This window comes from Vibrio sp. V12_P9A6T4 (assembly GCF_963874835.1).
Lineage (GTDB): Bacteria > Pseudomonadota > Gammaproteobacteria > Enterobacterales > Vibrionaceae > Vibrio > Vibrio anguillarum.
The window spans coordinates 1-55,745 of record NZ_CAWNJO010000011.1; the positions used below are offsets into that span (position 1 = coordinate 1).

Annotated in this window: 66 protein-coding genes; 16 read left to right on the forward strand and 50 right to left on the reverse strand. The window is 45.7% G+C overall.

Going from position 1 to position 55,745, the window contains the following annotated elements:
• Positions 1–169 precede the first annotated feature (169 nt).
• From AACQ42_RS00190 to AACQ42_RS00220, 7 genes are read left to right on the forward strand one after another with little or no spacing between them, the layout of a single operon-like run.
• Complete coding sequence (locus AACQ42_RS00190; protein WP_094127455.1) at positions 170–757, forward strand: DedA family protein; 588 nt, start codon at positions 170–172, stop codon at positions 755–757.
• Positions 754–1,887 (forward strand): hypothetical protein, encoded by a 1,134-nt coding sequence (locus AACQ42_RS00195; RefSeq protein ID WP_017042863.1) that lies wholly within the window; start codon positions 754–756, stop codon positions 1,885–1,887. The genes AACQ42_RS00190 and AACQ42_RS00195 overlap by 4 nt, the downstream gene beginning before the upstream one ends.
• Before the next feature lie 34 nt (positions 1,888–1,921).
• Positions 1,922–2,470, forward strand: a complete 549-nt coding sequence (locus AACQ42_RS00200) for a hypothetical protein (RefSeq protein WP_013855937.1) — start codon at positions 1,922–1,924, stop codon at positions 2,468–2,470.
• A 1-nt stretch (position 2,471) separates the two neighbouring features.
• A complete protein-coding gene (locus AACQ42_RS00205) occupies positions 2,472–3,239 on the forward strand; it encodes an NRDE family protein (RefSeq protein WP_094165205.1) in 768 nt (255 codons plus the stop codon).
• A 10-nt stretch (positions 3,240–3,249) separates the two neighbouring features.
• The gene (locus tag AACQ42_RS00210) at positions 3,250–3,687 is read left to right on the forward strand and encodes a YHS domain-containing (seleno)protein (RefSeq protein ID WP_094165207.1); all 438 of its coding nucleotides are present in this window, start codon (positions 3,250–3,252) and stop codon (positions 3,685–3,687) included.
• A gap of 13 nt (positions 3,688–3,700) precedes the next feature.
• On the forward strand, positions 3,701–4,153 hold the full coding sequence (locus tag AACQ42_RS00215; protein WP_094165209.1) for a hypothetical protein: 453 nt from the start codon (positions 3,701–3,703) through the stop codon (positions 4,151–4,153).
• Between the two features lie 2 nt (positions 4,154–4,155).
• The gene (locus AACQ42_RS00220) at positions 4,156–5,925 is read left to right on the forward strand and encodes a lysophospholipid acyltransferase family protein (RefSeq protein ID WP_094165211.1); all 1,770 of its coding nucleotides are present in this window, start codon (positions 4,156–4,158) and stop codon (positions 5,923–5,925) included.
• 50 nt (positions 5,926–5,975) lie between these two features.
• Here the strand turns inward: AACQ42_RS00220 and dbpA are convergent, their stop codons facing one another.
• A complete protein-coding gene (gene dbpA / locus AACQ42_RS00225; RefSeq protein WP_094165213.1) occupies positions 5,976–7,361 on the reverse strand; it encodes an ATP-dependent RNA helicase DbpA in 1,386 nt (461 codons plus the stop codon).
• Positions 7,362–7,538: 177 nt separating this feature from the next.
• On the opposite strand from dbpA, the gene AACQ42_RS00230 reads away from it, so the two are divergent.
• Complete coding sequence (locus tag AACQ42_RS00230; RefSeq protein ID WP_013855931.1) at positions 7,539–7,991, forward strand: GNAT family N-acetyltransferase; 453 nt, start codon at positions 7,539–7,541, stop codon at positions 7,989–7,991.
• Between the two features lie 23 nt (positions 7,992–8,014).
• Here AACQ42_RS00230 and AACQ42_RS00235 read toward each other — a convergent pair whose 3' ends face one another.
• Entirely contained in the window at positions 8,015–8,578 is a 564-nt protein-coding gene (locus tag AACQ42_RS00235; protein ID WP_029190036.1) for a LysM-like peptidoglycan-binding domain-containing protein, read from the reverse strand.
• A gap of 234 nt (positions 8,579–8,812) precedes the next feature.
• Between AACQ42_RS00235 and AACQ42_RS00240 the strand changes: the two genes are divergently transcribed.
• A complete protein-coding gene (locus AACQ42_RS00240) occupies positions 8,813–9,433 on the forward strand; it encodes an FKBP-type peptidyl-prolyl cis-trans isomerase (RefSeq protein ID WP_010318783.1) in 621 nt (206 codons plus the stop codon).
• Positions 9,434–9,613: 180 nt separating this feature from the next.
• Here the strand turns inward: AACQ42_RS00240 and rplQ are convergent, their stop codons facing one another.
• The 37 genes from rplQ to kefG form a co-directional block, all read right to left on the reverse strand.
• Positions 9,614–10,000 carry a 50S ribosomal protein L17 gene (gene rplQ, locus AACQ42_RS00245; protein WP_017042856.1) on the reverse strand — a complete coding sequence of 129 codons (387 nt, stop codon included), beginning with the start codon at positions 9,998–10,000 and terminating at the stop codon, positions 9,614–9,616.
• Between the two features lie 26 nt (positions 10,001–10,026).
• Positions 10,027–11,019, reverse strand: a complete 993-nt coding sequence (locus AACQ42_RS00250) for a DNA-directed RNA polymerase subunit alpha (protein ID WP_010318781.1) — start codon at positions 11,017–11,019, stop codon at positions 10,027–10,029.
• A gap of 23 nt (positions 11,020–11,042) precedes the next feature.
• Complete coding sequence (gene rpsD, locus AACQ42_RS00255) at positions 11,043–11,663, reverse strand: 30S ribosomal protein S4 (protein WP_013855928.1); 621 nt, start codon at positions 11,661–11,663, stop codon at positions 11,043–11,045.
• A 27-nt stretch (positions 11,664–11,690) separates the two neighbouring features.
• Complete coding sequence (rpsK, locus tag AACQ42_RS00260; RefSeq protein WP_001118870.1) at positions 11,691–12,080, reverse strand: 30S ribosomal protein S11; 390 nt, start codon at positions 12,078–12,080, stop codon at positions 11,691–11,693.
• Positions 12,081–12,100: 20 nt separating this feature from the next.
• Positions 12,101–12,457: a 30S ribosomal protein S13 gene (gene rpsM, locus AACQ42_RS00265; protein WP_010318779.1), complete on the reverse strand. Its 357-nt coding sequence runs from the start codon at positions 12,455–12,457 to the stop codon at positions 12,101–12,103.
• Between the two features lie 147 nt (positions 12,458–12,604).
• Positions 12,605–12,718, reverse strand: coding sequence for a 50S ribosomal protein L36 (rpmJ, locus tag AACQ42_RS00270; RefSeq protein WP_000868186.1), 114 nt, complete (start codon positions 12,716–12,718; stop codon positions 12,605–12,607).
• A gap of 27 nt (positions 12,719–12,745) precedes the next feature.
• Positions 12,746–14,080 carry a preprotein translocase subunit SecY gene (secY, locus tag AACQ42_RS00275; protein ID WP_017046739.1) on the reverse strand — a complete coding sequence of 445 codons (1,335 nt, stop codon included), beginning with the start codon at positions 14,078–14,080 and terminating at the stop codon, positions 12,746–12,748.
• 20 nt (positions 14,081–14,100) lie between these two features.
• Positions 14,101–14,535: a 50S ribosomal protein L15 gene (rplO, locus tag AACQ42_RS00280; RefSeq protein ID WP_010318777.1), complete on the reverse strand. Its 435-nt coding sequence runs from the start codon at positions 14,533–14,535 to the stop codon at positions 14,101–14,103.
• 5 nt (positions 14,536–14,540) lie between these two features.
• On the reverse strand, positions 14,541–14,717 hold the full coding sequence (gene rpmD / locus AACQ42_RS00285) for a 50S ribosomal protein L30 (RefSeq protein WP_004398455.1): 177 nt from the start codon (positions 14,715–14,717) through the stop codon (positions 14,541–14,543).
• Between the two features lie 5 nt (positions 14,718–14,722).
• A complete protein-coding gene (gene rpsE / locus AACQ42_RS00290; RefSeq protein ID WP_010318775.1) occupies positions 14,723–15,223 on the reverse strand; it encodes a 30S ribosomal protein S5 in 501 nt (166 codons plus the stop codon).
• Positions 15,224–15,237: 14 nt separating this feature from the next.
• Positions 15,238–15,591, reverse strand: coding sequence for a 50S ribosomal protein L18 (gene rplR / locus AACQ42_RS00295; RefSeq protein ID WP_013855926.1), 354 nt, complete (start codon positions 15,589–15,591; stop codon positions 15,238–15,240).
• Positions 15,592–15,600: 9 nt separating this feature from the next.
• The gene (rplF, locus tag AACQ42_RS00300) at positions 15,601–16,134 is read right to left on the reverse strand and encodes a 50S ribosomal protein L6 (protein WP_010318773.1); all 534 of its coding nucleotides are present in this window, start codon (positions 16,132–16,134) and stop codon (positions 15,601–15,603) included.
• Positions 16,135–16,144: 10 nt separating this feature from the next.
• Positions 16,145–16,537, reverse strand: coding sequence for a 30S ribosomal protein S8 (gene rpsH, locus AACQ42_RS00305; RefSeq protein ID WP_010318772.1), 393 nt, complete (start codon positions 16,535–16,537; stop codon positions 16,145–16,147).
• A 29-nt stretch (positions 16,538–16,566) separates the two neighbouring features.
• Positions 16,567–16,872: a 30S ribosomal protein S14 gene (gene rpsN / locus AACQ42_RS00310; protein WP_010318771.1), complete on the reverse strand. Its 306-nt coding sequence runs from the start codon at positions 16,870–16,872 to the stop codon at positions 16,567–16,569.
• A 17-nt stretch (positions 16,873–16,889) separates the two neighbouring features.
• Positions 16,890–17,429, reverse strand: coding sequence for a 50S ribosomal protein L5 (gene rplE / locus AACQ42_RS00315; RefSeq protein ID WP_010318770.1), 540 nt, complete (start codon positions 17,427–17,429; stop codon positions 16,890–16,892).
• A 24-nt stretch (positions 17,430–17,453) separates the two neighbouring features.
• Positions 17,454–17,771 carry a 50S ribosomal protein L24 gene (rplX, locus tag AACQ42_RS00320; RefSeq protein ID WP_010318769.1) on the reverse strand — a complete coding sequence of 106 codons (318 nt, stop codon included), beginning with the start codon at positions 17,769–17,771 and terminating at the stop codon, positions 17,454–17,456.
• Positions 17,772–17,783: 12 nt separating this feature from the next.
• Positions 17,784–18,155, reverse strand: coding sequence for a 50S ribosomal protein L14 (gene rplN, locus AACQ42_RS00325; protein ID WP_010318768.1), 372 nt, complete (start codon positions 18,153–18,155; stop codon positions 17,784–17,786).
• 160 nt (positions 18,156–18,315) lie between these two features.
• Positions 18,316–18,570 (reverse strand): 30S ribosomal protein S17, encoded by a 255-nt coding sequence (gene rpsQ, locus AACQ42_RS00330; RefSeq protein ID WP_013855925.1) that lies wholly within the window; start codon positions 18,568–18,570, stop codon positions 18,316–18,318.
• Positions 18,570–18,761: a 50S ribosomal protein L29 gene (rpmC, locus tag AACQ42_RS00335; protein ID WP_010318766.1), complete on the reverse strand. Its 192-nt coding sequence runs from the start codon at positions 18,759–18,761 to the stop codon at positions 18,570–18,572. Before rpmC ends, rpsQ begins: the two co-directional genes overlap by 1 nt.
• Complete coding sequence (gene rplP / locus AACQ42_RS00340) at positions 18,761–19,171, reverse strand: 50S ribosomal protein L16 (protein WP_010318765.1); 411 nt, start codon at positions 19,169–19,171, stop codon at positions 18,761–18,763. The genes rpmC and rplP overlap by 1 nt, the downstream gene beginning before the upstream one ends.
• Positions 19,172–19,182: 11 nt before the next feature.
• Positions 19,183–19,881 (reverse strand): 30S ribosomal protein S3, encoded by a 699-nt coding sequence (gene rpsC / locus AACQ42_RS00345; protein WP_010318764.1) that lies wholly within the window; start codon positions 19,879–19,881, stop codon positions 19,183–19,185.
• Between the two features lie 19 nt (positions 19,882–19,900).
• Positions 19,901–20,233 (reverse strand): 50S ribosomal protein L22, encoded by a 333-nt coding sequence (gene rplV / locus AACQ42_RS00350; protein WP_026027327.1) that lies wholly within the window; start codon positions 20,231–20,233, stop codon positions 19,901–19,903.
• A gap of 10 nt (positions 20,234–20,243) precedes the next feature.
• Positions 20,244–20,522, reverse strand: coding sequence for a 30S ribosomal protein S19 (gene rpsS / locus AACQ42_RS00355; RefSeq protein WP_010318762.1), 279 nt, complete (start codon positions 20,520–20,522; stop codon positions 20,244–20,246).
• A gap of 20 nt (positions 20,523–20,542) precedes the next feature.
• The gene (rplB, locus tag AACQ42_RS00360) at positions 20,543–21,367 is read right to left on the reverse strand and encodes a 50S ribosomal protein L2 (RefSeq protein WP_013855922.1); all 825 of its coding nucleotides are present in this window, start codon (positions 21,365–21,367) and stop codon (positions 20,543–20,545) included.
• A gap of 16 nt (positions 21,368–21,383) precedes the next feature.
• Positions 21,384–21,686, reverse strand: a complete 303-nt coding sequence (rplW, locus tag AACQ42_RS00365) for a 50S ribosomal protein L23 (protein WP_010318760.1) — start codon at positions 21,684–21,686, stop codon at positions 21,384–21,386.
• Positions 21,683–22,285, reverse strand: coding sequence for a 50S ribosomal protein L4 (gene rplD, locus AACQ42_RS00370; RefSeq protein ID WP_010318759.1), 603 nt, complete (start codon positions 22,283–22,285; stop codon positions 21,683–21,685). The genes rplW and rplD overlap by 4 nt, the downstream gene beginning before the upstream one ends.
• 16 nt (positions 22,286–22,301) lie before the next feature.
• The gene (gene rplC / locus AACQ42_RS00375) at positions 22,302–22,931 is read right to left on the reverse strand and encodes a 50S ribosomal protein L3 (protein ID WP_013855921.1); all 630 of its coding nucleotides are present in this window, start codon (positions 22,929–22,931) and stop codon (positions 22,302–22,304) included.
• 14 nt (positions 22,932–22,945) lie between these two features.
• Positions 22,946–23,257, reverse strand: coding sequence for a 30S ribosomal protein S10 (rpsJ, locus tag AACQ42_RS00380; protein ID WP_001181007.1), 312 nt, complete (start codon positions 23,255–23,257; stop codon positions 22,946–22,948).
• A 422-nt stretch (positions 23,258–23,679) separates the two neighbouring features.
• Positions 23,680–24,420: a 23S rRNA (guanosine(2251)-2'-O)-methyltransferase RlmB gene (gene rlmB, locus AACQ42_RS00385; RefSeq protein WP_017042851.1), complete on the reverse strand. Its 741-nt coding sequence runs from the start codon at positions 24,418–24,420 to the stop codon at positions 23,680–23,682.
• Between the two features lie 17 nt (positions 24,421–24,437).
• On the reverse strand, positions 24,438–26,885 hold the full coding sequence (rnr, locus tag AACQ42_RS00390; RefSeq protein WP_017046740.1) for a ribonuclease R: 2,448 nt from the start codon (positions 26,883–26,885) through the stop codon (positions 24,438–24,440).
• Positions 26,886–27,046: 161 nt separating this feature from the next.
• Entirely contained in the window at positions 27,047–27,682 is a 636-nt protein-coding gene (gene motX / locus AACQ42_RS00395) for a flagellar protein MotX (RefSeq protein WP_013855917.1), read from the reverse strand.
• 218 nt (positions 27,683–27,900) lie between these two features.
• Complete coding sequence (locus AACQ42_RS00400) at positions 27,901–29,199, reverse strand: adenylosuccinate synthase (RefSeq protein ID WP_013855915.1); 1,299 nt, start codon at positions 29,197–29,199, stop codon at positions 27,901–27,903.
• Between the two features lie 129 nt (positions 29,200–29,328).
• Complete coding sequence (locus AACQ42_RS00405) at positions 29,329–30,270, reverse strand: isoaspartyl peptidase/L-asparaginase family protein (protein ID WP_013855914.1); 942 nt, start codon at positions 30,268–30,270, stop codon at positions 29,329–29,331.
• 216 nt (positions 30,271–30,486) lie between these two features.
• On the reverse strand, positions 30,487–31,083 hold the full coding sequence (slyD, locus tag AACQ42_RS00410) for a peptidylprolyl isomerase (RefSeq protein ID WP_013855912.1): 597 nt from the start codon (positions 31,081–31,083) through the stop codon (positions 30,487–30,489).
• A 97-nt stretch (positions 31,084–31,180) separates the two neighbouring features.
• Positions 31,181–31,381, reverse strand: a complete 201-nt coding sequence (locus tag AACQ42_RS00415) for a YheV family putative zinc ribbon protein (protein WP_010318749.1) — start codon at positions 31,379–31,381, stop codon at positions 31,181–31,183.
• Between the two features lie 31 nt (positions 31,382–31,412).
• Entirely contained in the window at positions 31,413–33,212 is a 1,800-nt protein-coding gene (gene kefB, locus AACQ42_RS00420) for a glutathione-regulated potassium-efflux system protein KefB (RefSeq protein ID WP_017046742.1), read from the reverse strand.
• Complete coding sequence (kefG, locus tag AACQ42_RS00425) at positions 33,196–33,783, reverse strand: glutathione-regulated potassium-efflux system ancillary protein KefG (RefSeq protein ID WP_026029181.1); 588 nt, start codon at positions 33,781–33,783, stop codon at positions 33,196–33,198. Before kefG ends, kefB begins: the two co-directional genes overlap by 17 nt.
• Positions 33,784–33,915: 132 nt before the next feature.
• Here kefG and AACQ42_RS00430 point away from each other — a divergent pair, with 132 nt between their 5' ends.
• The 6 genes from AACQ42_RS00430 to crp all read left to right on the forward strand — a co-directional run bounded on the left by AACQ42_RS00430 (position 33,916) and on the right by crp (position 39,472).
• A complete protein-coding gene (locus tag AACQ42_RS00430) occupies positions 33,916–35,835 on the forward strand; it encodes an ABC transporter ATP-binding protein (RefSeq protein WP_094165215.1) in 1,920 nt (639 codons plus the stop codon).
• 1 nt (position 35,836) lies between these two features.
• On the forward strand, positions 35,837–36,316 hold the full coding sequence (locus tag AACQ42_RS00435) for a TIGR02444 family protein (protein ID WP_010318745.1): 480 nt from the start codon (positions 35,837–35,839) through the stop codon (positions 36,314–36,316).
• A gap of 56 nt (positions 36,317–36,372) precedes the next feature.
• On the forward strand, positions 36,373–37,380 hold the full coding sequence (locus AACQ42_RS00440) for a hydrolase (RefSeq protein WP_094165217.1): 1,008 nt from the start codon (positions 36,373–36,375) through the stop codon (positions 37,378–37,380).
• Between the two features lie 59 nt (positions 37,381–37,439).
• Entirely contained in the window at positions 37,440–37,646 is a 207-nt protein-coding gene (locus tag AACQ42_RS00445) for a YheU family protein (RefSeq protein WP_010318743.1), read from the forward strand.
• 82 nt (positions 37,647–37,728) lie between these two features.
• Positions 37,729–38,598: a phosphoribulokinase gene (locus tag AACQ42_RS00450; RefSeq protein ID WP_010318742.1), complete on the forward strand. Its 870-nt coding sequence runs from the start codon at positions 37,729–37,731 to the stop codon at positions 38,596–38,598.
• A gap of 241 nt (positions 38,599–38,839) precedes the next feature.
• On the forward strand, positions 38,840–39,472 hold the full coding sequence (gene crp / locus AACQ42_RS00455) for a cAMP-activated global transcriptional regulator CRP (RefSeq protein WP_010318741.1): 633 nt from the start codon (positions 38,840–38,842) through the stop codon (positions 39,470–39,472).
• Positions 39,473–39,575: 103 nt separating this feature from the next.
• Here crp and AACQ42_RS00460 read toward each other — a convergent pair whose 3' ends face one another.
• The 8 genes from AACQ42_RS00460 to AACQ42_RS00495 form a co-directional block, all read right to left on the reverse strand.
• On the reverse strand, positions 39,576–40,370 hold the full coding sequence (locus AACQ42_RS00460; RefSeq protein ID WP_094165219.1) for a DUF1338 domain-containing protein: 795 nt from the start codon (positions 40,368–40,370) through the stop codon (positions 39,576–39,578).
• A 68-nt stretch (positions 40,371–40,438) separates the two neighbouring features.
• Positions 40,439–41,896, reverse strand: coding sequence for a succinylglutamate-semialdehyde dehydrogenase (gene astD, locus AACQ42_RS00465; RefSeq protein WP_094165221.1), 1,458 nt, complete (start codon positions 41,894–41,896; stop codon positions 40,439–40,441).
• A gap of 31 nt (positions 41,897–41,927) precedes the next feature.
• Positions 41,928–42,947, reverse strand: coding sequence for an arginine N-succinyltransferase (gene astA / locus AACQ42_RS00470; RefSeq protein WP_026028416.1), 1,020 nt, complete (start codon positions 42,945–42,947; stop codon positions 41,928–41,930).
• 66 nt (positions 42,948–43,013) lie between these two features.
• Positions 43,014–44,225, reverse strand: a complete 1,212-nt coding sequence (locus tag AACQ42_RS00475) for an aspartate aminotransferase family protein (protein WP_094165223.1) — start codon at positions 44,223–44,225, stop codon at positions 43,014–43,016.
• Positions 44,226–44,603: 378 nt separating this feature from the next.
• The gene (locus AACQ42_RS00480) at positions 44,604–45,182 is read right to left on the reverse strand and encodes an aminodeoxychorismate/anthranilate synthase component II (RefSeq protein WP_010318736.1); all 579 of its coding nucleotides are present in this window, start codon (positions 45,180–45,182) and stop codon (positions 44,604–44,606) included.
• A 310-nt stretch (positions 45,183–45,492) separates the two neighbouring features.
• A complete protein-coding gene (locus AACQ42_RS00485) occupies positions 45,493–47,235 on the reverse strand; it encodes an L-tyrosine/L-tryptophan isonitrile synthase family protein (protein WP_094165226.1) in 1,743 nt (580 codons plus the stop codon).
• A 76-nt stretch (positions 47,236–47,311) separates the two neighbouring features.
• Positions 47,312–48,748 carry an FAD-binding protein gene (locus AACQ42_RS00490; protein WP_094165228.1) on the reverse strand — a complete coding sequence of 479 codons (1,437 nt, stop codon included), beginning with the start codon at positions 48,746–48,748 and terminating at the stop codon, positions 47,312–47,314.
• Positions 48,745–49,581, reverse strand: a complete 837-nt coding sequence (locus tag AACQ42_RS00495) for a TauD/TfdA dioxygenase family protein (RefSeq protein ID WP_088721339.1) — start codon at positions 49,579–49,581, stop codon at positions 48,745–48,747. The genes AACQ42_RS00490 and AACQ42_RS00495 overlap by 4 nt, the downstream gene beginning before the upstream one ends.
• Positions 49,582–49,916: 335 nt before the next feature.
• Here AACQ42_RS00495 and AACQ42_RS00500 point away from each other — a divergent pair, with 335 nt between their 5' ends.
• Entirely contained in the window at positions 49,917–50,807 is an 891-nt protein-coding gene (locus AACQ42_RS00500; protein ID WP_047690555.1) for a LysR family transcriptional regulator, read from the forward strand.
• A 45-nt stretch (positions 50,808–50,852) separates the two neighbouring features.
• On the opposite strand, the gene AACQ42_RS00505 is transcribed toward AACQ42_RS00500, so the two are convergent.
• From AACQ42_RS00505 to trpS, 3 genes are all read right to left on the reverse strand, one after another.
• On the reverse strand, positions 50,853–53,468 hold the full coding sequence (locus AACQ42_RS00505) for an ExeM/NucH family extracellular endonuclease (protein WP_094165230.1): 2,616 nt from the start codon (positions 53,466–53,468) through the stop codon (positions 50,853–50,855).
• Positions 53,469–53,774: 306 nt separating this feature from the next.
• The gene (locus AACQ42_RS00510) at positions 53,775–54,539 is read right to left on the reverse strand and encodes a substrate-binding periplasmic protein (RefSeq protein WP_088718007.1); all 765 of its coding nucleotides are present in this window, start codon (positions 54,537–54,539) and stop codon (positions 53,775–53,777) included.
• Positions 54,540–54,694: 155 nt separating this feature from the next.
• On the reverse strand, positions 54,695–55,711 hold the full coding sequence (gene trpS / locus AACQ42_RS00515) for a tryptophan--tRNA ligase (protein ID WP_013855895.1): 1,017 nt from the start codon (positions 55,709–55,711) through the stop codon (positions 54,695–54,697).
• Positions 55,712–55,745 lie beyond the last annotated feature (34 nt).

Consider the following 55,745-nt stretch of genomic DNA (forward strand, 5'->3'; position numbering starts at 1 on the left):
TTACAACCTCTGTTTAATTTTTAAATATTAGTTTGATTAAATTTAATTATAAAAAATCATCAAATATGCAATTTTTCTATTCTTTGGCAGGTCTTTGTCCTCGTAATGAGAATAAAAGCGCAATCAGCGCCTTATTCTATACTTGATCATAATTTGCTAAGGAGGAAGTGTGGGGCTTGCTATCGACATTCAAACCTTTCTAACAGCCGAAAGTCATTCACTGACTTTACTATTCATCGGCGTAATTTTGCTTTCCTATTTGTTAGAGGATGTCGCTATTGTCACCGCCGCCACACTGGCTTTGCAAAATCTCATGCCCCCCGGCTTGGCGTTGTTGGCTATTTTTGTCGGCATTGTCAGTGGCGATCTCGGTTTGTATTACTTAGGCCAAGTGGCACAACGCGTTCGTCCTCTTCGTTATCAAGCGCTGACCAATAAACATTTTCGAACCGTCCGTCGCAAGCTGCACCATCATACTTTTTTAAATCTGTTTATTATTCGCTTTGTCCCCGGCCTAAGAACGGTGGGCTTTACTTTGAGCGGTTTTTTTTCTATTCCGTTGGCGCTATTTCTGTGCTCCGTACTGACGGCCACAGCACTGTGGACACTGATCGTTTTTTCAACGCTTTATTACCTAGGGAGTCAGGTTTGGCAACAGTCCTCTCCTTATCAATGGATCATTATTCCTATCGCGGTTGGGCTATTAATGCTCACCAATCGTCTTCTCAACAAATCATTTTCTAAAGGATTGTCATGAACGCCAAATTAGAAATGCCTTGCATTGCACATGGCAAAATCAACGCGGGTATGCCGCTTTTAGAGCAAGACACCAAACGCAGCATTTCTCCTTATGAATTTCTGCCCAGTTGGTTTTTCTACACTCCGGTGGTGATTCAAAGCCTGCTGCAAGGGCTGCGTTATGGCAACTGGGGCTTACCCTTAATTGCAAACCCCGGCATCAAGCTCAGCGGCATGGTTGGAGAGTCAAAACACGACATTCTTAATCTAGCCGGTGAATACGCTCAGCAGTGGATATCGCCCTTTATCACCCGAACGAAAAGCCATCAAACCGCTCAGCAGCAAACAGCACAGGCTCTGTCTGCAATGCAACAAGCATCGTTGGATTTCCCTCTTGTCGCTAAACCAGATTTAGGCTGCCGCGGCGTAGGCGTAAAACTGCTGCAAAATGAACAGCAACTGAGTGACTACATTCAATCATTCCCAATTAACGCCCGTTTTTTACTGCAACAAAAAGCGCCGTATCAAGCTGAAGCTGGCGTGTTTTATGTGCGCTATCCCGGTGAGGCTCAAGGCAACATTATTTCCATCACACTTAAGTATGCCCCGTTTGTCACTGGGGATGGCATTCACACTTTAAAGCAGTTAATTGAACGCTGCCCACGCGCAGGGCAACTCCCTCACCTCTATTTTCCTCGCCACCTTGAGAAGCTCGATTGGGTTCTTGAAGCAGGGCAGGAGTTTCAACTCGCCTTTGCGGGCAGCCATAGTCGCGGATCGATTTTCCGCAATGGTAACCGTTACATTACTCGCGCTCTCACCAACAAGCTGGATGAGATTTTTAACAACGTTGACGGGTTTCATTATGGGCGGCTCGATATCAAGTTTGCCAATATTCACCAATTGATGGCTGGAGAACAGTTCACGATTTTGGAAATCAATGGCGCAAGCAGTGAAGCCGCTCATATTTGGGATAGAGAAACACCGCTGCGTGAGATCTTCTCGACCTTACTCAGACAGTACCGAATCTTATTCGACATTGGTGCGCAACAGCGAAAGTTAGGCCATCAAACACCCAAAATGGCTGAACTGCTGAACGCTTGGCGCAAAGAAAAGGCCTTAACCGAACATTACCCAAGCACGGATTAACCTTATCCATAAGAACAATCATAGGGATAGAAATATGTTTGCAATCACCACAAGTTCACAACAAAGCGCATCGCAGCCTAATCATGCCCCCGTGATCCAAGGCGGCATTGAAACACTGGAGCAAGCGCACCAGTTTCTCGAACAGTTAGAAGATAGGCACTACACCCACTTAGCCACGCCAATTGTCGCCAGTTCAGTGGGGCAACATTTTCGTCATTGGTTGGATCTGTTTCATGCGCTGGCTAACTCAACTAGCACTATTGATTACAACCAACGCCGCCGGGGCCACCTCGTTGAGACGTCCCGCGCTGCGGCCTTGGCCGAAATTGAGTATTTAATTCAATGGTTAACGCAGTGCTCGGCCTCACTCCAAAAATCCGTTACGGTACTTGTTGAAACCTCATTGCAGGAAACGCAAGTGTGCTCTCTCTCATCAACATGGGAGCGAGAGTTAAGCTTCGCCACTTTGCATGCACAGCACCATTTTGCGATGGCTAAAGTGGTTGCTCATTTGCTGCATGTAGAAACTGATGCCGCTTTCGGCTTAGCGCCAGCCACGGCCTCCTTCATTCGGGGGCAATAACATGTGCTCTGTTTCTTGGTTACTCGACAAACACGGCTATCATCTATTTTTTAACCGTGATGAACAAAAAAACCGCCCATTAGCGTTGCCACCTAAACAATACACGCAAGCTGGTGTTGAAGTGTTGATGCCGATTGATCCTGCTGGTGGAGGCAGTTGGATCAGCCTTAATGAATGCGGTTTGGCTTTGTGCTTGCTCAATAATTACCAAGGTAAAATCCCCCAAGGAGCCGATGCCGAACGCTTAGTGAGCCGCGGTCAATTGCTTAAGCATTTATCCAGTCAAGTCAGTGTCGAGAAGGTTATCCAAGCGTTTACACAGCTTAATCTTCAGCAATTTGCACCATTCACTTTGCTTGCTTTCGACCCTAATTTAACTGATGTACAAGGCAATGTAATGGCTCTGGCGTGGAATGGTGAACAGAGCCAAATCGCGGTGACGCAATCGCCTCTATTTTCATCCAGTGTCGATTTAGAACAGGTGCAACACTACCGCTCGCAGCTCTATCAAGCTTTAATCGCCGAGGAAGATAGCGTGCAACAGCGACTAAAATTTCACGCACACCACCATGAGGCCCATCCACATTGGGCACCCTGTATGCATCGTCAAGATGCGCACACCGTTAGCTTTACCTATTTACGCGTCACACAACAGCAGCAGTATATGACCTATATCTCAGGTTCACCTTGCTTACAGCTCAGTGAGACATCACTCCACCAGCAGCGTGATGAGATCGACAAAACCACTCCTTGGGTCGCCAATTTATGAGGAATCAACAATGAAACGTTTACTAGGACTATTACTGCTGTTTGTCAGCAGCGTGAGCCTCGCTGAGGATGAAATTTACACCAGCTTTCTGAGCAATAAAGCGCTGAGTGGCTATGACACCGTCGCCTACTTCACCGAAGGAGAGCCAGTAAAAGGCTCCTCCGATTTTTCGACCCTTTATAAAAATGCGCAGTGGTATTTCTCTTCACAAGAGAACCTTGAACTGTTTCTGAATAACCCTAACCAATATGCGCCGCAATATGGCGGCTACTGTGCTTGGGCCGTCTCTGAAAAGAACGATTTTGCTCCGGGAGATCCCAATCAATGGGCGATTGTCGACGGCAAGCTCTATCTCAATTACGACAAAAAGATCAAAACATTATGGGATGCCAACCAAGCGGTGCACATCCAACAAGCCGATAAAAATTGGCCCAATTTAATTAAGTAGTAGGAGCCACACCATGACGTTTAAAGCTAGCCAGCATCTCCCCTCACTCTTGATTGCGTTTGTTTTTATTCAATCGCTTGTCTTTAAGTTTTCCGGCTCTTACGAAACCCACTATATTTTTGGCACCTTAGGTGCGTGGTCTGGCCTCGGTTGGTTTGCTGTGTATGGCGGATATTTAATCGGAACGGCTGAACTGATAGCCTCTATTTTGCTGTTTAGCCGCTGGCATGGCCTTGGTGCACTGATGAGCGTCGGCATTATGAGTGGTGCGATTTTCTTTCATTTATTTACGCCTCTTGGCATTGTGATGCCAGAGTTTAACCAAGTAGGAGAAGTGGTCGGCAATGATAGCGGCCTGTTATTTGCGATGGCTTGTCTTGTTTGGTTGTGTGCGGCTTTTTTGGTGCGACGAGATCTCAAAAACGGTGATGGTTTATTGCACCAGTGGCTGAATAAAGGAGTGTAATTATGCTAGCCAGTCCTTTTCGTTTACCACGACACACTCCATTTGGCGTCGCAGAATCGATTGTTGAATGGGCCTCTGGGCTTGCAACACTGGATAAACTGTATCAGCAGCGTCCTGCCAAACCCTCTTGCTTTGAGTTTATGCGCTACACGCTAGCGGCACTCAATATCGAATATCGCCTTGCTTTGGGCAGCATCGATAACATTCCACAAACAGGCCCAGTGGTGATCGTCGCTAACCACCCGCTGGGCGCAATTGAAGGGGTGATATTAGCCGATTTAATTGGTTCAGTACGCACCGATATTAAAGTGCTGGCGAATCAGTTGCTAAAGCGCCTGCCTGAAATTAGTGAACTCTTTATCGGTGTCGATGTGTTCAATAGCAAAAGTGCTCGCAGCACCAATGCGCAAGCTATTCGAGATGCGAATCTTCATTTGGCTCAAGGTGGCTTATTGATTATCTTCCCTGCTGGTGAGGTATCTACTTACCCCAAAGGATCGCAAACACTGTCGGATATCGAATGGAGTCAATCCGTCGCCAAATTTGTTAAACGCGCCCAAGCCACCACCGTCCCAATCTTTATTAATGGTAAAAATAGCACTCTGTTTTATCAAGCGGGGCGAATTCATCCACTACTGCGAACGGCATTGCTCGGCCGCGAGCTACTGAATAAGCAGGCGCACAACATTGAAATTTCCATCGGCAATCCCATCCCCTATTCTGAAGTGAAAGCATTTGAACAGGAACGAGACATTGTTCATTATCTGCGTCTCAATACCTATTTAATGAGTGCAGCACCCACTGCAACGCCATCCTCACCAGAGTTAGTGACATCGCCCCTTCCTATTATTGATGCGCTTATTGTAGAGAAGCTTGAGCAAGATCTCGCCGCGCTGCCAAGCGAAAGCAAGCTCTTAGAGCAAGGTGATTGGATTGTCTATTGCGCCGCAAGCGAGCAGTTACCCCACATACTGCAAGAGATTGGTCGAATTCGTGAAGAGAGTTTTCGCGCCGTAGGTGAAGGAAGCGGCTTAGCTTGTGATCTTGATGAGTATGATCGCCATTACTACCAGCTCTTTGTTTGGCACAAGAAAGACCGTCAAATTGTTGGAGCTTATCGATTGGGGTTAGTGGATAAACTGATAGCGAAGCAAGGGTTAGCAGGGCTCTATTCCCGTAGCTTATTTCAGTATGATGAAGCCTTCATCAACACACTCGATACCAGTATTGAGCTAGGCCGCTCGGTGGTTTCCTCGAAATACCAGCGCAACCTCAACTCACTGTTAATGCTGTGGAAAGGTATTGCTGCGTTTGTCGCGCGTCATCCACAATATACGCACTTGTTTGGCCCAGTAAGCATTAGCAACGATTACAGCCACACCGCGCGACAATTAATGGCCGCCACACTCTCTATTCATCATTATGATCATGAAAAGGCAACCTTGGTTTCACCTTCCACTCCACTACGGAGCAATGGGAACACATTTTGGCAAACCAACTTGCTCTCCTCTTTGGCAAGCATTTCTCTGCTGTCGAAAGTGTTAGCAAAAATGGAAAATGGCAAGGGCCTTCCTGTATTGCTGCGCCAATATTTAGGGATGAATGGCAAGCTCGTCTGTTTTAATGTCGACCCCGCGTTTAACAATGCGTTAGATGGCTTAATTGTAGTGAACTTGAAACAAGTTCCGCTGCATACACTGGCAAAATACATGGGTAAGGAGCAAGCCAGCGCTTATTTGAATTCGACACCTTTCAGTTCAAAGCCCTCATAAACGCAAAAGCCAGCGAGTTGTTCGCTGGCTTTAATTCTAAATGAAGGGGCTTATTTTAGAAGGCGTGCTCTAAATTGGCGTCCTTTCATCTTACCGCTTTCCATTTTCTTCAGTGCTTTTTTCGCCACCGATTTATGGACTGCAACGTAGCTGCGCATCGGTAACATGTTAATTTTACCGACATATTGACCGTCAATACCGTCGTTACTGGTCAACGCCCCTAGAATATCTCCCGGGCGCACTTTCTGCTTTTTACCGCCATCAATCTGGATAGTGACCATATTGGCTTGATAAGGCGCGTTGTTTAGCGCACTGGCATCAGGCAATTTAGCAGGTTCGATGGGCATATCCATATATTCATCAATCATCGCCACTCGGTGCATTTCACTGTCACTGAAGAAGCTAAAGGCTAAACCTTTACTGCCCGCTCGGCCAGTACGCCCAATGCGGTGCACGTGCACTTCAGGATCACGTGATAACTCAAAGTTAAATACCGCATCTAAGTTATCGACATCAAGGCCACGTGCCGCCACATCGGTTGCAACTAAAATGGAGATACTTTTATTAGCAAACTGCACCAAAGCTTGGTCACGGTCACGCTGCTCTAAATCACCATGCAGTTCCACCACACTAAAGCCCTTGTGATGTAGATCTTCAGCAACACTTTGTACTTCTTTCTTTGTATTACAGAACACCACGGCAGATTCAGGCTGATGGTGTAAAAGCAGCAGTTCTAACGCGCGATCACGCGCCTCTGTACCCTCTACTTTATAAAAATATTGCTGAATGCTGGACGTATCATGGGTGGATTCAACTTTGACCATTTCAGGCTCACGCATAATCCGCTGCGCAATTTGTTTGATTTGATTTGGGAACGTAGCACTAAACAGCAATGTTTGACGGCTGGTTGGCGTTTCATTGATGATCGCATCCAGCGCTTCTTGGAAACCCATTTCGAGCATTCGGTCCGCTTCATCAAGCACTAACGTATTGAGTTCAGAGAGATCGATACGACCTTTGTCTAAATGGTCAAGAATACGCCCCGGAGTACCAACCAAAATATGTGCACCGTGCTCTAACGAACCAATTTGTGGACCTATTGGCATGCCGCCACACAAGGTGAGCACTTTAATATTATGAATGGCGCGGCCGAGTGTACGAATATCCGTTGCGACTTGATCGGCTAACTCCCGCGTTGGGCATAGCACCAAAGCTTGAACGCGAAAACGCTTAACGTTGAGGTTAGATAATACGCCTAAACCAAACGCTGCTGTTTTTCCTGAGCCTGTTTTTCCTTGGCCAATCACATCCTTACCCGCCAAAATGGTTGGCAAGCTTAACGCCTGAATCGGCGTCATCTTGGTGTATCCCAAAGTATCGAGGTTAGAAAGAAGTTCTGGTTGTAGATTTACCGTTGAAAAAGAGAGATTACTCAAGAGACCGTCCTTTCGTTAGACGAAAATTAAACGCCTATTATCGTTATTTAACCTCGTGTGGCTAGTGAATCTTTATTTATCATTCATCAAGTTTGTAGCTCACTCTTAACCTTTGTTAATGAATCATGCACTTAAGCTTGATAGAGTAACGACATCCATTTTTAAAGGGGCACTACGATGATTACTTGGCACTGTCTTTCATTCTCACAATTAACCACTCATCAACTTTATGCGCTACTTAAACTGCGCGTCGATGTCTTTGTGGTCGAACAAACCTGTCCTTACCCTGAATTGGATAATAAGGATATTCAGCCGGGTGTTTTTCATTTAATTGGTGAACAGGATCAGCAGATTGTTGCCTGCGCGCGCTTACTCCCTGCGGGGATTAGCTACCCAAGTGTCAGTATTGGTCGCATTGCAACCCAAAAAGAAGCGAGAGGAAATGGCCTTGGACACCAATTAATGCAGCAAGCATTAGCCGAATGCCAGAAGCTGTGGCCCAATCAAGATATTGAAATTGGTGCACAGCACTATCTTGCTAGCTTCTATCAAAGTTATGGTTTTCAACAAACGTCGGCGATGTATCTAGAAGATGATATCCCGCATATCGACATGCAGCTCAGCAAGTAAATAACCCTCTTGATCAAAGCGTGTTATTTACTACGGCCAAATCCGCCATCTGAGCGCCTGAAAAACATCACTGATTGATCGTTTTTCTCAAGTTGCAGGATATCGAGTTGCCCATCAGCCGCGAGTTTGAAGCGAACTAATTGGCCTTGGGTAATTTGGCTGAGCGGTTTGTCACTGCCTTCAATTTTGACTAAGGCATTAAGATCAGACATCGGTAAATCATTTGCCCGAAAAACCTGCGACAAAGTGTCCCCGTTTTTAACAGTGTACTCTCGCCAGAACTCAGATTTACGATCGGTTTGTTGAGGCGTTTTTTGTTCACTCAACCCAACCGTATTAATGCTGATTTCCACACGCTCATTACTTTTCGGTAGAGCGGCCTGCTCTGTTCGCTCAGGAAAAGGAATAATAATGAGCAAACACACTACTGGAACGATCGCTAATAAAGCGCGCTGGTGAAGCTTAGGCAGCGCCAGCCAAACTGTGCGAACACGTAAAATAAGGCCACGCCAATCGAATGCATGCCACTTCTGTTGGATAAACGCTAAATAATCAGTTTGCGGTTTCTTCTTGTGACGACGATTCATCTTAACCCGTCTCCTTTTCTGTCGAGCTACAGTATAAAAACTCAAGAGGGATCAGTATAGAGCCAAGGTGGCGATAACGTAAACGTTGACACAATCTTGAACATTTTTCTTTGGGATCTGCGATTTGTCACAACCTGAAGGTTCAATATTGGATATTTCCCATTAGCATTTCATCCCATGCTTGAAACTGATATCCTTTGGACTTGTTTATTTACATAAAAAGAGTGACTGTTTATGTCTGAAGTAAAATTTGACACTGTAGAGCAAAAAGCAAGCTACGGTATCGGTCTACAAATGGGCCAACAACTTGCGGGTAGTGGTCTAGAAGGACTTAACGTTGACGCCATCGCCGCAGGTATCGCAACCGCATTAGTAGGCGACATGCCATCAATTGAAATTGATGAAATCAATAATGCACTGCAAGAGTTGCACATGCGTGCAGAATCTCTGCGCCAAGAAGCTGCCAAAGCAGCCGCAGCCGACGGTGAAGTATTCTTAACAGATAACGCACTACGCCCTGAAGTGACCGTTCTTGAATCTGGTCTACAGTACGAAATTCTTACAGAAGGTACGGGGGATATCCCGACATCTGACAAGCAAGTACGTGTTCATTACCACGGTGAATTGACTGACGGTACAGTATTTGATAGCTCTGTATCTCGCGGTCAACCAGCTGAATTCCCAGTAACAGGTGTAATCAAAGGTTGGGTAGAAGCACTACAACTGATGCCTGTGGGTTCAAAATGGAAACTCTATATTCCACAAGATCTTGCCTACGGTGAGCGTGGCGCTGGCGCTGCAATTCCTCCTTTTGCAGCTCTAGTATTTGAAGTAGAGCTACTCGATATTCTATAAATAGAATTGATAGTGAGAAGGTTGGCATTCGCTGACCTTTTTTTATTAGTATTTCTTACTTAGCATCTATCAAAAACGACACTACGCATAATTATCTGGTTAGCCTGTGTTCAAAGATAAAATCTACGCATACAAAAAAGCCGAGTATTACTACTCGGCTTTTTTAATTATACGAACTGATTACTCAGCAGCAGCTTCTACAGCTACTTCTGGGCGATCGACAAGCTCAATGTATGCCATTGGAGCTTTATCACCAGTACGGAAACCGCACTTTAGGATACGTGTGTAGCCGCCTTGGCGAGCTGCAAAACGTGGACCTAGTTCGTTAAATAGTTTTGCCACAACTTCGTTATCACGAGTGCGAGCAAATGCTAGACGACGGTTTGCAACACTGTCAGTCTTAGCTAGTGTAATCAAAGGCTCAACGACGCGACGTAGCTCTTTTGCTTTTGGCAAAGTAGTCTTGATAACTTCATGACGTACTAGAGAGCTAGCCATGTTGCTGAACATCGCTTTGCGATGACTGCTGTTGCGGTTGAGTTGACGACCACTCTTACGATGGCGCATGACCTAATCCTTCTAACTAGTATCGATTAATCTTCAGCGATAGACGCTGGCGGCCAGTTCTCTAGGCGCATGCCCAAAGATAGACCACGTGATGCAAGCACGTCTTTAATCTCTGTAAGAGATTTCTTACCAAGGTTTGGCGTTTTAAGTAGCTCAACCTCAGTGCGCTGTACTAGATCACCGATGTAGTGAATCGCTTCTGCTTTCAAACAGTTAGCAGAGCGAACTGTTAGTTCAAGATCGTCTACAGGACGCAGTAGGATTGGATCGAATTCTGGCTTCTCTTCCTTCTCCTCAGGTACACGTACATCACGAAGATCTACGAACGCATCCAATTGTTCAGCAAGAATAGTTGCTGCACGACGGATTGCTTCCTCAGGTTCTAGAGTACCGTTCGTTTCCATATCGATAACGAGCTTATCTAAATCAGTACGTTGTTCTACGCGAGCGGCTTCCACAGAGTAGGCAATTTTGTCTACTGGGCTGTAAGTAGCATCTACAAGTAGACGACCGATTGGACGCTCATCTTCTTCAGTATGGATACGAGCTGAAGCTGGAACATAACCACGACCACGTTCTACTTTGATACGCATAGCGATCTCAGCGTTGTCATCCGTTAGATGACAAATCACGTGCTCAGGGTTAGTGATCTCTACATCACCATCATGGGTGATGTCACCTGCAACAACAGGGCCCGAGCCTGATTTGTTCAGCGTAATGAACACTTCATCTTTGCCTTCGGCAACGCGAACAGCCAAACCTTTTAGGTTCAGAAGGATCTCAAGGATATCTTCTTGAATGCCTTCTTTGGTGCTGTACTCGTGTAGTACGCCTTCAATCTCCACTTCAGTTACAGCACAACCTGGCATTGAAGATAGAAGAATACGGCGAAGTGCATTACCCAGAGTATGGCCGAAACCACGCTCTAACGGCTCAAGAGTTACTTTTGCGTGTGTCGTGCTAATCTGTTCGATATCAACAAGACGTGGCTTAAGAAATTCTGTTACAGAACCCTGCATTGTGTCCTCTCTTTAGTTTAACCTTACTTAGAGTAAAGCTCGACGATCAATTGTTCGTTGATGTCAGCTGACAGGTCAGAACGCTCAGGCATACGCTTGAATGTACCTTCCATTTGGCCGCCATCTACTTCAATCCAAGTTGGTTTTTCGCGTTGTTCAGCAACTTCTAGAGCTGCTTTAATGCGAGATTGCTTTTTAGCTTTCTCACGGATTGCAACAACGTCGTTAACCGCAACATTGAAAGAAGGAACGTTTACAACTTTACCGTTAACTAGGATAGCTTTGTGGCTTACTAGCTGACGTGCTTCTGCGCGAGTAGCGCCAAAGCCCATGCGGTAAACTACGTTATCAAGACGACCTTCAAGAAGCTGAAGTAGGTTTTCACCAGTATTGCCTTTAAGACGTGCAGCTTCTTTGTAGTAGTTACGGAATTGTTTTTCTAGAACGCCATAAATACGACGAACTTTTTGCTTCTCACGAAGCTGAACACCGTACTCAGATAGACGACCGCGACGAGCGCCGTGTACACCTGGTGCGTTGTCAATTTTACACTTGGTATCAATCGCACGAATGCCTGACTTAAGGAACAAGTCAGTACCTTCGCGGCGGCTAAGCTTCAGCTTAGGACCCAAATATCTTGCCATGATCTTTCTCCAATCTTCCTAGAAACGTTATACGCGGCGTTTCTTAGGTGGACGACAACCGTTATGAGGGATTGGTGTCGCATCAACAATGTTAGTGATACGGAAACCAGCAGCGTTCAGTGCGCGAACAGTTGATTCACGACCTGGACCTGGACCCTTAACCATAACCTCTAGGTTCTTAAGGCCGTATTCTTTAGCCATTTCAGCACAACGCTCAGCAGCAACCTGTGCAGCGAACGGAGTAGACTTACGAGAACCGCGGAAACCAGAACCACCAGCAGTTGCCCAAGCTAGAGCATTACCTTGACGGTCTGTGATAGTTACGATTGTGTTATTGAAAGATGCATGGATGTGCGCTACGCCATCAGCAACTTGCTTGCGTACACGCTTACGTGCGCGAGTTGGTTGTTTTGCCATTGTACTCTATACCCTTCCGACTATTTCTTGATCGGTTTACGCGGACCCTTACGGGTACGAGCGTTGGTTTTAGTACGCTGTCCACGTAGTGGTAGACTGCGACGATGACGAAGACCACGGTAACAGCCAAGGTCCATAAGACGCTTGATGTTCATGGAAACTTCACGACGAAGATCACCCTCTACAGTGTATTTAGCTACACCATCACGCAGTAGATCGATCTGCTCTTCAGTTAGTTCACTGATCTTAACACTTTCAGCAATACCCAAATCAGCTAAGATAGCTTTCGAACGGGTCTTACCGATGCCGTAGATTGCAGTTAATGCAATTACAGCATGCTTCTGATCAGGAATGTTAATGCCTGCTATACGGGCCACTATTCACTCCTAGTACTTATATAAGAAATTATCCGCAGCAAAGCCCGTCGAGGATACGCTGCGGCATACTACTTCTTTTGCACACAAAAGGTAGGCCGAGGAATATACTCGACCGACCTTTATATTTCAAGTAAAAATTTCTGCTAATTAGCCTTGGCGCTGCTTGTGCTTTGGCTCACTGCAAATCACGCGAACGACACCGTTACGCTTGATTACTTTACAGTTACGACAGATTTTTTTAACGGAAGCACGAACTTTCATTGCTAAACTCCGTAAGTGAAATCTGAATTAACGGCCGTAGCCCTTCAGATTTGCTTTTTTCAACACAGAATCATACTGTTGGGACATCATATGAGTCTGTACCTGTGCCATAAAGTCCATAATCACAACCACTACGATAAGTAGTGATGTGCCGCCGAAGTAGAAACGTACGTTCCACGCGACCATCATGAACTCGGGAATCAGACAGATAAAGGTAATGTAGAGAGCGCCTGCTAAGGTTAGTCTGGTCATTACTTTATCAATGTATCTCGCTGTCTGCTCACCTGGGCGGATGCCGGGTACGAACGCACCGGACTTCTTCAAGTTATCCGCTGTTTCACGAGGGTTAAACACCAACGCAGTGTAAAAGAAACAGAAGAAAATAATCGCTGCTGCATAAAGCATAACGTACAGAGGTTGACCAGGGCTAAGAGCCAAAGACACATCAGTTAACCAACCGAATGTGCTGCTCTCACCATTTTGACCAAACCACTGAGCTAATGTTCCTGGGAACAAAATAATACTCGATGCAAAAATTGCAGGTATTACACCCGCCATATTAATTTTCAATGGCAAGTGAGTACTTTGCGCTGCAAACACTTTACGACCTTGTTGACGCTTTGCATAGTTAACGACAATACGACGCTGACCACGCTCCATGAAAACAACGAAATAAATTACAGCAAAAGAAAGTACCGCAATTAACAACAGAAGAAGCACATGCAATTCACCTTGACGCGCTTGCTCAATCGTTTGTCCGATTGCCGAAGGCAATCCAGCAACAATACCTGCAAAAATCAAAATGGAAATACCATTTCCTATTCCACGCTCAGTAATTTGTTCACCTAACCACATTAAGAACATGGTGCCAGTTACTAAACTCACGGTAGCAATCAGGGTAAACATGGTTTGGTCGATAACAACCAGATTGTTGACCATGTTTGGTAAGCCTGTTGCGATACCAATAGCTTGGAATATTGCAAGTACAAGCGTGCCATAACGCGTATATTGGCTAATCTTACGACGCCCTGCCTCACCCTCTTTCTTGAGTTCGGCTAACGCTGGATGAACTACAGTTAGCAATTGGACAACAATTGACGCCGAAATATACGGCATGATGCCCAATGCTAAGATAGATGCACGCGAAAGAGCACCACCGGAGAACATGTTAAACATTTCAACGATGGTACCTTTTTGCTGTTCGAACAAATCGGCAAGTACAGCTGCGTCAATACCAGGAATCGGCACAAAAGAACCGGCTCGGAATACTAAAAGTGCACCAATTACGAATAATAAGCGCGACTTTAGCTCACTTAAGCCGCTCTGAGCACTACGAAAATCTTGTCCTGGTTTCTTAGCCATCTGTACCTCGTTCCTCGAGATTATTCCTCGATTTTACCGCCTGCAGCTTCGATTGCAGCTTTAGCGCCTTTAGTCACGCGAAGACCTTTCACAGTCACTGCTTTGCTAATCTCACCAGAAAGAACAACTTTAACATTTTCGATGTTCTTAGTGATTAGGTTAGCTGCTTTCAAGCTGTTTAGATCGACCACGTCACCCGTAACTTTCGCTAGCTCAGCTAGACGAATTTCAGCAGACACTAGGCTCTTACGAGAAGTGAAACCGAATTTAGGTAGACGTTGTTTTAGAGGCATTTGACCGCCTTCAAAACCTGGACGAACTGTACCGCCAGAACGTGACTTTTGACCTTTGTGACCGCGGCCACCTGTTTTACCAAGGCCAGAACCGATACCACGGCCTAGACGCTTAGGAGCGTGCTTAGAGCCAGCAGCCGGTGATAGAGTATTCAAACGCATTCTGATTACTCCTCAACTTTAACCATGTAGTAAACCTTGTTGATCATACCGCGTACACACGGTGTATCTTCAAGTTCTACTGTATGGTTGATACGACGAAGGCCTAGACCACGCAAAGTAGCTTTGTGCTTTGGTAGACGACCAATTGAGCTTTTAGTTTGAGTTACTTTAATAGTTGCCATGGTGCTTACTCCGAAATCGCTTCAACAGTGAGACCACGTTTAGCTGCAACCATTTCTGGTGACTTCACATCTACTAGACCAGCAACTGTTGCACGAACAACGTTGATTGGGTTAGTAGAACCGTACGCTTTCGCAAGTACGTTATGTACACCGGCAACTTCTAGTACAGCACGCATCGCACCACCGGCGATAACACCTGTACCTTCTGCAGCTGGCTGCATGTAAACTTTAGAGCCCGAGTGACGACCTTTCACCGCGTGGTGAAGAGTGCCTTCGTTAAGAGCGATAGTAACCATGTTACGACGCGCTTTTTCCATTGCTTTTTGAATCGCTGCAGGTACTTCACGAGCTTTGCCGTATCCGAAACCTACGCGACCATTACCGTCACCAACTACAGTTAGTGCAGTAAAGCTCATGATTCGACCACCTTTAACCGTTTTAGAAACACGGTTAACTGCGATTAATTTTTCTTGCAAATCACTAGCTTGTTGTTGTTCTTTAGCCATCTTCCAACCCTACCTTAGAATTTCAGACCAGCTTCGCGAGCAGATTCTGCTAGCGCCGCTACTCGACCGTGGTATTGGAAACCAGAACGATCAAACGCAACAGCTGATACGCCTTTTTCAAGAGCGCGTTCTGCAATAGCTTTACCTACCGCTTTAGCTGCGTCTACGTTACCGGTGTTCTTAACTAGCTCACGGATCGCTTTTTCTACAGTAGAAGCTGCTGCGATAACCTCAGAGCCGTTTGATGCGATAACCTGAGCGTACACGTGACGAGGAGTACGGTGTACTACTAGGCGAGTTGCACCCAGTTCAGCAATCTTACGACGTGCGCGTGTAGCACGACGGATGCGAGATGCTTTCTTATCCATAGTGTTACCTTACTTCTTCTTAGCTTCTTTACTACGCACATTTTCATCTGCGTAACGGACGCCTTTACCTTTATAAGGTTCTGGCTCACGGTAAGAACGGATGTCAGCCGCAACTTGACCCACTACTTGCTTATCGCAACCAGTTAGGACAATTTCAGTTTGGCTAGGACATTCAGCATTGATACCCGCTGGTAGTTCATGCTCTACAGGGTGTGAGAAGCCTAAAGTAAGACTTACTGAGTTGCCTTTAATAGCAGCACGGTAACCAACACCTTTAAGAACAAGCTTCTTAGTAAAGCCTGCAGTAACACCAACAACCATGTTGTTTACTAGTGCACGAGCAGTACCTGCTTGTGCCCAAGCGTTAGCAACACCTTCACGAGGACCGAAAGTAAGGTTGTTTTCTTCCTGTGCAATAACTACGCCTTTATTCAGGACGCGAGTCAGCTCACCTTTACCACCTTTTACAGTGATTTCTTGGCCGTTTAGTTTCACCTCTACGCCAGCTGGAATAGCGACAGGTGCTTTAGCAACACGAGACATATCCTACTCCTTACGCTACGTAGCAAATGATTTCACCGCCAAGACCTGCTTTGCGAGCAGCACGGTCAGACATCAGACCCTTGGAAGTGGACACCACAGCAACACCCATACCGCCCATCACTGTTGGTAACGCGTCTTTTTTCTTATAAACGCGTAGACCAGGACGTGAAACACGTTGGATTTGCTCGATTACTGGTTTAGCTTGGAAGTACTTAAGAGTAACTTCTAGCTCAGGTTTTACTTCGCCTTCAACAGCGAAATCTGCGATATAACCTTCAGCTTTTAGCAGTGCAGCAATTGCAACTTTAAGCTTTGAAGAAGGCATTTTTACAGCAACTTTATTTGCTGCCTGACCGTTACGAATGCGGGTCAGCATATCCGAAATCGGATCTTGCATGCTCATAAGATTTACTCCAAATGATTAAGTGGCAATTACCAGCTAGCCTTACGAAGTCCAGGAATCTCGCCTTTCATGCAAGCTTCGCGAACTTTGATGCGGCTTAGACCGAACTTACGTAGGAAACCGTGTGGACGACCAGTTTGGTTGCAACGGTTGCGCTGACGTGAAGCACTTGAATCACGTGGAAGAGCTTGCAGTTTAAGAACTGCGTTCCAACGATCTTCTTCAGATGCGTTTACATCGCTGATGGTAGCTTTTAGCATTGCACGCTTTTCTGCGAACTTAGCTACTAGCTTTGCACGTTTTACTTCACGTGCTTTCATTGATTGTTTAGCCATAACAGTAACCCTTCACCTTACTTACGGAATGGGAAGTTAAAGGCAGCCAGCAGAGCACGGCCTTCCTCATCGGTACCAGCAGAAGTCGTGATAGTGATATCAAGACCGCGTACACGATCGACTTTATCGTAGTCGATTTCTGGGAAGATGATTTGCTCGCGAACGCCCATGCTGTAGTTACCGCGTCCGTCAAAAGACTTAGCGCTAACACCACGGAAGTCACGTACACGTGGAAGTGCAATAGAGATTAAACGCTCTAAAAAATCCCACATACGTTCGCCACGCAAGGTTACTTTACAACCAATTGGGTAGCCTTCACGAATTTTGAAACCTGCAACAGATTTACGAGCTTTAGTGATCAGTGGTTTTTGACCAGAGATCGTAGCCATATCAGCTGCTGCATTTTCTAATAGTTTCTTATCGTTGATAGCTTCACCAACGCCCATGTTTAGGGTGATTTTATCAATCCTAGGGACTTGCATGACGCTTGTGTAACCGAACTGTTTGGTCAGTTCAGTCACTACAGACGACTTGTAGTAATCATGCAGTTTCGCCATAGTAGAACTCCAAATTACTTCTAATTAGTTAGAAACGATTTCACCGTTAGATTTGAAGAAACGAACTTTTTTGCCGTCTTCAAAACGGAAACCGATACGGTCCGCTTTACCAGTTGCTGCGTTAAAGATTGCAACGTTAGAAGCATCAATAGCTGCTTCTTGTTCAACGATGCCACCTTGTTGACCTAGAGCCGGAACCGGCTTTTGGTGTTTCTTAACAAGGTTGATACCTTCAACGATAACTTTACCAGTTACGAGAACCTTAGTTACTTTACCTTTCTTGCCTTTATCTTTACCAGCAAGAACGATTACTTCGTCATTACGACGGATTTTAGCTGCCATGTGTGCCGCTCCTTACAGAACTTCAGGTGCTAGTGACACGATTTTCATAAATTTCGCATTGCGAAGTTCACGAGTCACTGGACCAAAGATACGTGTACCGATAGGTTGCTCTGTATTATTGTTCAACAATACGCAAGCATTACGGTCGAAGCGAATGACAGAACCGTCTGGACGACGTACGCCTTTACGGGTGCGAACTACCACCGCCTTCAGTACATCACCTTTTTTAACTTTACCGCGAGGAATTGCTTCCTTCACTGTAACTTTGATGATGTCACCGATATGTGCATAACGGCGGTGAGAGCCACCCAGAACCTTAATACACATTACCTTGCGCGCGCCTGAGTTATCAGCTGCATCAAGTGTACTTTGCATTTGGATCATTGTTAGTGCTCCGCTAAATATTAAAACTAGACCCTCTCGGGTCGGGCTGCCTCTTTAAAAGGGACGCGAATTGTACCACCCTTTCCTAAGATTGGGTAGACAAAAAATAAACGGCTCCAAAAAAACTTTGGAGCCGTTTAAAATCATAGAATAACGATGATTACATCTTCGCTTTTTCTATAACTTTAACCAATGTCCAAGACTTAGTCTTAGACAGAGGACGACACTCACGAATCTCAACGGTATCGCCTAGGCCACACTCGTTGTTTTCGTCATGTGCGTGTACTTTAGTCGTACGCTTTACGAATTTACCGTAAATTGGGTGTTTCACCATGCGCTCGATAGCAACAGTGATAGATTTATCCATCTTGTCACTAATAACACGACCTAGTTGAGTACGAATTTTGTCGCTCATTATTCGCCTGCCTTCTCAGTCAAAACAGTTTTAACGCGTGCGATATCACGGCGTACAGCTTTCAAAGTATGAGTTTGCTGTAGTTGACCAGTTGCAGCTTGCATGCGCAAGTTGAACTGTTCACGTAGCAAATTCAGTAGCTCAGCGTTAAGCTCTTCAGCGCTTTTTGCGCGTAGATCTAGTGCTTTCATCACATCACCTGTTTAATTACGAATGTAGTTTTGAATGGCAGTTTACGAGCCGCTAGGCGGAACGCTTCACGTGCCAATTCTTCAGGTACACCGTCCATTTCGTACATAACCTTACCAGGTTGGATTTGGGCTACCCAGTACTCAACGTTACCTTTACCCTTACCTTGACGAACTTCTAGTGGTTTTTCAGTGATTGGCTTATCTGGGAACACACGGATCCAGATTTTACCTTGACGCTTAACGTGACGTGTCATTGCACGACGTGCCGCTTCGATCTGACGAGCAGTTAGACGACCACGTCCAACGGCTTTAAGACCAAATGTACCGAAGCTTACGTCAGTACCTTTAGCTAGACCGCGGTTGCGACCAGTATGAACCTTACGGAACTTAGTGCGTTTAGGTTGTAGCATCAGTCGACTCCTTACTTACGGCCTTTACGCTGCTTCTTAGGCTTGTCAGCCTTTGGCTCAACAGCGTTTGCAGCTGGCATACCACCAAGGATTTCACCCTTGAAGATCCAAACTTTAACGCCGATCACACCGTATTGAGTGTGAGCCGAAGAAGTTGCGTAATCAATGTCAGCACGTAGAGTGTGTAGAGGCACACGGCCTTCACGGTACCACTCAGAACGTGCAATTTCAGCGCCGCCAAGACGACCGCTTACTTCCACTTTGATACCTTTAGCGCCTAGACGCATAGCATTTTGTACCGCACGCTTCATAGCACGACGGAACATAACGCGACGCTCTAGTTGAGACGCGATGCTATCAGCCACTAATTGGCCGTCTAGCTCAGGCTTACGTACTTCAGCGATGTTAATTTGCGCTGGTACACCTGCAATTTTAGCTACAGCTGCGCGTAGCTTCTCAACGTCTTCACCTTTCTTACCGATAACAACGCCTGGGCGAGCAGTGTGGATAGTCACACGAATGCTCTTAGCAGGACGCTCGATAACGATGCGTGATAGAGACGCTTTTGAAAGTTCCTTAGTAAGGAACTGACGTACCTTGAAGTCGCCGTCTAGGTTGTCAGCGAAATCTTTGGTGTTAGCAAACCATGTAGCATTCCAAGGCTTAACGATGCCAAGACGAATACCATTAGGATGTACTTTCTGACCCATTGCTTACTCTCCTAGTCTCTTAGCGGTCTGCTACAACAACAGTGATGTGGCTTGAACGCTTCAAGATACGATCCGCACGGCCTTTTGCACGAGGCATAATACGCTTCATGACCGGGCCCTCATCTACGAAGATTTTAGCGACATTAAGATCGTCGATATCTGCACCTTCGTTGTGTTCTGCGTTAGCGATAGCTGACTCTAGAACTTTCTTAACTAATACAGCCGCTTTTTTGTTGCTGAAAGTTAGGATTTCAAGAGCCTGATCCACAGATTTACCACGGATTAGATCTGCAACTAAGCGAGCTTTCTGAGGAGAAATGCGAGCAAAGTTATGTTTAGCAATAGCTTCCATCATTTACTCCTTAGCGCTTCTTAGCTTTCTTATCCGCAGCGTGACCACGGTAAGTACGAGTTGGTGCGAATTCGCCCAGTTTGTGACCGATCATTTCATCAGTGACAAATACTGGAACGTGCTGACGACCATTATGGACAGCGATGGTCAAACCAATCATTGATGGAATGATCATTGAACGACGGGACCAAGTCTTAATAGGCTTTTTGTCTCCGCTTTCCACCGCTTTCTCTACCTTCTTCAGCAAGTGTAGGTCAATAAATGGACCTTTCTTGAGAGAACGTGGCATGGCTTATCCTCTTATATAGATTACTTATTACGACGACGTACGATGTACTTGTCGGTGCGTTTGTTGCTACGAGTCTTGAAGCCCTTAGTAGGCATACCCCAAGGAGATACTGGGTGACGACCACCAGATGTGCGGCCTTCACCACCACCGTGTGGGTGGTCAACCGGGTTCATTACTACACCACGTACAGTTGGACGTACGCCGCGCCAGCGTGAAGCACCAGCTTTACCTAGTTCACGTAGCATGTGCTCAGAGTTACCAACTTCACCGATTGTTGCACGGCCTTCAGAAAGTACTTTGCGCATTTCACCAGAACGTAGGCGGATAGTTGCATAAGTACCGTCGCGAGCGACAAGTTGAGCATATGCACCAGCCGAACGAGCTAGCTGTGCACCTTTACCAGGCTTAAGTTCAACACAGTGAATAGTAGAACCCACTGGGATGTTGCGCATTGGCAGAGTGTTACCTGCTTTAATTGGCGCATCAACACCAGACTGGATTGTATCACCAGCTTGAACACCTTTAGGTGCGATAATGTAACGACGCTCGCCGTCTGCGTACAGAACTAGAGCGATATTTGCGCTACGGTTTGGATCGTATTCTAGACGCTCAACTTTCGCTGGGATGCCATCTTTAGTACGTTTGAAGTCAACCAAACGATAGTGTTGCTTATGACCACCACCGATATGACGTACTGTGATACGACCGTTGTTGTTACGACCACCATTCTTAGAGTTTTTCTCTAGAAGAGGTGCGTATGGCTTACCCTTGTGTAGGTCAGCGTTAACAACTTTAACGACGTGACGACGACCAGGGGAAGTCGGCTTACATTTAACAATAGCCATTATTCAACTACTCCTGTTATTCCGCGCCGCCAACAAAGTCAAGATCTTGACCTTCTTTCAAAGTCACATACGCTTTTTTAACGTCGCTGCGGCGACCTTGGCGTAGACCTTGACGTTTGGTCTTACCCTTAGTGATAAGAGTATTTACAGACTTAACTTCAACTTCAAATAGCTTTTCTACAGCTGCTTTGATCTCTTTCTTAGTTGCATCTTTTGCTACTTTGAAAACGATAGTGTTCGCTTTCTCAGCAGTCATAGTTGCTTTTTCAGAGATGTGCGGTGCACGTAGAACTTTTAGTAGACGCTCTTCACTGATCATGCCAGCATCTCCTCAACTTGCTTAACTGCTTCTGCAGTCATTAGAACCTTGTCAAACGCAATTAGGCTAACTGGGTCAAGACCCGCTACGTCACGTGCGTCAACTTTATATAGGTTGCGAGCAGCTAAGAATAGATTCTCGTCTACTTCGCCAGTAACGATGAGTACATCGTTAAGCTCAAGTTCTTTAAGCTTAGCTAATAGCTCTTTAGTTTTTGGTGCTTCTACTGAGAAGTTATCAACAACGATTAAACGCTCTTGACGAACTAGTTCAGAAAGAATGCTCTTCATAGCACCGCGGTACATTTTTTTGTTTACTTTTTGGCTGTGATCTTGTGGTTTCGCAGCAAAAGTAACACCACCTGTACGCCAGATTGGGCTACGAATTGTACCAGCACGTGCACGGCCAGTACCTTTTTGACGCCATGGCTTAGCGCCACCGCCAGAAACTTCTGAACGTGTCTTTTGAGCACGAGTACCTTGACGAGCACCTGCTGCATACGCAACAACTACTTGATGTACAAGGGCTTCGTTGAACTCACGTCCGAAAGTAGTTTCGGAAACAGTTAGTGCGTTAGCACCTTTAACCATCAATTCCATTACTTACTCCTAGACGTTATGCTTTAATAGCTGGTTTGACGATCACGTTAGCGCCAGTTGCACCTGGTACTGCACCTTTAATAAGAAGCAGATTGCGCTCAGCGTCAACACGTACGATCTCTAGGTTTTGAGTCGTTACACGCTCAGCACCCATGTGACCTGCCATTTTTTTGCCTTTGAACACGCGACCTGGAGTTTGACATTGGCCAATTGAACCCGGTGCACGGTGAGACAAAGAGTTACCGTGAGTCATATCTTGGGTACGGAAATTCCAGCGCTTAACAGCACCTTGGAAACCTTTACCTTTAGATGTACCAGTAACGTCTACTTTTTTAACTTCGTTGAAAAGTTCTACATTTAGCTCAGTGCCAACTTCAAACTCTTCGCCGTTTTCTAAACGGAATTCCCAAAGACCGCGACCAGCTTCTACACCTGCTTTCGCAAAGTGACCAGCTTCTGGTTTAGTTACACGGTTGGCTTTCTTAGTACCAGTAGTTACCTGGATTGCTGCATAGCCGTCAGTCTCAAGAGTTTTCACTTGAGAAATACGGTTTGCTTCAACCTCAACAACAGTTACTGGGATAGAAACGCCTTCTTCAGTAAATACGCGGGTCATACCCACTTTACGTCCGACTAGACCAATCATTCTTCTAATCTCCCTTAACCTAGGCTGATTTGTACGTCAACGCCAGCAGCTAGATCTAGGCGCATCAGTGCATCAACAGTTTTATCTGTTGGCTCAACGATGTCGATTAGACGTTTGTGAGTACGAATTTCGTACTGATCACGAGCATCTTTGTTGACGTGTGGAGAGATAAGAACAGTGAAACGCTCTTTACGAGTAGGAAGTGGAATAGGACCACGAACCTGTGCGCCGGTACGCTTAGCTGTTTCAACGATTTCCGCTGTAGAAGCATCGATTAGTTTGTAATCGAACGCTTTTAGGCGGATACGGATACGTTGGTTCTGCATGAGACAGAGCTCCAATAATTAAAAATTACACAAACAATATCGCCACTCAAACTCGTTAAAACGAGAGAATGCCGATTGATTTATGTGAAACCGTAGTGCCAAAATTAGGCACATTGTCAGTTAATTTTCGATTAACTTTAATCTATTACTAAACGCAACAGAGCTAATTGTATTAACTGCGAACATAAGCTGAGTATACGTTACTAAACTAACAGCTAGGTCAGTTTACTCCTCACTGCTCATTGGTTCACAACTGGATTTAACCAGTGCGGTGCATTATACAGATCACCATTACACATGCAAGCGCTGTGTAGAAATTAAACTTATAAACTATCTATTTCTTCTTTCACTGAGGAAGTATAGAAGGGATAGAAAGATGAGGTGAGCACTCACGACCCTATCCTTTTATCCCTGTTGCACAATTATACAGCTTGGCGCTGTCTCACTGCTTCAAACAGACAGATCCCAGCCGCTACTGATACGTTTAGGCTAGAAACGGTGCCCGCCATCGGTATTTTGATCAGATCATCGCAGGTTTCGCGCGTTAAACGGCGCATACCATCCCCTTCAGCGCCCATAACAATCGCAAGGGGCCCTGTCAGTTTGGCTTGGTAAATGTCATGCGTCGCCTCACCGGCAGTGCCAACAAACCATACGCCTTGTTCTTGAAGGGCGCGCATGGTACGTGCAAGATTCGTCACTCGTACTAAAGGCACAGTTTCAGCAGCGCCACAAGCGACTTTGCTGACCGTTGCCGTCATTGGTGCTGACTTATCTTTCGGTACGATCACTGCAGCGACCCCGGCAGCATCGGCGTTACGTAAGCATGCGCCGAGATTATGCGGATCGGTAACACCATCCAAAACAAGTAATAGCGGTTGTTCATGCTGTGCGATGATTGCTTCTAAATCATGCTCATTAAGCTGTTTTGCTGGTTTTACACGAGCAATGATGCCCTGATGATTCGCCCCTTGAGCCTTGTCATCCAATGTTTTACGTCCCATCTGTTGAATAGAGACACCGCAATGTTGCAGTTCATTTAACAGTGGAAGCAGGCGATCATCTTGTCGCCCTTTCAGTACAAACGCTTCTATCAATCGCGCTGGATCTTTTTCAAGTACAGCGCTGACCGCGTGAATACCATAAATACATTCGTTACTCATGATTTACCCATTGATCGTTATTTACTAGCACGCGCTTTATTTGCTTTGGCCGCGGGTTTCTTTTTGCGTGCTTTTGTTGTTTTGCTTTTTTTTCGTTCAGGTTTTGAGCCTTCACTACTTTTTTCATCTGGGCGTTTAGTCGCTTCAACTAAAGGAGTTGCCTTTCCTTTACTTGACGTCACCTTCTTGCCACGTGCTTTCTCTCGTGCATCCGTTGCACGTTTCTTCGCTGTCTTGCCTTCTCCGCGCAGCTTACGGCTAGTGCCCACGATTTCAAAGTCAATTTGACGATCATCCAAGTTGACGGATAACACTTTGACTTTAACGGCGTCACCTAAGCGATAGATGTTGCCAAAACTTTCGCCGATCAATCGTTGTCCCACGGGATCAAATTGATAGTAGTCGTTCGCTAGCGTTGAAATATGGACCAATCCATCAATGTGCAACTCAGTTAAACGAACGAAGAAACCGAAACCTGTCACGTTGGCTATGACTCCATCAAGCTCTTCGCCTACATGATCTTGCATGTATTCACACTTGAGCCAATCAGATACTTCACGCGTCGCATCATCAGCACGGCGTTCTGTCATTGAACATTGCTGACCATAGAAGTCCATGTCATCAAAAGAGTAGTGATAACCACCTGTGGTTGTCCAACGGTCGGTGTGATTACCCGATTCTTTGGCAATCAAATATTTAATTGCGCGGTGCAATAGGAGATCAGGGTAGCGACGAATAGGTGAAGTAAAGTGCGCATAGCGTTTGAGCGCTAAACCAAAGTGACCACAGTTATCCGCGTTATACACAGCCTGCTTCATGGAACGCAGTAACATGGTTTGGATCAACTCTTTGTCTTGGCGCTCACCAATCTGTTTCATTAAGTTAGCGTAATCGGTTGGCGAAGGCTCTAGCCCACCCGCTAAGTTCAAACCAAGCTCGCCTAAGAAATCCCTAAAGCCGGTCAAGCGCTCTTCTCCCGGTGATTCATGGATACGGTACAGAGCGGGCTCTTTCGCTTTTTCCACCAGCGATGCTGAAGCAATATTAGCGAGGATCATGCACTCTTCGATTATTTTATGCGCATCATTACGTACAACAGGTTCAATGCTGTCGATTTTACGCTCAGCATTAAAAATAAACTTAGTTTCAATCGTTTCAAATTCGATACCGCCACGCTCATCACGCGCTGCTTTTAGCACCTTATACATCGAATAGAGTTCTTCAAGATGAGGAACCACGGCTTGATAACGTTCGCGTAGCTCTTCATCCCCTTCAAGAATGGCGTGTACTTTGTTGTAAGTTAAACGGGCATGAGAGTTCATCACGGCTTCGTAATGTTTGTAACCCGAAATTTTGCCCGTTGCAGAGACTGTCATCTCGCACACCATGCATAGACGGTCGACTTGTGGATTAAGTGAACAAAGACCGTTCGACAGTACTTCCGGTAGCATAGGGACGACTTGCGATGGGAAGTAAACTGAGTTACCACGGTTGATCGCTTCTTTATCAAGAGCCGTATCGGGGCGCACATAATAACTTACGTCAGCAATCGCAACCCAGAGACGCCAGCCACCACCTTTTTTGGCTTCGCAATAAACCGCGTCATCAAAGTCACGCGCGTCTTCACCATCAATAGTCACTAAAGGTAATTGACGCAAATCCACGCGCCCTTGCTTCGCCTCTTCTGGAACTTCTTCTCTCAGGTTTTCGACTTGCTTTAATACTTCTTGCGGCCACTCATGAGGGATCTGGTGAGTGCGAATCGCTATTTGTGTCTCCATACCGGGAGCCATATTTTCCCCAAGTACCTCAACAACCCTGCCTGTCATTCCTCTTGCTCTGGCACCACGATCGGTAATTTCAATCACCACCACGTTCCCCATGCGAGCTCCGCCTTTGTGCTCATTAGGGATCAAGATGTCTTGAGTGATGCGTGAATCATCGGGCACGACATAAGAGTAGCCATTTTCGAGGAAGAAACGCCCAACAAGTTGGGTTTTACGTTCTTCCAAAACTCGGACCAAACGCCCTTCTTTACGGCCTCTTTTATCCGTGCCTGTCGGTTGTACCAGCACGTAGTCGCCATGAATAATGGTACGCATTTGGTGATGAGGTAGCAAAACATCGTTATCTTTGCCAACGCTGCCATCAGGACGAACCCACCCATGACCATCTTTATGTCCGATTACGTGACCTTTGATCATTTCCAGTTTTTCTGGCAATGCATAGCATTGGCGACGAGTAAATACCAATTGGCCATCTCGCTCCATCGCACGCAAACGACGGCGTAGCCCTTCGTATTGCTCTTCACCAGACAAACCCAATGCCTCAAAAAGATCATTACGATTCATCGGTACATTGGCTTCGGTTAGAAATTCGAGGATGAATTCTCGGCTTGGAATTGGATTTTCGTAATTGCTAGATTCTCGATCCGCAAAAGGATCGTTATTGATAATTTCAGACATAGGCAGACCTGCTAAAGCAAGGAGAGATAGCCAGAGTATAACTGACTCACGGCAGAAGCTACAGCAGCGTATTGATTATTATAGGCTAATGCGTTAGAGGAAAAGCGTAGAAATGACTTCGCCCAACCGTGTGGGCGAAATAAGAAAAGCAATAATGAAGGCTACCAAAACGTATCTCTGCGCTTGGCTCGCGCAACCACATTTTGTGGCATTCGCTGCTCTAACCCCTGCCGGAGCATAGAGATCCGAGAATGTATTCTTTGATCGATAGTCACCGAATTATAGAGCCAGCGATAAGCATCTTCATAATCAAGCGGGCTGCCATAATCACGCAGCAAAAGCTCAGCTAGATGGATACGAGCATTAATATTGCCCATCGCAGCGGCTTCACGCAGATAGGGAATAGCTCGCTCTTTATCCTGCTGTACTAAAGTACCACGCGAATAATAACGCCCAAGCTGCTCTAACGCAGCGGGTAAACCTTGATGAGCTGCATTTTCCATATAGTACAAGCCAAGTTCGACATCTTGATCTACACAGACCCCCCACGCTAGCATATCTCCATACAAAAACTCGTAGGAAGGCAGGCTGATGCGAGTAGCACGCGCAACAATATCTTCTACCAATTGGCAGTTGTCGGCCTTGACTTGCTCTAAATGTTTATTTTGCTCAATTAACTTGATTAGTTCAGCTTCGGTGTAAATAGGGACTGGCTCACCCACTTCCGCCACGTTGGCATGACTCAAGGATGAGGTCAGCGCTAAAAACAATGAAGCTGCTACCGTTCGTAGCTTCATACCTGCACTCTTTATGTCTATCGATAGCCTTAAAATTATAGCCTCAGTTTCATCTAGGGCTGGGCTTGATAACTTTATCGACCAGTGCGGCAAACTCTTTAGACAAAATTTGCCGTTATTCGGCCATTTATTGCCACACCAAGGACAAAATATCATCAATACAGGTATAAAAAAACCGGCTCTGAAAGCCGGTTTTAAAAACGTTTATCAATCAACCATTAAACTGAAAATGGGTGAACCTTGATAATGGTTTCGTTACGATCTGGACCTGTAGAAACGATGTCAACAGGTACACCAGTCAACTCTTCAATACGTTTGATGTAATCAAGCGCCGCTTGTGGCAGGGCATCAATTGATTTAGCACCGAAGGTATTTTCAGACCAACCAGGCATAGTTTCGTAAATAGGTGTTACCGCTTCAAAAGCGTCAGCTGCCATTGGTGATACTTGAGCAATTGAGCCATCTGGCATTTGGTAACCCGTACAGATTTTTAGCTCTTCTAGACCATCAAGTACGTCAAGTTTAGTCAAGCAGAAGCCTGTGACTGAGTTAATTTGAATGGCGCGACGCATCGCTACCGCATCAAACCAACCACAACGGCGCTTACGGCCTGTTGTAGCACCAAACTCATGGCCTTTCGTGCCTAGGTGATTACCGATTTCATCATCCAATTCGGTTGGGAATGGACCTGCACCAACGCGAGTACAGTAAGCTTTCGCGATACCTAGAATATAACCTAGATGACGAGGGCCGAAACCAGAACCTGCAGCAACACCACCAGCAGTCGTGTTAGAAGACGTTACGTATGGGTATGTACCGTGGTCAATATCAAGCATAGTACCTTGCGCACCTTCGAACATGATTTTGTCGCCACGCTTACGCGCTGCATCAAGTTCATCGGTCACGTCGATCACCATCGAAGTCAGCAAATCAGCATAGCCTTGTGCTTGCTCAAGTACGGATTCGTAGCTTACTGGTTCAGCTTTGTAGAAATGCTCAAGTTGGAAGTTATGGAACTCCATCACTTCTTTTAGCTTTTCTGCAAATGAAGCCATATCGAACAAGTCACCAACGCGTAAACCACGACGAGCCACTTTGTCTTCATAAGCAGGACCGATACCACGACCTGTCGTACCAATTGCTTTTTTACCACGAGCCGTTTCACGAGCTTGGTCAAGCGCAATGTGGTAAGGAAGAATAAGTGGGCAAGCTTCAGAAATGAAAAGACGTTCGCGGACTGGAATACCACGCTCTTCTAGAGGCTTCATTTCATTGATTAGTGCGTCAGGTGAAAGCACAACACCGTTGCCGATGATGCATTTCACTTTATTGCGAAGAATGCCGGATGGAATTAAATGAAGAACGGTTTTTTCACCGTCAATGACCAAAGTGTGGCCTGCATTATGGCCGCCTTGGTAGCGAACCACGTATTTTGCATCTTCAGTTAAAAGGTCTACGATTTTACCTTTGCCTTCGTCACCCCATTGGGTGCCTAGAACGACTACGTTATTTCCCATCTTTCCAAGTCTGATTGCTAGTTAAAAAAGGATTCTAGCACCGAATCCTTTTCCTTGCAGTCCTTTTTTAAACACGAAAATGTCATAAAAATATAACTTAATAAATGATTCAGTTATTAGGCACGTAAGTTACTCATCCGAATATATTTTTACGATTAGCTCTCCTTGACGATCAACACAAGCACGGTACATACCGGAACTGTTCATTGCAAAATGAATGTCGCCTTGCGCATCAATGGCGATCAATCCACCCTCACCACCGAGCGTTTTAAGTTCACCCTGAATAATGGTTTCACATGCGGTATGAACATCTTCTTTTAAATAACGCATGCGAGCGGCAACGTCACTGGCAACCATTTTACGAATGAAATATTCCCCCATGCCCGTTGTCGATACCGCCACATTACCATTTTCAGCCACCGTTCCTGCACCGATGATGGGAGAATCGCCGACGCGACCAAATTTTTTATTCGTGATGCCACCGGTACTAGTAGCAGACGCAAGGTTGCCTTGTTTATCCAATGCAACTGCGCCAACAGTGCCAAATTTCTTGTCATCTGGGAATTTTGATTCCGACAAAGCAAATTGATTGTTGCTTTTCATCGCTAGCAACTGTTCATAACGACGCTCAGTAAAAAAGTAATCTTGTTCTGTATATTGATGCCCTTGAGTAAAAGCAAACGCTTCTGCGCCCTCACCAATCAACAACACATGATCACTGTGCTTCATTACATCACGCGCGAGCTGCACCGGATTTTTAATGTGCCGAACCCCAGCGACCGCGCCTGCGTCCATCATTTTGCCATGCATGACAGAGGCGTCCATCTCCACCATCTCTTGATGCGTTAACACCGAACCTTTTCCTGCGTTAAACAACGGAGAGTCCTCAAGTATTTTCACAGCCTCAACCACCGCATCCAGTGCATCACCACCTTGTGCCAGTACTTGATGCCCCGCTCGGACAGCACTTTCTAGCGTGTTCAAAATATCGCGCTTTAATGATTCGCTCATTTGTTGACGAATGATGGTTCCAGCGCCGCCATGAATTGCTATAGCAAAAGGTTGTGACATGAGAATTCCTTAACTTAATAAATTGAGAGGCAATACACTTCTGTTCTACACATTAACTATACCCAAATAACTTGAAGTTGCAGGTAGGCGGCAAGTGAGTACTGTAATAATTAACAAGCAACAAAAAAGCGCTAATCGCATGACGATTAACGCTTTCCATTTCATTGTATCAGTCGGTTATTACTGCCTACTTTGGCACTACCAACCAAAAAATGATTAATGTGAACCGCAGCTGCCGCCACCGCAACAACCTTCTTTTTTCTCACCATGGTCATGGCCTTCACCACCACAGCAACCACCTTCATGATCATGATCGTGGTCATGGTCGTGGCCATGTCCACAGCCACCAGCTTGGTGAATGTGACCATGTTGGATTTCTTCTTCAGTTGCAGCGCGAATCGCAACGACTTCTACATCAAACGTTAATGTTTGGCCAGCCAACATGTGGTTACCATCAACTACCACTTCGTCACCATCCACTTCCGTGATTTCAACTGGAATTTGGCCTTGGTCAGTATCCGCTAGAAAACGCATACCCACTTCAATTTCATCAACGCCTTGGAAAACTTCAGCAGGTACACGTTGTACAAGCTCATCGTTGTATTCACCGTACGCTTCTTCAGGAGCGATAGTTGCTGTGAACTTATCGCCCACAACTTTTCCTTCTAACTCATTTTCAAGGCCAGTGATTAGATTGTTGTGACCGTGAAGGTAATCTAGTGGTGCATCAACTGTTGATTGGTCTACGACTGCACCATCTTCCAATACTAATTGGTAGGCTAGGCTTACAACCACGTTCTTTTCAATTTTCATAACAACTCCAAGGAGGTTTGTTCCTAGGTTGTCATCTTCAAACCTAAGAAATCGATCGGTATGAGGCGTATTATGAAGATCTATTCCAGAAACTCAATTATTCTGGTTTAAAAATCCCGATCATCTCTTGCCGAGCATGTTCACTTTTTTCTACAGATTTGGGCTTTCGCTGCTCATGGTAGTCGCACTCGACACACTCAACGAGCTCTATGTTGTTTTCAACCCACCAGCGCAGAGTATCTTGTGACTGACAACTTGGGCACTTTGCACCGGCAATAAAGCGTTTTTTCTGTTTCACGTTACATCCTACAACTGAATATTGATTGGCGTTATTTTTCCCAATAATGACGAGATTGGCGATCATTATCCATTTCACGCCCAAATATTTCTTCTAGCTCTTTACGTGCCTCTTTGGCGCGCAGTGCGAGTTGTTTGTCTTGGTTATGTTGCGGTAGCAGTTCTTTGAGCATCGCATTATCGAGTTTTCTAAAATGTGCTTCGGCGCGCTTGGCTTGGTAAGGGTGCATGCCCAATTCGACCAGTACTTGTCGGCCGAGGTCCAAAGCGCCTAAGAAAGTTTCCCGCGAGTATTTATCGACCCCATGGCTGAGTAACTGATACGCCTCTACCCGGCTACGAGCGCGAGCTAAGATCTTTAACTGCGGGAAATGGTGCTGACAAAGTTCCACAATTTTCATCACTTCATCGGGCGCATCGGTACAGATGACAATCGCCTCAGCTTCTTCTGCACCCGCGGCGCGCAACAGTTCAAGTTGAGTCGCATCACCATAAAAAACGTTATAACCGTACTCTCTCAATAATTTAATTTGACTGGCATCGCTTTCTAATACGGTAATTTTAATCTTATTGGCGTACATCAAACGCCCTACAATTTGCCCAAAACGCCCAAAACCCGCAATGATAATTTGCGGCTGTTTATTGACGACATCGGAATGCATCTCATCGTCACTGCTGAGGTTCAATTTTCGCGCAAACCATTTGTCCTGAATCGTCAGTAATAAAGGTGTGGTGACCATCGACAAGCTGACCACAACGAGCAAAAAGGCCACTTGATCCGGTGATAGCACGCCCTGCGCGCTTGCCGCTGTGAAAATCACGAACGCGAACTCGCCGCCTTGGCTGAGGATCGCCGCCATTTTGCTGCGCGCTTTGGAACGTGTACCCGATAAACGCGCGAGGAGATAAAGGATTCCTCCTTTCAGCACCACTAGACCTAATACAGCCGCCAACACTTGCAGCGGCGCTTGCGCCAATAAGCCCAAATTAACCGCCATTCCAACGGCAATAAAAAATAGCCCGAGCAATAACCCTTTAAACGGTTCAATCGCGATCTCAAGTTCATGGCGAAATTCACTTTCTGCCAGCAACACGCCAGCAAGGAAAGTACCGAGCGCCATTGACAAGCCAAGCTGCTGCATTAACAGTGCAATCCCAATCACCAACAATAAGGCGGCAACGGTAAAAAGTTCACGCACACCACTGGTCACAATATAACGAAACAGCGGGCTCAATAGAAAATGGCCCCCGACCAGCAAAGCGGTAATGCCACCCAACATCCAAGTCACATCTAACCAGCTTCCGCCAGCGTTGCCTGCCAGTAAAGGCAAAAAGGCCAACATCGGGATGACAGCGATATCTTGAAAAAGCAGTACTGCAAAACCAGACTGGCCAGCTTCACTGCGTGTTAGCCCTTGCTCTTCAATTACGCGTAATGCGATTGCTGTCGAAGAGAGCGCAAGGCCCATACCAATCACTAAACTACTCTGCCAGTTAACGCCTAATAGATAAGCAATACTGGCAATGACTAAGGTACTTACCACTACCTGCGCGCCACCCAAACCAAGGATCGGCCCACGCATCTGCCATAATTTTTTGGGGTTTAATTCCAGCCCAATCAGAAACAACAGCAGCACCACGCCAAATTCAGCAAAGTGTAATATGGCTTGCACATCACTGATTAAACCCAGCCCCCAAGGGCCTATGGCTACACCAGCTAACAAATAGCCGAGCACCGAACCCAGCCCTGCACGCTGAGCAATCGGTACGGCCACCACAGCCGCGGTTAAAAACACCACGCTGCTTTGTAAAAAATCACCGCTTAACGCCATCAAGCTCTCCTTGTGTGGCCAGTGGGTGTTGCAACCAGTGTCGATAATGCTCAGCGTGTTGATAGCGCTCCATATCACTCACATTACGTGACCAGTAGAGAACTAACGGTTCCATCCAGTTCATACAACACAGAGCCGCGGTTAATTCAAATGGTTGGAGAATTTGATCCAGTGGGTATTTGTTGTAGCCCCGCTCATCAAACGCTTCTTTTTTTCCGCCCGTGGTGATGACGCTACGCCAGTATTTACCATGCAACGCCGTCTGTCCGCCGAAGGCAAACCCTTTGGCAAGCACGCGATCAAACCACTCTTTGAGCAGCGCGGGGCAGGAATACATATAAAGAGGGTGTTGAAACACAATCACATCATGCTCAAGTAGTTTTTGCTGCTCTGCGTGCACATCGATAAAAAAATCGGGATAGGTTGCATACAAGTCATGCACTGTGACGTGGGAAAGTGACGCAATATTGAGCAGCATGGTTTGATTGGCGATGGAGTTTAATGGCTCAGGATGCGCATAAATCACCAATATTTTAGGTGTAATTTGGTCAGGCATGACGGTGGTGGACATTTTTGTCTGCGCTCCCAATAGTTATCAATATGTTATTAAGCATAATAACGCAATTTGCATAATGATCGACATTTATCCTTATTGCCCCTACTATTCCACGCGATAACGTCTCGATATGAAAAATAGATTTTTATGATTACCTTCTCTGATATTCAATTACTGCGCGGCGGTAAACCGCTCCTTGAAAAGGCCTCTGCAACTATCCAGCCGGGCGATAAAGTTGGCCTAGTAGGCAAAAATGGCTGTGGCAAATCAACGCTCTTTGCCCTACTCAAAGATGAGCTATCTATTGACGCTGGCTCCTTCAGTAAACCAGCTCACTGGGAACTGGCTTGGGTTGCCCAAGAAACTCCGGCTCTTGATCGCGATGCGATTGAATATGTCATCGATGGCGATCGTGAATATCGTGAATTAGAACGGCGCCTCAGCGTTGCTGAAGAGGCTGACCAAGGAACCTTAGTTGCAGAGCTGCATGGAAAAATTGAAACCATCGGTGGATACAGTATTCGCGCTCGGGCTTCTGAACTGCTTGATGGTTTGGGGTTTAGCCAAGAACAGATGGGATGGAGCTTAACGCAATTTTCAGGTGGTTGGCGGATGCGCTTAAACTTAGCGCAAGCGCTGTTGTGCCGCTCGGATTTACTGCTGCTTGATGAACCGACCAACCACTTGGATTTGGACGCCGTCATGTGGCTTGAACGTTGGTTACAAAACTATCCCGGCACCTTGATCTTGATTTCCCATGACCGCGATTTTCTTGATCCGATCGTCGGACGCATCATCCATATCGAAAATCAAGCCATGAACGAATACACCGGAAACTACTCATCGTTTGAAAATCAACGGGCGCAAAAACTGATCTTGCAACAAGCCATGTACCAGAAGCAGCAAAAACAGATGGTGCACATGCAAAGCTACATCGACCGTTTCCGCTACAAGGCCTCCAAAGCTCGCCAAGCACAAAGTCGTATCAAAGCGTTGGAACGAATGGAAAAAGTGCTGCCAGCTCAATTTGATAACCCATTTAATTTCGAATTTCGAGAGCCTTCGGCACTGCCTAACCCAATCATGATGATGGACGAAGTCTACGCCGGGTATGGTGAACGTTTAATTTTAGAAAAAATTCGCCTCAACCTTGTACCGGGAAGCCGTATTGGATTACTCGGGCGTAACGGTGCGGGTAAATCAACATTAATTAAATTGCTCTCCGGTGAGTTAAAACCGCAAGGCGGCGATCTCACTTATTCGCAAGGTGTAAAGATTGGTTACTTTGCCCAGCATCAGTTAGAAACACTGCATCCAGAAGAGACCCCTCTGCAGCACATGATGCAAATCGCCCCAGATAAAAACGAACTTGAGCTGCGTAATTATCTGGGTAGTTTTGGTTTCCAAGGCGACAAAGCGCTAGAGAAAATCGCTCCGTTTTCCGGGGGTGAAAAGGCTCGCTTAGTGCTTGCGCTAATTGTGTGGCAAAAACCGAACTTGCTGCTGCTTGATGAACCCACCAACCACTTAGACTTGGATATGCGTCAAGCCCTAACGTTTGCCCTGCAAACCTTTGAAGGCGCGATGGTCATCGTCAGCCATGATCGTTATCTACTGCGCGCAACCACCGATGACTTGTACTTGGTGCACGATCGTCAAGTCGCGCCTTTCGATGGGGATTTAACCGACTACTACAAATGGCTGACAGAACAACAGAAAGCGGAACGTAGAGAAGTTCAATCTCAGCAACCTGCCAAAGACAGCAGCAACAGTGCCGCTGCCAAAAAAGATCAAAAGCGCCGAGAAGCGGAATTTCGCATCCAAACCGCACCAATTCGCAAAAAACTGACACAACTCGAAGCGAAAATGGACACATTGAACGCGGCACTGGCGCAAACTGAAGAGCAATTGTCTGATACTTCGCTGTATGAAGCCGAAAACAAAGCTAAACTTACCGAAGTGATTGCGCTTCAAGCTCGCAGTAAATCGGCACTTGAAGCGATCGAAATGGAATGGATGTCGGAACAAGAGACACTCGAACAACTAGAGCAGGAATTCAGTCGCTAAGATGAGCCAAGAGCACGTACGATTATCACTGACCTTAGAACGCTTATGGCAATTCAGTTTGCAATACTACAGCGTGCGAGAAGTGAAAGAGGCGTGCTTAAGTTTACAAAATAACTTCCACGGCAACGTCAACTTATTGCTGCTACTCAAATGGCTTGATGAGCAACAAGTGACGGTTGCCGATGCTGACTGGCAAAATGTCACTCAATGTATCGGTCGTTCAGAAGCGCTGCTGCACAGTTACCGAGAGTTAAGACGACGTTTGAAAAGCATGGTGCCAGATACGCTGTACCGCGAGGCGCTGCAATTTGAGCTGCAGCTTGAAAAGCAGCAGCAAGCTGACCTTGTGGAATGTATCAACGCATTGGCATTGCAGAATAACCATGGTGAACAATTAACGCTGCGTTACTGTCGCCAACTTGGCTGTGAGCATTTGCATCTCGCCTTTAAAACCCCGGCGCCTCATTCTCAAAAACCGTAACTACATCAATTGCTCGCTCGGTGTATACTGGTCGCAATTCATAAAAATAATGCGCTATGGTTATGACTTCATTTATCGCTGCTACTGGACTAACAAATCCACACCTTCAGACTCTGCTTCCTCGTTTGTTGCGCAAACGCGCACGTTTTGAGCCGCTGTGGCAAACGCTGTTTACACCTGATGGTGATTTTTTAGACCTTGCTTGGAGTGATGATTGGCGCTCAGAGCGAGTACAAAATAAACCCCTATTTATCTTGTTTCATGGCTTAGAAGGCAGTTTTCATAGCCCGTATGCCAATGGCTTAATGTACGCCTTCGCACAGCAGGGGTGGTTATCGGTCATGATGCATTTTCGCGGCTGTAGCGGCAAACCGAACCATCTGGCACGTGCTTACCATTCTGGTGAAGTTGAAGATGCACGCTTTGTGCTCGAATACATACGCAAGCAATGCCCGAATCGACCTATCGTGGCGGTGGGTATTTCTCTTGGCGGCAATATGTTGGTTAATTACTTAGCGCAATATAATCACGACCCGATCGTTAGCGCGGCAACCGTTGTCTCCGCTCCGCTCGATCTGTCAGCGTGTTCCACACGCATTGAACAGGGATTTTCAAAGGTTTATCGCGCTTACTTACTGACATCATTGAAAAAAAATGCACTAAAGAAACAGCATCTTTTACATAATGAGTTAGGTATTTCTAACCATCAAATTAAACACATCAAAAAACTTTACGAATTTGACGATCTCATCACCGCGCCTTTGCATGGTTTTCAAGATGCGCAGGATTACTACCAGCAGTGCTCAGGCCTTTCAAAGCTGACACAAATTCGCGTGCCGCTACAAATCATTCAAGCGCAAGATGATCCCTTTATGACGGATGCCGTGATCCCCAAATTTTCCTTACCAGAGAACATCCATTACCGCTTATTTACCCAAGGTGGCCATGTCGGTTTTCTCAGCGGTAGCGCGCTTAAGCCTAAATTTTGGCTCGAAGAAGCACTTCCAACATATTACGAAAACCTGCGTCACGGCAACCCTATTGACCATCAATGCAACGCATGATTAATCACATATCGCTTTAAATCGATACCCTTTTCTCCATGACAGTTTAAGAGGTCGTCATGCTTATTCCTTGGCAGCACATTGCGCCTGAAACACTGGATAATTTGATTGAAACGTTTGTATTACGCGAAGGTACTGATTACGGAGAGCAGGAAGTACCATTGCAGCAAAAAATCGAGCAAATAAAGAAACAGCTCGCAACAGGGGAAGCGATCATCGTCTATTCTGAGTTGCATGAAAGTGTGGATATTCAATTGCGTAAATAATTTCAGCTCAAAACAATCTACTCTTTTCGTGCTATATTGCAGCCATCGATAACAAGTACGTTACATACAGACAGGGTTTGTCATGTCAGCAAAACATCCAATTATCGCTGTCACCGGCTCGTCCGGTGCCGGTACAACTACGACCTCAGAAGCCTTTCGCAAAATGTTCAATATGATGAACATTAAACCAGCATGGGTTGAAGGGGATAGCTTCCATCGCTTTACACGGCCAGAAATGGATGTGGAAATTCGTAAAGCGCGCGAACAAGGGAAGCACATCAGTTACTTTGGTCCACAAGCCAATGATTTTCCTGCATTGGAAGAATTTTTCCGCCAATATGGGAAATTAGGCACAGGCCAAGTTCGCCGCTATCTACACTCTTTTGACGAAGCTGTGCCCTACAATCAAATGCCCGGCACCTTTACACCTTGGCAAGATTTACCAGAAAACTCGGATGTGATGTTTTACGAAGGTCTGCATGGCGGTGTAGTCGATGGCGATGTAAACGTCGCGCAGCATGTCGATTTTTTGATAGGCATGGTGCCAATCGTTAACCTTGAGTGGATACAAAAGTACGTGCGTGATACTCGTGATCGAGGCCATTCACGTGAAGCGGTGATGGATTCCATCGTCCGTTCGATGGATGATTACCTCAATTACATCACCCCCCAATTCTCACGAACTCACATCAACTTCCAACGGGTACCGACGGTTGATACTTCAAACCCACTTAACGCCAAGGGCATCCCTAGTTTAGATGAAAGCTTCGTCGTGATCCGCCTGCGCGGCATAAAGAATGTTGATTTCCCCTATCTGCTCGCCATGATTGATGGCTCTTTTATGTCGCGCCACAACACCATTGTGGTACCGGGTGGCAAGATGAGTTTTGCGATGGAATTGATCGTCAGACCGATCCTGCAGCAATTGATTGAAACAGGTAAAATTGGCTAAGTGATCGGACAAGTTGACGGTTACTTTTCATACCGTGATCATGTGCACAGTTTTGCGTAAAAAATCATGCCACTGACACGATTAAAATCAAGAAATCGTTTCTGAAAAAGGATACTATCCTTAACCGAAACACAAGTTAGCTTGCAGCATTTGGAAAGTGCTCTTATCCTAGTAAGCTTATTTTAGGCTTAGCTACAATATGGAAAGCGGCAAGCGTACCCTGCAGAGGAAGTGAGATATTATGGTTCTAGGTAAACCTCAAACCGATCCAACACTAGAGTGGTTTCTTTCACACTGTCATATTCATAAATACCCATCGAAAAGCACGTTGATTCATGCGGGCGAAAAAGCAGAGACGCTGTACTACATCGTCAAAGGCTCGGTAGCGGTATTGATTAAAGACGAAGAAGGTAAAGAGATGATCCTCTCTTACCTAAACCAAGGTGACTTTATCGGTGAACTTGGTCTATTCGAAGAAGACCAAGAGCGTACTGCTTGGGTTCGTGCAAAATCTCCTTGTGAAGTTGCGGAAATTTCATTTAAGAAATTCCGTCAGCTTATCCAAGTGAACCCAGACATCTTAATGCGTCTGTCTGCACAAATTTCTCGACGTCTACAAGTCACCAGTCAAAAAGTGGGTGATTTAGCCTTCCTAGACGTGACGGGTCGTATTGCACAAACGCTACTCAACCTAGCGAAACAACCTGATGCAATGACGCACCCAGATGGCATGCAAATCAAAATCACCCGTCAAGAGATCGGCCAAATTGTAGGCTGTTCTCGTGAAACTGTGGGACGTATTTTGAAGATGCTCGAAGAGCAGAATTTAATTTCTGCCCATGGTAAAACTATCGTGGTGTACGGAACTCGTTAATCTCAATCAAAATGATTGAGATTAAATGCATAAAGCCACCTTGGGGAACTCAGGTGGCTTTTTCTTTGGTGATATTTCGATACGAAAGTAAAAAGATGAGAGGCTATTGCATGTCAGTGCTTTCAAATATCTTATCTGCAGAGGCCGCCACAAAACCGCTATAGAGTTCACCGTTGGCCATTGGATAGCGTTTGGCAAATTCATAGAATCCACCGGGAATCACCTCCACCCCTTCCGTAAATTGCACCGGTACTTTATCGGCCATGGTCGACGACTGCTCAAGCAGCACATCAGGTGTACCTTTCACTTCTCCACCATTTTCATTGATGGTAAAACCCGCTTGGCGTAGATGATCATTGACCGCTTTCACTTCATTAAACGCCTGCAGTTGATTAACACTAACAGTGAAATGGTTTGCGCCATAGCCATGCGCCGCCAACCAAGCGGCGTATTCACTTTCGTTGGCAAGCTGCAAATAATCGCTGTAGCTTAGTTGCCACAAGCGACCGCCATATAAAAAGTCACTGCTGTTTAATTTATTGCTATCGACTTGATGTACCAGCTTCTCCACAATGGCTTGGAGCGCAGGCGAGAACTCTTCCACTTTCAGCTCGCTTATGAATACCTTAGGCTGGGTCAGATCAGGGTGTTCATAGTGCTTCGCTACCAGCTTCTTACTTTCAAACACATAATCACCACAGGCAACGTAGCCTAAGGCAAGAAAAGGCTTAGCCAGCGTTTCAATACCTAATGGTGCAACATTGAAGGTTCGCAACGCAATATGGTCATTAATCAACGCTTCCTCTTCTTGAAGCAAGTGATGGACTTTGTCGGCAGAAGGGCAAAGGCGCTGAATGTAGTCATTCCATAATGATTGAAATAAAACGTTTGGCGTCATAACGCCTCCTTGTCTGTGCTCGGTTTAAACCATGCTAGTAGGCATGGGGTTTTAGATAAAGTTTACTGCTATAGCTCAACCCCGGGGCTGAGCGTGGCAGGCAGTTCTGTCGAACGGCCTTCCATTGATGCCATTGGGTATGCGCAGTAATCGGCCGCGTAATAGGCGCTTGGTCTTAAATTTCCCGACGCTCCCGGCCCACCAAACGGTGCATCACCACTGGCTCCGGTTAATTGTCGATTACGATTAACAATGCCAGCGCGGATATGATCGACAAAGTAGTCCCATTCGGCATCATTGGTCGACACTAAGCCTGCCGATAAACCAAAGCGAGTTTCATTAGCCAGTTGTACCGCTTGCTCTAAGCTTTGGTAACGCACGACTTGTAACAATGGTCCGAAATACTCTTCATCAGGCAATTGGCTAACTGCGGTGACATCAATAATGCCCGGTGTTACAAACGCCGCCTGCAAAGGTGTCGCGGCCAGCAAGCTGACGCCACCCAAGGCGCGTAAATTGTCCTGAGCAGCAAGAATGAACTGCGCCGCTGCTTGTGATATTTGTGGCCCCATAAAAGGTGCTGGCTCAGCAAAGGGGTGATCAATACGCAATTTTTGAGTGGCACTGACCAGTTTTTCAAGCAATCGATCGCCTTCATTTCCCTCTGGAACATAAAGACGCCGCACACAGGTACACCGCTGGCCTGCACTTAAAAATGCGGATTGAATAATGGTATACACTGCCGCATCAAGCTCGCCATACTGCTTAGAGATAACCATTGGGTTGTTGCCGCCCATTTCTAAAGCCAGCATTTTCCCCGGCTGCCCAGCAAACTGGCGATGGAGTAAATGACCTGTATTGGCGCTGCCAGTAAAAAGAAGGCCATCAATGCCTTTGTCCTGAGCAAGCGCAATACCCGTTTCCTTCGCGCCCTGCACTAGGTTAAGTACACCCGCAGGTAGGCCGGCTTCTTGCCACAACTTCATCACAAACTCACCAGTCCACGGAGTCTGCTCTGAAGGTTTAAACACAACCGTATTACCCGCTAAAAGTGCAGGCACAATATGACCATTCGGCAGGTGGGCAGGGAAATTATACGGACCAAAAACCGCAAGAACGCCCAATGGACGATGACGCAATACCAGTTGATTACCCGCTGCTTCGCGTGTGTTTTCACCAGTGCGATCATGATAAGCTCGAATTGATATAGCGATTTTACCCGCCACCGCTGCCGCTTCAGTACGCGTTTCCCAGAGTGGCTTTCCTGTCTCTTTGGCGATGATCTGTGCAAGCTCTTCACTGCGCTGTTTCACTTTTTCAGCGAAGGCTAAGACATATTGCTCACGCTCAACAAAAGGACGTTTTTTCCATTCTATAAATGCGACTCTTGCCGCCGTTACCGCAGCTTCTACTTGCGCGGGTGTGGCGCTATCGCCCTGCCAAATCGTCTCATTGTTATAGGGACTAAGCGAAAGCATTGCCTCGCCTTGTCCAGCTAACCATTCACCTGCAATCCACTGAGTCATCTGTTAATCCTTACCTTCCAATGTACCTATTTTACTGCGCCAAAATTCGAACAAAATCACCACTATCAACCAATAGAGCTTGCGCCACTTTAGGTGAGATGATCACCGTTTCCGTTTCGCGGTTATAAGCACCTTTTGCAGCAGTAGCACGAAAGTTTTCAAACGAGCTATTGCAGATAAGATAATCTTGCGAGCTTGAATGCTCGGCCACTTCCACTTTAGCTCGCACCGAGTGACGTACGGATTCGATATTGCGCAAATCGCACTCAACCGTTGGACCTGCATCAAAAATGTCTACATAGTTACGGCAGGTGAATCCTTCGCGCTCGAGTAGCGTTAACGCTGGACGGGTATTGTCATGCACTTGACCAATCACCGCCTGTGCCTCTTTACTCAATAAGTTGACGTAAATCGGCAGTTTGGGCATCAGATCAGCAATAAACCCTTTTTTACCAATGCCGGTTAAATAATCAGCCATAGTGAAATCAATCGAGAAAAAATGCTCTTGCAGCCATTGCCAAAAGGGCGAGTTGCCTTCGGCATCAGACACACCACGCATTTCAGCAAAGATGGTTTTAGAAAAACGATGTGGGTGTTCCGCCATCATCAGAAAACGGCATTTCGACATCAAACGCCCATTCAACCCTTGACGAAAATCTGGACGTAAAAAAAGCGTACAAATTTCACTGCATCCAGTGTAGTTATTGCCAAAAGTAAGCAACTTGACGGTATTGTTGACCTTCAGCTTAGGCGACGAATGCACTATCGTGCTGATGTGATAAGAATAAAATGGTACGTCATGGCCAATCGATGCCTCAACGCCAGTCGTCCCTGCTACCTCACCGGTTTCAGAATCAAAACCGACCATCAGGTAACCTTCATCTCCTGGCTCTGAGACGTCGGGTTTAGCGAAGCTGTATTCAGAATGAGTAATACGGTTGGTTAAGAGCTTTTCATTCACGGGTAGTGATGTAAACCCGTGACCGGATTCAATAGCGCATGTGTGTAGCGCATCGTAGTCCGACATTGCGATAGGGCGAACAACTAGCATCAATACTTCCCTCCAGATGCTTGAAGTGGCCCAAGGCATCCTACCTTGGGCTGCTAGGCTTTTTCACTACATGAGTGATGCAATAGCTTTATCTAATCTTGCTAAGCCTTCTTCTATTTCTTGTTTGGTGATCACTAATGAAGGCGTCATACGAACCACGTTCATACCCGCAACCAACACCAGTAAACCTTGCTTGCCCGCGGCTTGTAGGATATCGCGAGCGCGACCTTGCCACTGCTCATTTAATGCCGCGCCAAGCAGTAGACCTTTACCACGGATTTCACTAAAAATGTGGTACTTCTCATTAATGTTAGCCAATCCTTCACGAAAGAGCGCTTCACGCTCTTTCACGCCAGCCAAGGTTTCTGGCTGGCTAACCACATTAACTACCGCTTCTGCTACCGCGCAAGCCAGTGGGTTGCCACCATAAGTCGAACCGTGAGTGCCCACTTTAAAATGCGCGGCTAATTCGTTTGTGGTGAGCATAGCGCCAATAGGGAAGCCGCCACCGAGTGATTTCGCGGTACTTAAAATATCCGGCGTGACGCCCAATCCTTGATAAGCATAGAACTCACCAGTGCGGCCATTACCGGTTTGCACTTCATCAAAGATCAACAGGGCGTTGTGCTTATTGCACAATTCACGCACGGCTTGGACAAACTCAGCCGAAGGCGACACAATGCCACCCTCGCCTTGCAAGGGTTCCATCATTACCGCACAAGTGCGATCAGAGATGTGTGCTTGCAACGCTTCAATATCGTTATACGGTAGGTGGGTAACATCCGCAGGTTTAGGACCAAATCCATCGGAATAAGTCGCTTGCCCCCCGACCGTCACTGTAAAGAAAGTGCGGCCGTGGAAGCCTTGGTTAAAGGCGATGATTTCTGATTTTTGTTCACCATGGACATCAGCGGCCCAGCGACGCGCCAGTTTGAGCGCCGCTTCATTAGCTTCCGCGCCGGAGTTAGCAAAAAACACCTTTTCAGCAAAACTGACTTGCGTTAATTTTTTCGCCAAGCGCAAAGCAGGCTCATTAGTCATCACGTTACTGAGATGCCACAACTTATTGGCTTGCTTGGTAATCGCATCAACCATCGCCGGATGGCAATGGCCCAAACAACTCACCGCAATACCGCCAGCAAAGTCGATGTATTCATGACCTTGTTGATCCCACACTCGAGAGCCCAGCCCTTTAACTGGAATCATCTCCATCGGGTTATAACAAGGGACCATCACCTCATCAAACAGACTGCGCCCTACACTATTTTCCACTGTCATTACACATTCCCTCTTGATACCGCATGCCAAGCAGATTGCGATCTTCCTATTAAACGCTTGAGTGGAAGATATTGTTTTGCTTTTTAGCTAATGCAGCATTGTATTTACAAATTATTAACCATTTCAATAGTGATTTATTCTTTTAGATCGGCAGAACCACCGACAATCGTCACTACTTATGATTATTTATGCATTAAGTCACCTCTTTTATGAAGCACTTTTTTATAAATAATATGAATAAGCACAACAAGGCCTTGAGGCAACAAGCCATCCCTCATTCCAACAGGATGTATGGTGCATAATATTGCAAAGATAAAAAACAGCAGAAATGATGAAGAAAATGTTAAGAAAGGTGATCGCAGTCCGGTTGAGAATAGCTCAACGGCGCAAAAAATTTGCGAGCAGTTGATGGCCCTGTTCTGTTTTAATTGATTCAGGATGAAACTGCACGGCATCAATTGGCAGTGTTTTATGTTGGTAACCCATGATTTCGTCCATCGAACCATCAGCCTGTTGAGTCCAAGCGGTGAGCTCAAAACAGTCCGCAAGAGAATCAGCTTTGACCACCAACGAGTGGTAGCGAGTAACGGTTAACGGGTTATTGAGCCCTAGAAAGAGGCCACGGTTGGTGTGTTGGATCGGTGAGGTTTTACCATGCATCACCTTTTTGGCTCGCACCACTTGCCCGCCAAACACTTGCGCAATGGCTTGATGCCCAAGGCAGACTCCTAAGATAGGAAGTTTACCCGCAAAATGTTCAATCGCTGCCAGTGAAATTCCCGCCTCATTCGGCGTGCAAGGCCCAGGGGAAATCACCAGATGCGTTGGGCTGAGCGCTTCAATGCCAGCGATATCGATTTCATCATTACGCACCACCGTCACTTGAACTCCCAGCTCACAGAAGTATTGGTACAAGTTGTAGGTAAACGAATCGTAGTTATCAATGATAAGTAACATGTGAATTAAAACGCTCTGGGTAAAAGTCAGCGAGAGGCGCTATTGTGCAATACTGGTTTGGAAAGGCAAGAAGTTATCGATTCTGTGCTAAATACACGATTTGCACATTCGTTTATTATGTAACCAGTTCGGTTGTGATCATTATTTTACTTGCTCTCATTTGAAAGTAACACTTCTCATCATATGGTCGAATAAGAGAATGGAAACAACGATAAAATAAATCTATCCCATAGTTAATGATCCATAAAAATAAAGCCAAGTAATCCGCTTACTTGGCTCTTCATGCTTATTTCCTAAAAATGTCGTTTATTTAAGCAGGGCTTTCTTGTAAATGCTCACTACTTGGTTGTTTGTTATGAGGCTGCCAAGGGGAATTTACCGAATAAGGCTGACGCACCGCTAATTCTGTTTCGGATAACACGCCATAACGAAGTACGGTGTGGTTATTCACCAGTAATATATCGCCAAGTTGTAAATCAAACACATGCTGTACTTGTGAACGTTCAAGAATAGGAGTTAAAACATTGGCTACTTGATTGATATTGTCAATTTCAGTCGACGACGATATATGCTTCGCCAATGATGGGCTCCAGCGTAAATTAATTCCCCAATCCCCCGACATAATCACAGGATAAGTAGCCGTATCATCGTACTGCACAATGGTATTTTTCAGCCAACCACTTGCTTGACCATTAAGACACAACGCAGCCAGTGAGGCATCCAGTAAGTTAACCTTCAGCGGAGAAGATGAACAGTAAATCGCCCATTCATCAGGAGTCATGTCAGTATAAGAATAGCGACGCGCTATGCTCGTTGACGGTGTTTTGAGCCCGTACCAACTGGGCTCTGCTAATGTACTACTCCGAACATATTCTTCCGGAAGCAGAGCATGATTTCCGGCAAACCACGAAGACCAAAATGAAGCTTGAGGCAACGGGCCAAAGCCTTTTAAACAGACAGCAGAGAACGCCTTCACTAATTGGCTCACTTGAGCCTGCGGTAGCGCGGTCAGTGAGCATCCATGGTGTGACTCTAACGTCAAGCCAAACTGCTCTGTTTGTAGAGTGGCTTTCACCTCTCGTATCAACTGTGCCTCGTTAGCGTCTTCGATATTGAAACGCAGTAAACACCACAGCGTTCCTTGATGCATTACGGGAATAATCACGCCTTCACGTTGTTTGTGATTGGCCTGCGTATCAATAATAAATTCTCCGTGACAAGCATCAAATAAGACACAAGTATGCCAAGGTGTCTTAAACGATCGCTCATCAAAAAGAAACAGCGAATATTTTTTGCCTTGCATTGGGTGTTCATGAATGCTGAGACGGATAGCGTGGCTCAAATGAGTATTGAGGAAATTATCGAGTGCACGTCCTTGCACCATCATTCCCTTAGCCATAAGGGCTAGGCGCTCACGTCGCTTCTTATAACTCAGTGGAGCAAGCGCATATTTCTGATCCTGATGCATGAATTTTTTCAAGCCCAGATAGGTATGATGCATTGCATTATCATGCTGTTTAAGACGTGCAAAATCACGCTCATATTCCGCATCACCAAAGCGCTGCTTTAATCCATTGAAATATTGATATTCATTTAAGTCATCAAACGCAGAGAAGTGCTCAAAGTTTATAATTTTTAGACAATCACTGGCGTTCATATTTCCCACCATATTCCGTAATTCATCAGAATAAGTGTAGTGATGTTCTAAATCGACATTAATATAATCAGAAAATGTATGATAATCAGAAAAAATGTAAAACATCACTCCTGGAGAATATACAGATTGAATATCACGAATGGCATTAACAAATTTTTGTAAAACTCGATATTCACCCAAGTCAGGCTTATAACCTAATACCTTATCTAGGTTATTCGTTTTACATGGAAAGGCGGGTAGTAATAATGTAATGACTTTGTTTTCAATGACACACTGAGCTATCTGCGTTTTTAACTTCTGATACCCAGTAAAAGTGGCGTCTGTTTGTGCTAATAATTGGTCTAATAAAATAAAAGCAATATTATCCACACATTGCTGCTGTTGATGATCAAGCATAGTGTTTCCTTATTAAAGGCGAAGACCATTGACGGAATGATGCAGAACCCTCGGTCTTCACTCTCGGTTAAAAAGTTTATAGGCCAGCCAACAGTTCAGCCGCGTGCGCAAGCGACGTGAAAGCCGCAATATAACCATCAGGGCGGATCAGTAAAGCCTGCCCCTGGTAGAATGAACTCTCACTCCAATACTGCCCAGGCTTCGCTTGATCGTACAGATGAAGGCAACGCACAAACGGAGGAATTTCTGGTGGTAACTCCGCATCGCCAGTTAACAGAAGCGTAAAGGAGCGGTAATCTAGCCATTGGTAAAAACGGCAACTCTGCTGATCGCTATGCATCTCAAAGTCATACACTCGAGAACCGTTTAAGCCACCATTGCCATACCCAATGCCCATACCTGTGATATTACCAGCTCGCTGTTCAACGATTTGTACATAGTCCTCCGCATGGGTTCCTCGCGCAGAATATTTAGTTGCACGCACCAATGCACCAGAGCTTTCAATCACGCTGCGAGCCACTGGTTGGCGCTCAGCCTGATAACTGTCCAGCAGCGTAGTTGATGCCTGACCACGCAACACCATATTGAGCTTCCAGATCAAATTGAACGCGTCAGCAACTCCGGTATTGAGCCCTTGGCCGCCATTGACCGAATGTATATGGCAGGCATCTCCTGCTAGAAAGACCCGTTGCTGGTGGTCATACCGTTCTGCAACAGACTCCTTAACCGAGAAATAAGAAAACCACTCAACCTGCTTAAACGTCAGTGAATGCGGCGACATTGCTCGGTTAATGCGCTCGATAACCTCTTGCTGAGTAAACTCTTCGGTGTCCATACGGATATAAAAACGATCCAAATCACCTTCACGTGGAATCCAGGCAACATCTGACGTCTCAGCCTGAAATACGATGATTTCTGGCACTTTCGGAAAATCTGACTCAATAACACCATCAATCACCGCCCAGATAATTTCTGGTCTCTCGATTTCAAATGGAATCGAAAAATGCTGACGTACAAAAGAGCGCCCACCGTCTGCACCAATCACGTAACGTGAACGAACTCGCTCGCCACTGCTCAGTTCCGTCACGCAGCCTTGCTCATCAACAGTGATATCGACCACAGATAAACCACGGCGCACGGCCGCGTTCTGCGCTTTGACTGCACTATCTAGCGCTTTTTCAATATGCGCTTGCCCCAACATCAAAAAGTGAGGATAGAAGCAGCCTTGCAGCGCTGTCCACCAATGAGACTGGCGTGACAAAAATTGACCATCAGCCCATACCGAACTGGTATTACAGGGTTTGCCTTGCACGTAAAGTGGCTCAAATAAGTCAACTATATCAAGTAACTGCAGAGTTCGAGCATTAAGTGCATCGGCCCGTCCAACCACCAGTGGCCCATTAGATTTATCAATAACTTGTGAGTTCAGACCGCAGCGCTGCGCTAAATAGTGGCACATAATCCCAACAGGGCCTGCTCCAACGATCATAATATCAGTGTGGTAATCACTCATCGGTAAGACTCCAAACTCGGGTTATCAAACGGTGGATCGCTTAGCACCTGAACTCGACGGATATGACGTGGGGTATGCGATAAAAAGCTTTCTCGACCATGCAGTAAGTTAAAGTTATCCGTAATGACCACATCATCATTTTGCCACTCGTGAGCATAAAAATGACGAGGGTCATACAGTGCGTCACGTAAGCTACGGTGGAACTCAGCTATTTGCTCACTATCAATGCCACTAAAGGTCACATTTGGTGGGTTTAGCAGATCGCCACGTTCAGCGAAATGCGGTTCGGCGTAACGAATGACCTCGTGTGAGTGATAGGGGTGTTGAGCAATAATCGGGGAAATGGTGTGACTGCAATAGAACTCCATCTCTCGCTGGTAATGCCCCGTGACTTTTCGCCATAATGAGCGCTGCTGTTCGGTTGCGTTCTGTAGCACCTTAGTAGTATGAGTGAAGGTCGTCCGGCCGCCTTGTGCTGGCAATGGCGCCTGAACACATTGAAATATCTGATATTCAGGCACTTGAGGACGGAACATGCCATCCCAATGCAGCGGCATATAGCTACTATCAAAAATATGGTCCTTTGGCTGATCTTTTTGAATTAGATCTAACACTTTGCCAAATGGCCAAATACTGATCTCTCCCCATTGCTCGCAATATTCCGCAAATTGCTCGGCCTGTTCAAAGGCTTTAAATCCACGTATCAATACCAACTGATGCTCAATAAATAGTTTACGCAGTAGTGCTATTGGTACTTCGCTAATGGGAATTTTTAATCCATTTGCTTCTATTTTTACTCCAAAAGGATGGAGCTTCGTGACCTGATAATTCATCACCCGTTCCTTTAAATTAATTTTTAATAAAACGTTAGAAATAAAACAACATTGCATCCATAATTTTCGAAAATTCGGCTGGATAATATTAAAAATATTTACACAATATTGATATTTATAAGATTGACATTGCTAATTTAATTATTAATCCCAGTTTATTTAGGAATAGATATCTCAATAGTGCCATCATTCAGAAGAAATTTATTATTTACCCGTATTTAAAGGAAACCAAAATGGTTTATATCTCTCTAATTAGAGCTGTCATTATTTGATGAATGACAAAGGTTGACTAGATAACAAAACAAGAACGAAAGGTTACCAATAAGGGAACAATTATGTTGAGTGAGTTAAAACGTATTGCCATTTTTAATAAAGTGGTTGAATACGGTTCGTTTACCTCGGCTGGTGAATCGTTAGGCATAGCAAAATCGAAAGTGAGCGAGCAAGTTAGCTTGCTAGAATCACATCTTAACGTACGTTTGCTACATCGCTCTACCCGTAAAGTTAGCCTAACGACTGAAGGGCACGCATTTTATCAACATACCAATGGCCTCTTACCGCTGGCAGAAGACGCGCTACGGGCCGTCCAGCATTTTTCTACCGATGTGGCAGGCGTGATTAGGATCGGTACAACCATTGATGTCGGCAGCTATATTTTAAGTCCGCTGATTTCAACATTTTCTGAGAGTTACCCCAATGTGCTGTTTGATATTCAACTCGAAGATGGTTTACAAGATCCAGTAGCCACACAATTAGATGTGCTGATCAGAATGGGTGAACTGACATCTTGCTCAATGGTTGGCCGCGAATTAATGCCTTTTAAAATGGGGATATACGCCAGTAAAAAATACTTAGCGAGTGCACCTTTATTAAGGAAACTACGAGATTTAGAGCAGCACCCATGGGTTGCGTTAACTTTATTGAATCTTCCTCAAGATAAAGTCACGCTAATCAATCCAAAGGGAGTGAGATGCGACATCAAAACCCGCCCGAAACATATCTGCAATGCGCCGCTTGGTGCGATGTCAATGGTACAACAAGGCATGGGGATCGGCTTGATTGCCAATTTTCTCGCTGACGAAATTAATGATCCTAACCTCGTCAGGCTTTTTCCAGATTATTATCTATCAGATAACACCATGAACATTCTTTACCCGAGCCGTCACCACCTTGCGCCACGAGTAAGGCTATTTATTGATTATTTAATTGAAAAAATCCGAGCGTGAGCAAAACAAAAACGCCCCGTCAGTTAACGGGGCGCACTTTAAGCCTTAACGACGACGTCGCCACATACCAAAGCCGAGTAATGAGAAGAGTGCTCCTAGGCCGAATGAACCGCCGTAGATGTTCAGTTCTAACACGGCAGGATCATGATCAGATGCGCGGAAATGATCTTGATATTTGGGCAAATCACCTTTGAATTCACTGTTGTAATCAAACAGTGTCGATTCACCGCCGTTGATATGCCAATCGGTCGCATCCACCACTTTGCCTTTCAAGCTTTTGCTGACTAGCAAATGATCCAGTGCGCCAACTTCATCATTAAATGAGTAACTCCAGCTCTCTGGGTGTTTTATCGCCACAGCGTTAAGGTACCCATAATTGTGAGTAATCAACGCGCCATCATCACCAAACTGAGGAGTACCTGCAATGTAAGTATTACGTGCCGCACGAATGGTTTTGCCATACTTCTCTGGGCTGTAGTCCGTCAATACGAGCATCGGGTCTTCCATACCGTAAGAGTTCATATCACCCAAAATGACTTTATGCCCTTTTATTTTTTGTAACGCTTCACCTAAAGCAACTGCAGCTGCGACACGGAATTGTTCACATGCACCTTGAAAATCAAGATCTTTGCCGCCTTGCCCACCTTGTTCAACTGGTGCGGCATCTTCCCAACATGCCGAGCCTTTGGATTTTAGATGGTTAACCGCGACGGTAATTTTCTCATTACCACCTTTGACTTTGAAGGTCGGTGCAAGCGTGTCACGCTGGTAATTTTTACCATCTTCAATCACTTTGCCTTTGTCATCCAACACTTCAGGTGCTTGTTGGCTTGGCATTGGAATTACACGATTTTCTGTCAACTTCACCACTTTTTCACGATAAATCACTCCTGTGGTGATCACATCCGTGCCAATAGAATCAAGTTCATCGGTCACGCCATCATTATTTGAGTCAATCGCGACAAAACGGTAATGCTTTTTCTTATCCGAGATCTGGCTGTTGATCTGATTGACCAATTGCGCAATCGCCGAACCTGCACCGAAACCGTTATTCTCAATTTCCATCAAACCGACAATATCAGCATCCAAACGTACAATCGCATTGACGATCTTCGCTTGCTGCAGTTCAAATTCTGCAAGGTTATTAGCACCACGATTATCACCATGCTGATTTGCATCACCGCCAAACGGCGAGTTGAAATAGTTAAGCACGTTGAATGTGGCAATGCGCAGATCGCCTTCATCGATATCCGGTTTCTCGCTGCGAGGATCATTGCGCACGAAATTCTCTTGGTTGAGCGAATTGGTCACAATCAGACGATATTCGTTGTAACCGTATGAGAGCACACCTTCTAAACCTATGATGCTGTCATCAATGCGGATGTAATCTTCCGTCGAACCATTTTGATCAATATCACTGCGACCAAACTCTGGGTAGTACGGAATTTGGCCATCGGCGGCTTTCGCATCTGATTCAATAAACAAGCGGCGCTGCGCGTTTTCGATGCTCTGCTGTTTGGCTTGCTCAGAGCCCGCAGCGAATAGCTGGTTCGGCTGCATGTTAATACGACCTTGCGCTAACACCATGTTATTGCGACGAGAAGCATAGTCATAACCAAAGGTACGCGTCACACGCATATCCAGCTCTGGTGTGGTTTTTACCAGCATGCCTTCATAACGCTCTAATGTGTGCTCAAAGTTCTCATCGGTGGACAAAATCTCTATCGCGGTCGCTTGTGGAGCCTCTTGCTCACCTTGTTTTAGCCATTGGTTGTTTTCGACTTTAAGCTGTGTGAGGTTGTAATACTCCTGTACTTTACCTTTCACACAAACCACATCCCCCGGTTTTAAACTTGAGCTTGATTGATCGGTAAAAACAAACAAACCTTCAGAGGTATTTAAGTTGTAATCATCTTCCAACGCTTGCAGATAAAAACCTTTAGTCAATCCTGTGGTAATGGCACTCACGACACCTTTGACAAAATATTCTTGGTCGGTGATGTAAGGGTAGCCACTAATAAAAGGAGAGGTTTGCCCTTCACCTTGGATCGCTTGAATAGAGGTAAAGGTGGGTTCAGATCCCTCTTGAGTACAGGTAAATTCAGCCGGTGGCTCAACGGCATCGAGTGCGCCTAACCCTTCAATATTATCCTTAGTTAGCGCACTCCACTGCGCAGCTTGATAAGCCACTGAAGGCGTAAGGCTATCGCTATTACGCACTAAAGTGGTGTCCTTGCCCCAGTTAATGCCGCCCATCACTCCCAACACATCATGTACGCTACCATCACTGTTTAGCAGCGCCACCGGATCATCACCGTTAAAATTAATCACCGAGCCATCATTTTCATCACTCACCGCTTGGATAGCACTATTGGCGCTGGCATGAGAAATCACTAACACATCGTTCGCGGCAATTACTCGCCCAGTCAGGGGCAACTGTGTATCCCAGTTCCCACCGCCATTGCTTGATTTCGCTAAAATGAAATTGTCTAAACTGACGGATGCATTGCTAGTGTTAGCAATTTCGATGGCCTTATTGAAGCTGCTGCCTTCTACATACTGAGAAATAATAATCTCAGCTTGAGCTGATACAGCCAATGTGGAGCTTATCGCCGCAGCGAGTAATGTTCGGCCAAAGGGTTTAATTCGTGTCGATTCCATTGTTCACCTCTTTCCCTGCTCTGTAACCGAAGTGGTAAGCAAGGTGTTGTAAATCACGTTTATAAAGGGGATTGGTTCCATTTGCGCGTACAGTGTTGTGTTTTTAAATGAAAGATAAAAACATTCACCATTCATATCGAGATCAACATCGCATAGCTAGAGCAAATACTTGAACTAAGCGCAAACTTTCAACAAAGAAGGTAAAGGGGGTTTTCGACAGTGATATTGCAGTGAGGTGAAAAGTCTTATTTTTCTAAAAAGAAAAGCAAACAAGGTGCTCCGTACACGACAAACACCTTAGTTTGATTATTGTGGCTGGCTAAAAGAGAGGTAGCGATCAAAGACCGCCTGCGCGCGACCAGTTTGCTGCGCATCGAGAAAATAGTCATTAAGCTGATTTAACAGCGGCATCGAATTTTCTAAGCTACGGCGAACTTGCACGTGGTACGGCTTGTTTCTAGCGAGAAAATGATGAACGATTGGCCGATCAATTTTATATAGACCCAACTGAATTCCACCATAAATGGGTTCAATTTCACTCACAAACCAATCACACCGCTCTTTTTGCAGCATATTCAACGCTTGCTGTACGGAATTTAAATAGAGAGAGGGTTCTCTAGACAGTGCAAAATTCTCATAATTAAAGCCATTAACTCCGCATAATACGCCATCAACGGATGGGTCTTTTAAATCTTCATGGTTGTCTGGCAGCGTAAAATAACCGAGTTGGATCGTATAAAGCGGGACCGAAAAATAGCTGTACTCAGCCCTTTCTGCGCGATAACTTGCATCCCATGTCAGATCGCAGCGACCGCGCTCTTGCGTCAGTTCATGTTGGACTCGCGCCCAAGGCATAAAATAAAACTGGTAATCGATGTTGTGAGATTTTAATGCGTCCAACACCAGCGTTGTGGCTGAGCCAGTCAAGGAATCGGCTTTTTCTTGATACGAGCTCCCCTGCCAATAGGTGAACGGGGGCCAAACATTCACATCACCAACACAAATACGAACTGGCTCTGCGGCGGCGGCACTACAGATGAACATCAATCCTAATAACAGCAGTCGTCTCATGTTCAAAACTCATCATCATGGTTATGATTTAAAGTGTAGACCTAAGCCTACAATACAAAGAGAAAGATCAAATTTGATTAAGCAGAAGTAAAAAATAAAGCTAGGAAAACCTAGCTTTATTTAATGCAAAAAGAGTTAGATTATCGCAGGAAAAACTAAGGACGCTCGACAAACCCTACCGCTTTAAATGCTTTTTTCAAGGTGATCGCAGCGCGGGCCGAGGCTTTTTCTGCACCAGCTTTCATTACTGAATCAAGATACGCGCGATCTTCTCGAATGCGCGCGTATTCAGCTTGTACAGGCTCCAGCATGGCAACCAACGCTTCGCCAACATCTTTCTTGAAAGGGCCGTACATCTCAACACCTTGATATTGCGCTTCAATCTCAGCAAAGCTTTTGCCTGTCGCCGCAGAGTACAAACTCATCAAGTTGGAGATGCCCGCTTTGTTTTCGGTATCAAAAGCGATGCGCGGTGGCGTTTCAGTATCTGTCTGAGCCTTATTAACCTTCTTGATAATCGACTTTGGATCTTCCAGCAAAGTGATGACATTCTTACGGTTATCATCTGACTTAGACATCTTTTTCGTCGCATCTTGCAGGCTCATTACTCGCGCGTTCACTTGAGGAATGTAAGGCTCTGGAATGGTGAAGATCGGCTTTTCAGGACTATAGATGTTGTTAAAACGAGTCGCGATATCTCGCGCAAGTTCTAAGTGCTGCTTTTGGTCACTGCCCACGGGTACTTGGTGCGCGCCATAAAGTAGAATATCGGCCGCCATCAACACAGGATAACCGAATAAGCCCGCATTCACATCGTTCGCATAACGTGCTGATTTGTCTTTGAACTGAGTCATGCGGCTCAATTCACCCATCTGCGTGTAGCAGTTGAGAAGCCAACCCAATTGAGCATGCTCTGGTACGTGTGACTGAACAAATAGCGTGCTCTTTTTAGGGTCAACACCAACTGCAAGACAGATTGACAATGCATCTAACGTGGCTTCATGCAGTGCTTTCGGATCTTGACGAACCGTGATCGCATGCAGATCAACCACGCAGTATTGACAATCATAGTCATCTTGCATCTGTTGCCATTGACGTAGAGCACCCAAATAGTTACCGATACTTAGTTCACCTGACGGTTGAACACCACTCAATACAATGGGTTTGCTCATAGGGATGATTTCCTTGCTACTTAAAATGAGATAA

What these genes read in the sequence shown, in the direction of transcription:
- AACQ42_RS00195 (WP_017042863.1), top strand. Translation starts at nt 754, where the DNA reads ATGAACGCCAAATTAGAAATGCCTTGCATTGCACATGGCAAAATCAAC.
- AACQ42_RS00200 (WP_013855937.1), top strand. Translation starts at nt 1,922, where the DNA reads ATGTTTGCAATCACCACAAGTTCACAACAAAGCGCATCGCAGCCTAAT.
- AACQ42_RS00205 (WP_094165205.1), top strand. Translation starts at nt 2,472, where the DNA reads ATGTGCTCTGTTTCTTGGTTACTCGACAAACACGGCTATCATCTATTT.
- AACQ42_RS00210 (WP_094165207.1), top strand. Translation starts at nt 3,250, where the DNA reads ATGAAACGTTTACTAGGACTATTACTGCTGTTTGTCAGCAGCGTGAGC.
- AACQ42_RS00215 (WP_094165209.1), top strand. Translation starts at nt 3,701, where the DNA reads ATGACGTTTAAAGCTAGCCAGCATCTCCCCTCACTCTTGATTGCGTTT.
- AACQ42_RS00220 (WP_094165211.1), top strand. Translation starts at nt 4,156, where the DNA reads ATGCTAGCCAGTCCTTTTCGTTTACCACGACACACTCCATTTGGCGTC.
- AACQ42_RS00230 (WP_013855931.1), top strand. Translation starts at nt 7,539, where the DNA reads ATGATTACTTGGCACTGTCTTTCATTCTCACAATTAACCACTCATCAA.
- AACQ42_RS00235 (WP_029190036.1), bottom strand. Translation starts at nt 8,578, where the DNA reads ATGAATCGTCGTCACAAGAAGAAACCGCAAACTGATTATTTAGCGTTT.
- AACQ42_RS00240 (WP_010318783.1), top strand. Translation starts at nt 8,813, where the DNA reads ATGTCTGAAGTAAAATTTGACACTGTAGAGCAAAAAGCAAGCTACGGT.
- rplQ (WP_017042856.1), bottom strand. Translation starts at nt 10,000, where the DNA reads ATGCGCCATCGTAAGAGTGGTCGTCAACTCAACCGCAACAGCAGTCAT.
- AACQ42_RS00250 (WP_010318781.1), bottom strand. Translation starts at nt 11,019, where the DNA reads ATGCAGGGTTCTGTAACAGAATTTCTTAAGCCACGTCTTGTTGATATC.
- rpsD (WP_013855928.1), bottom strand. Translation starts at nt 11,663, where the DNA reads ATGGCAAGATATTTGGGTCCTAAGCTGAAGCTTAGCCGCCGCGAAGGT.
- rpsK (WP_001118870.1), bottom strand. Translation starts at nt 12,080, where the DNA reads ATGGCAAAACAACCAACTCGCGCACGTAAGCGTGTACGCAAGCAAGTT.
- rpmJ (WP_000868186.1), bottom strand. Translation starts at nt 12,718, where the DNA reads ATGAAAGTTCGTGCTTCCGTTAAAAAAATCTGTCGTAACTGTAAAGTA.
- secY (WP_017046739.1), bottom strand. Translation starts at nt 14,080, where the DNA reads ATGGCTAAGAAACCAGGACAAGATTTTCGTAGTGCTCAGAGCGGCTTA.
- rplO (WP_010318777.1), bottom strand. Translation starts at nt 14,535, where the DNA reads ATGCGTTTGAATACTCTATCACCGGCTGCTGGCTCTAAGCACGCTCCT.
- rpmD (WP_004398455.1), bottom strand. Translation starts at nt 14,717, where the DNA reads ATGGCAACTATTAAAGTAACTCAAACTAAAAGCTCAATTGGTCGTCTA.
- rpsE (WP_010318775.1), bottom strand. Translation starts at nt 15,223, where the DNA reads ATGGCTAAAGAACAACAACAAGCTAGTGATTTGCAAGAAAAATTAATC.
- rplR (WP_013855926.1), bottom strand. Translation starts at nt 15,591, where the DNA reads ATGGATAAGAAAGCATCTCGCATCCGTCGTGCTACACGCGCACGTCGT.
- rplF (WP_010318773.1), bottom strand. Translation starts at nt 16,134, where the DNA reads ATGTCTCGTGTTGCTAAAGCACCTGTCGCTATTCCAGCTGGCGTAGAG.
- rpsH (WP_010318772.1), bottom strand. Translation starts at nt 16,537, where the DNA reads ATGAGCATGCAAGATCCGATTTCGGATATGCTGACCCGCATTCGTAAC.
- rpsN (WP_010318771.1), bottom strand. Translation starts at nt 16,872, where the DNA reads ATGGCTAAACAATCAATGAAAGCACGTGAAGTAAAACGTGCAAAGCTA.
- rplE (WP_010318770.1), bottom strand. Translation starts at nt 17,429, where the DNA reads ATGGCGAAACTGCATGATTACTACAAGTCGTCTGTAGTGACTGAACTG.
- rplX (WP_010318769.1), bottom strand. Translation starts at nt 17,771, where the DNA reads ATGGCAGCTAAAATCCGTCGTAATGACGAAGTAATCGTTCTTGCTGGT.
- rplN (WP_010318768.1), bottom strand. Translation starts at nt 18,155, where the DNA reads ATGATCCAAATGCAAAGTACACTTGATGCAGCTGATAACTCAGGCGCG.
- rpsQ (WP_013855925.1), bottom strand. Translation starts at nt 18,570, where the DNA reads ATGAGCGACAAAATTCGTACTCAACTAGGTCGTGTTATTAGTGACAAG.
- rpmC (WP_010318766.1), bottom strand. Translation starts at nt 18,761, where the DNA reads ATGAAAGCACTAGATCTACGCGCAAAAAGCGCTGAAGAGCTTAACGCT.
- rplP (WP_010318765.1), bottom strand. Translation starts at nt 19,171, where the DNA reads ATGCTACAACCTAAACGCACTAAGTTCCGTAAGGTTCATACTGGTCGC.
- rpsC (WP_010318764.1), bottom strand. Translation starts at nt 19,881, where the DNA reads ATGGGTCAGAAAGTACATCCTAATGGTATTCGTCTTGGCATCGTTAAG.
- rplV (WP_026027327.1), bottom strand. Translation starts at nt 20,233, where the DNA reads ATGGAAGCTATTGCTAAACATAACTTTGCTCGCATTTCTCCTCAGAAA.
- rpsS (WP_010318762.1), bottom strand. Translation starts at nt 20,522, where the DNA reads ATGCCACGTTCTCTCAAGAAAGGTCCATTTATTGACCTACACTTGCTG.
- rplB (WP_013855922.1), bottom strand. Translation starts at nt 21,367, where the DNA reads ATGGCTATTGTTAAATGTAAGCCGACTTCCCCTGGTCGTCGTCACGTC.
- rplW (WP_010318760.1), bottom strand. Translation starts at nt 21,686, where the DNA reads ATGATCAGTGAAGAGCGTCTACTAAAAGTTCTACGTGCACCGCACATC.
- rplD (WP_010318759.1), bottom strand. Translation starts at nt 22,285, where the DNA reads ATGGAATTGATGGTTAAAGGTGCTAACGCACTAACTGTTTCCGAAACT.
- rplC (WP_013855921.1), bottom strand. Translation starts at nt 22,931, where the DNA reads ATGATTGGTCTAGTCGGACGTAAAGTGGGTATGACCCGCGTATTTACT.
- rpsJ (WP_001181007.1), bottom strand. Translation starts at nt 23,257, where the DNA reads ATGCAGAACCAACGTATCCGTATCCGCCTAAAAGCGTTCGATTACAAA.
- rlmB (WP_017042851.1), bottom strand. Translation starts at nt 24,420, where the DNA reads ATGAGTAACGAATGTATTTATGGTATTCACGCGGTCAGCGCTGTACTT.
- rnr (WP_017046740.1), bottom strand. Translation starts at nt 26,885, where the DNA reads ATGTCTGAAATTATCAATAACGATCCTTTTGCGGATCGAGAATCTAGC.
- motX (WP_013855917.1), bottom strand. Translation starts at nt 27,682, where the DNA reads ATGAAGCTACGAACGGTAGCAGCTTCATTGTTTTTAGCGCTGACCTCA.
- AACQ42_RS00400 (WP_013855915.1), bottom strand. Translation starts at nt 29,199, where the DNA reads ATGGGAAATAACGTAGTCGTTCTAGGCACCCAATGGGGTGACGAAGGC.
- AACQ42_RS00405 (WP_013855914.1), bottom strand. Translation starts at nt 30,270, where the DNA reads ATGTCACAACCTTTTGCTATAGCAATTCATGGCGGCGCTGGAACCATC.
- slyD (WP_013855912.1), bottom strand. Translation starts at nt 31,083, where the DNA reads ATGAAAATTGAAAAGAACGTGGTTGTAAGCCTAGCCTACCAATTAGTA.
- kefB (WP_017046742.1), bottom strand. Translation starts at nt 33,212, where the DNA reads ATGGCGTTAAGCGGTGATTTTTTACAAAGCAGCGTGGTGTTTTTAACC.
- kefG (WP_026029181.1), bottom strand. Translation starts at nt 33,783, where the DNA reads ATGTCCACCACCGTCATGCCTGACCAAATTACACCTAAAATATTGGTG.
- AACQ42_RS00430 (WP_094165215.1), top strand. Translation starts at nt 33,916, where the DNA reads ATGATTACCTTCTCTGATATTCAATTACTGCGCGGCGGTAAACCGCTC.
- AACQ42_RS00435 (WP_010318745.1), top strand. Translation starts at nt 35,837, where the DNA reads ATGAGCCAAGAGCACGTACGATTATCACTGACCTTAGAACGCTTATGG.
- AACQ42_RS00440 (WP_094165217.1), top strand. Translation starts at nt 36,373, where the DNA reads ATGGTTATGACTTCATTTATCGCTGCTACTGGACTAACAAATCCACAC.
- AACQ42_RS00445 (WP_010318743.1), top strand. Translation starts at nt 37,440, where the DNA reads ATGCTTATTCCTTGGCAGCACATTGCGCCTGAAACACTGGATAATTTG.
- AACQ42_RS00450 (WP_010318742.1), top strand. Translation starts at nt 37,729, where the DNA reads ATGTCAGCAAAACATCCAATTATCGCTGTCACCGGCTCGTCCGGTGCC.
- crp (WP_010318741.1), top strand. Translation starts at nt 38,840, where the DNA reads ATGGTTCTAGGTAAACCTCAAACCGATCCAACACTAGAGTGGTTTCTT.
- AACQ42_RS00460 (WP_094165219.1), bottom strand. Translation starts at nt 40,370, where the DNA reads ATGACGCCAAACGTTTTATTTCAATCATTATGGAATGACTACATTCAG.
- astD (WP_094165221.1), bottom strand. Translation starts at nt 41,896, where the DNA reads ATGACTCAGTGGATTGCAGGTGAATGGTTAGCTGGACAAGGCGAGGCA.
- astA (WP_026028416.1), bottom strand. Translation starts at nt 42,947, where the DNA reads ATGCTAGTTGTTCGCCCTATCGCAATGTCGGACTACGATGCGCTACAC.
- AACQ42_RS00475 (WP_094165223.1), bottom strand. Translation starts at nt 44,225, where the DNA reads ATGACAGTGGAAAATAGTGTAGGGCGCAGTCTGTTTGATGAGGTGATG.
- AACQ42_RS00480 (WP_010318736.1), bottom strand. Translation starts at nt 45,182, where the DNA reads ATGTTACTTATCATTGATAACTACGATTCGTTTACCTACAACTTGTAC.
- AACQ42_RS00485 (WP_094165226.1), bottom strand. Translation starts at nt 47,235, where the DNA reads ATGCTTGATCATCAACAGCAGCAATGTGTGGATAATATTGCTTTTATT.
- AACQ42_RS00490 (WP_094165228.1), bottom strand. Translation starts at nt 48,748, where the DNA reads ATGAGTGATTACCACACTGATATTATGATCGTTGGAGCAGGCCCTGTT.
- AACQ42_RS00495 (WP_088721339.1), bottom strand. Translation starts at nt 49,581, where the DNA reads ATGAATTATCAGGTCACGAAGCTCCATCCTTTTGGAGTAAAAATAGAA.
- AACQ42_RS00500 (WP_047690555.1), top strand. Translation starts at nt 49,917, where the DNA reads ATGTTGAGTGAGTTAAAACGTATTGCCATTTTTAATAAAGTGGTTGAA.
- AACQ42_RS00505 (WP_094165230.1), bottom strand. Translation starts at nt 53,468, where the DNA reads ATGGAATCGACACGAATTAAACCCTTTGGCCGAACATTACTCGCTGCG.
- AACQ42_RS00510 (WP_088718007.1), bottom strand. Translation starts at nt 54,539, where the DNA reads ATGAGACGACTGCTGTTATTAGGATTGATGTTCATCTGTAGTGCCGCC.
- trpS (WP_013855895.1), bottom strand. Translation starts at nt 55,711, where the DNA reads ATGAGCAAACCCATTGTATTGAGTGGTGTTCAACCGTCAGGTGAACTA.